The following is a 48920-nucleotide window of genomic DNA, read 5'->3' on the forward strand; positions in this document are numbered from 1 at the left end:
GTCGCAATCCACACCGAAACCAGAGGCCCTCACCTCGTTCAAGGACCGCTCAAGGCGTGTCGCCCGTCACCAACGTCCCCGGACAGCACACCTAGGCCGTTCACCTCTGGCCGGGTAAGGCGCCTCAAAGCGCTTTGCCCGGCCATTTTCATGCATCGTTCTGCGCTTTCACCCCTTTTCGCGAAGCCCAATTGCCCCATCTTCACAAGTGAATAATTTGCATTCCGTATCGCTCTTCACCTCGGTCCGCCGCACTTTCCCCTGGATAATCCATGGTCAACAAGTGAAGGAGCTGTGTACTATCTGCGCAGCCAGGGGGACGGGGGAAGATCGTCAGCCGTACGAGAAATCCGGCTTCTACAGGCGCGCCCGAAAGGGCGCCGTTCCTCGAGCATTCACATCCGCAATACACCCATGTCTTCGAGGACTGTTCAGGAGTCACATTGATGGCGACGGCTCTACGGACGCGCGGAAAGCGCAGACGATCGGCATACATACGCCTGCTGCAGGTCTTCCTGCTGTGCACCGGCTTTCTCGCCGCGCACTTCACCACAGCCGCTCCCGCGCAGGCGTACTCGCACCTGTGCGGCTCGTTCTGGGGCGTGGGCGGCAACGACCCGATCTCGTACCGCTACTACAGCGTGAGCAGCACCTACTACAACGCCTTCAACAGCGCCCAGGGCCGCTGGGACGACACCGGCGCCCCCGGCTTCTTCCGGTACGAGAAGAGCAACAGCGACCCCCAGATCGAGGTGCGCGACAAGTCCTACGCCTGGAGCGACTGGGCGCGCGCGACATGGAAGGGCTGCACCGCCGGCTACTGGTCCTACGACGAGGTCCAGATCTCCTTCAATACGCGCACAATGGGGGGCCTGTCCGCCCGCGAGAAGAAGATCGTGGCCGAGCACGAACTGGGCCACGCCTACGGCCTCAACCACGTTTCCCTCACCTGCTCCAACCCCGGCCCGGCCGTCATGCGCCAGGGCACCGGGAAGTTCGGCTGTGGCGGCGACGGGCCCTGGTACGACGACGTCCAGGGCGTCAAGGCGAAGTACTGACGGCGAGCGAGGAAAACGATGAAGAAAACCATGCGCGTGCCCGCCGTAACCGTCGGCCTGGCCCTCGCCTGCCTCACCGCCTGCTCGGGCCCGGGGTCGTCGTCCCAGAGCGCCGGCCAGGACCACGTGGAGGCGGACTACGCCCAGTACGCCAGCGCCGAGGAGGTCACCACCGCCTCGGACATCGCCATCACGGGCGCCGTGCTGAGCGTGCAGACCAAGGAGTGCGACGAGGGCGGCGAGCCCACCACCGAGCCGACCATCGACCCGACCGCCGCGGACAGTGTCGACACCAACCCCGACCCATCGGCCAGCAGTGTGCCCGACCCCACGGCGACTCCGTCCGGGATCGCGGGTGACCCTCCTGGCGACGCCCAGTGCATGCCGATGGTGTTCCTGAAGGTGCGGGTCTCGGGAATGATGAAGCGCGGCTTCGGCGTCAGCGAGGGTGACGAGATCGTCGTCGGCAACATCGACACCGACGCCGTGTCGATGGAGGGCACCACACCGATCAGCGTGGGCAAGCAGTACGCCCTCTACCTGACGCAGCTCGCCGCGGGGGACCACCCCGGCATCACCTCGGTGCCCACGTTCTGGATCCCCGTCGGTGGGAACCAGGGAGTGTTCGTCCTCGGCAAGGGCACCGTCCAGCCGGCCGCCTCCAGCATCGTGGCGCTCACCGCGACCGAAGCCGAGAAGGTACGCAAGAACTCGGGCGGGAGCCGTCCGGGCAAATTCACCACGACCGTCGCCGACCTGAAGAAGGCGGCCGCGGTGGCCGCCGCCAAGGAGAGCGCCGAGCAGCGCAAGAAGTAGCAGGGGCGGCGGCGCCGGCGAGAGCGCCGGCCCCGGCCGGCCGGAAAGCGGCCCGGACGCGGGTCACCGCCACCGTCGCGGTGGCCCGCGCCGACATCGCTACGTCCGCGCCGTCGGGCGCCTCAGCAGTGCCCTGATCGGTCGCCACAGCTCCTGGACCAGCTCGGGGCTGCCCACGACACCGTTGTCGGGGGCCGTGCGCCATATCAGCCCGTCCGGGTGGTGGAGGACCGCCGTGATCTCGTCCGGCGTCGGCGGCGCGGCATTGCCCCGCAGGTAGACCGCCCGCAGGCCCAGGTTGCGGAGCCTGGTCAGGGCTCGGGCGCGGTTGGCCGAGTGGACGAGCACGCGGACGCAGCCGGGGCCGTCGGCGGCGGGACTGGGCAGGTTCAGTGCCACCACCACCGTGCCGTTCGGCAGTTTGCAGAAGCCTCCTGCGGCCATGCGGTCATCCCCCCGTGTCGGTCGGTGTCAATAAGAGAACCACAGGACGCACCTAAACACGGATCGGCGGTGACCCGCCAGGGGGTCACCGCCGATCACGCTCTGAGCTGGGAAAACGCGTTTTACTTCGCTGCGGGGGCGACCTCGAGCTCGATCGTCGAGCCGTCCTTCGCCTCCTTGATGATCTTGATCTTGGTGTTGGTGTCAGTGATCTTGACGCCGCCGGTCTTGTTCGTCTCGTCGTAGTAGGTGTTCTTCCGGTCGTTGAAGACCGACACCCCCTTCGACGACTTGATCTTGGTCGCGACGTCCGCGTTGTGCAGCTTGATGCCGTCCGTGCCGTAGAGGCTGAAGGGCGAGTCGTAGGCCTGGATCCGGTTACGCATCAGCGTGCCGTCCGACCACTTCATGGCCTTCGGGTGCGCGTCGACGGGCAGCAGCAGACCCGTGCCCGGGTGGACGCTGGTGTTGTTGTCCGCCTGGGAGGTGTCCCACTTCCAGATCAACAGACCGTTCTGGTACGGGTAGTGCTCCACCCAGTCCGGACGGGTCGTGGAGAAGCCGAAGTTGTACGGGCCGACCTTGAGGGTCTTGTCGTACGACACGTACTGGCGGTTCTCGGCGATGTAGTACTGCGCGTAGTCCTTGGTGAAGGACGCGCCCATGCGGGAGAAGCCCTTCGCCGTCCAGGCCGCGTCCGCGGACTCGGCGTCGTCGGAGAACACGGCGGCGCCGTCGGCGGTGACGGTGATGCGGTCGCCCGCGAAGCCCTTCATCGCCAGGCCGCCGTCGGTCTGGTAGCGGAAGCGCAGGTCGATCTTCTTGCCCGCGTAGGCGTCCAGGGAGTACGCCAGCTTCTTGTGGCCGTCGACCGTGCCGGTCAGGGCCGGCTTGTCGCTGCCGTCACGCGGGATCGGCTTGCCGTCCACCGTGCCGTCGAGCGCGGCCCAGTTGGCGCCGCCGTCGGTCGAGACCTCGGCGTAGAGGTAGTCGTAGTTGGCCTCGATCTCGTACCAGCCGTCGAGGGTCAGCGACGCCGACTTCTTGCCGGTCAGGTCGACGGACCGGGTCAGCGTGTTCTTGAGGTCGTTGCCGCTTCCGCTCCACCACTGGGTGGCGCCCTGGGCCGGGGCGACGAGCTCGGTGGTGACCGCCTTCTTCGGCAGCTCCACCACGAGGGCCTGCTTGTGCTTCGTGTTGTACTCGGCGACACCCAGCTTGTGCCACGAGTTCGTCGCGGCCTTCGCGGTGTCGTACTTGAGCCAGCCCAGCTGCATCTTGTCCCAGGCGGTCATGTCGCCGGGCAGGTCACCGATCTCGTTCTTGCCGGTGCCGAGCCAGGAGCCGGAGGACATCAGGGTCCAGAAGCCGGTGGAGTTGTCACCGTCGCCGGTGGTGTCGTAGTGGTCCGGCAGGCCGAGGTCATGGCCGTACTCGTGGGCGTAGACGCCCAGTCCGCCGTTCTCCGGCTGGACGGTGTAGTCGCCGACCCAGATGCCGGTGTCGCCGATCTTCGCGCCGCCGAGCTTGTTGTCCGCGGGGCCGGTGGCGCCGGCGTCGGTGCCGAAGGCGTACCAGCGGTGGGCCCAGATCGCGTCCTCGCCCTGGGCGCCGCCGCCCGCCGACTCGTCCTCACCGGCGTGCACGACCTGGAAGTGGTCGATGTAGCCGTCGGACTCGTTGAAGTCGCCGTCGCCGTCGAAGTCGTAGCGGTCCCACCGGTCGTACTGCTTGACGTCCGCCTTGATCTCGGCGTCGGTCTTCCCAGCTGCCTTCTGCTGGGCGACCCACGCGTTCAGACCGTCGCTGACGACGTTCCACACGCTCGGGCAGTTCTTGTCACCGCAGGCGTTGTTGCCGTAACGGGCCTCGTTGTAGGGGACCTTGACCCAGTCGGAGACCTCACCCTCGACCGAGTAGCGGCCGGAGGACTGCTTCTCGTAGTACTTCTTGACCGACTCGGTGTTCTTGCCGGTGCCGAAGTAGAGGTCCTCGAAGTACTTCTGGTTGTAGTCCGCCCGCCAGGCCGTGGAGTTGTCCTTCTTGCGGTCCGGCTTGGCTATCTGGTTGTGCAGCGGGCCCGGGGTGCCGCCGTACTTGCTGTCGATCTGGTCGCCGAACTCGACCAGGATCGTGAAGATCTTGTCGGTCTTCTCGCGGCCGAGCTCGACGTACTTGCTGTCGCCCTTCTTGCTCTTGAGCTGGACGACCTTGGAGCCGTCACGGTTCTTGACCGTGGACTTGCCGGATATGACCTGGTTCAGGGCCTCCTGGCGCTGAGCCTCCTGGGTCTTGCTCAGCGGGCCTTCGAGGTTGTGCTCATCGTGCTCCTCCGCCGGGTCGTGCCGGTCCACGGTGGTGGACCGGGGAGCGGAGGCGTCGTCGGCCTGGGCCACCGCATAGGTGGAGACGGTGGCGGTGGCCGCCGCGAGCGCCACACCGATGGCGGCCGCTCTGAACGTCCAGGGTCTACTGGTCACTTGAGTTCCTCCCCCGCGTCCGGGCGCGCGGAAGGAAGGGGGCCTTGGTCGTGTGAAGGTCCGCGCGCGCGTGATCAACGCGTGTAGTCAAGTGACGACATTTGACTAGAGGTTAAGGAGAAAAGACAGATCTTGACTTGGACAGGTCAAGTGCACTATGCGGAGTCCACGTTCGTTTTGCGGACAACCAGCCGCATGCCCGTCTGGCAGCAGGCGCGCGCATATGTCCACTGGGTGGACACCATGACCCCGTGCGCCCCCTGTGCTCCGGACCTGTTGATTAGGTCACGCTTACCGGCCGTTCCGCTCGGGCACCCTGCCCCTGAGAATGTCACTTGGCGGAACGCTGGGTAAGCGGCGGAAAGCCAGGCCGACACCCCCGTGGACCCCACTTTCGAGGACATGATGGCCATGCCCCGTCCGACTGCCGCACAGCTCGCCTACGGTTCGTGCACCGTGATCTTCTCGACCCTCGCCATGCTGCTGCTGTCACAGACGAGTTCGGGCGTGGGGGTCGCGATCATCGCCCTCGCGGCGCTCGCCCTCGGGCTGCTGGTCGCCATGACGGTGCCACTGCCCGGCAAACGCCGGTCCACGGTGGAACAGCCCGCCTCCGTGGAACCCCTGCGGGCCTCGGTCCCCGCGCCGGCCTCGGCCCCGGAGCCGGTGCGCGAGCGGGCGGCCTCCTGACCGCCGGATGATCCCGCCGGCTCTCAACCGGTGCTGACCACGACCGTCTTGGCCGCCTTGTCGTGCAGGCCCTGCTTGTAGGGCCGGTCGAAGAAGCTCCAGCCACCGCAGACCGCGGTCCAGACACAGGCGCAGCAGAAGGCGAACGGGATCCACAGCACCGCGGCACGCAGCAGCGAGTTCTGTACGGAGGGCGTGTCGCCGTTGTCGAGGTTGGCCACCCGCATGCGCAGCAGCCTCTTGCCGAGGGTCTGGCCGGTCCTGGCGGTCAGGACGGTGTCGTAGGCGATGTAGAGGACGGCGGCGACCCCCGACTGCCAGAAGGACTTGCCGACCTCGATCTGGTCGCTGTCCACGTCGTACTCGTTGACGTCGAAGCCCCAGGTGATCAGCCAGACGACGACACCCACCAGGATCATGTCGAGGATGCGGGCGAGGGTGCGCTTGCCGCTGTCGGCGAGCGGGGGCATGCCGGCGAGGGGGTCGGTGGGGTAGGAGCCGCCGCCGTACGGGTCCCCGCCGTAGGGACCACCGCCGGGACCACTACCGGGGCCACCGGACGGCCCGCCGCCGCCCTGGTACGGCGGGGGTTCGCTGCCGTAGGGCGAGCCCGCGCCCTGTCCGGGCGGCTCGTTCGGGGGCTGCTTCCTGAACGGGTCGTCGTCCGGGGGCTGCTGCCCGGAGCCGGGGGGCGGTTCACTGCTCATGGCCCGAGTCGACCGCGAACCCCCCGCCTCCGCATCCGGCAGACGGCCGGACGGGGTACGGACCCGTCCGGGTACCTCAGCCCGCCACGAACGTGTGGGCGGCCTTGTCGTGCCAGCACTGGCGCCACGGCTTGTCGAAGAGGCACCAGGCGACGCCGACGATCCCGACCACGAGGAGCCCGGGCACGCTGTAGACCAGCCAGCGGCGCAGGGCGGCGCCGAACTCCGGGGCCTCGTGGCCCTCGATGTCCCGGACTTCGAGACCCATCAGCTTCTTGCCGAGGGTGCGGCCCCACTTGGCGGTGGGCAGCACCTCGGAGACGACGCCGACGAGCAGCAGGACGGCCAGGATGATGCCGAGGTAGACCGACGTGGTGCCGTCGAGCAGCCAGACCGTGACGGTCTGGCCGGAGAGCTTGGCCGCGTCGATCTTCTCGTTGACGTGGTCGATCGCCATGGTGCCGAGCGGCACGGCGGCCGCGGCAGTGACGCCCAGGAGGACGACCGTGTCCAGCAGCCGGGCGGCCAGGCGCTTGCCGAACCCGGCGGGTCGGGCCGCAGCCTGACGCCGGGCGGCCGCCTGGAACACGTCCTCGGTCGGCGGCTTCCAGGGCGCGACGGGCTGTTCGTCGCCGGTTCCGGCGAGCCGGTGCACCTGCTGCGCCCAGGACGACTGACCGCCGCCGGGGCCCGCGCTGAGGGGGCCGGCGGCCCCCGGCTGGGGTCCGCCGGACTGCGGGGGAACGGTGGGGGAGGCCTGCGGTCCGGACAGCGCCGTCGGGGCCGCGGCGGAGGCCTGGGCGCCGATCGCCCCCGCACCCGCCTGTGCGGCGGCGGCCCGGGCGGCGGCCGCCTTGCCGGCGCCGAAGCCGGGACCCGCGGCGTCGGCCCCGGAACCGGCCGCCGCACCGGGCTGCGCCCCGAAGGCGGGCCCGGCCGGATTGCCACCGGAGCCCGCCGAGCCGGCCTGGCCGCCGAAGACGGGGCCGGCCGAGCCACTGCTCGCCGCCGCCCCGAAGCCCCCGGCTCCCGCGTTGCCGCCGGAGGCCGCCGGTCCGCCCTGGGGGCCGGAACCGGCCGCCGGGCTCCCCGGGCCCTGGCGCGGTGAGACCGCGCGGAACGTCATCGTGCCCTCGTCGGGAGCTTCGGCGGATGCCGCCGCCCCTCCCCCGGACTTCCCCGTCGGACGGCGGAAGACGAACGTGCCGCCGGCGGACGCGGCGTCCGCCTCCTGGCCGGTGGACTCGCCGTCCGGCCCGGGGTCGGCGTGCGGCCCGGGGTCGGCGTGCGGCACCCTCGGGTCGGATCCCTGCGCGGCGGCCCCTTGGGCCCCCTGGGGGGAGCCCCACGCGACACGGCGGTCCCGGTCGCCGCCGAAGCCGGACTGACGGGAGCGGTCGGCACCCCAGGCGGTCGCGGGTTCGGGACGGCTGCCGTGCTGGGCGTCGGCGGCGGACGGCCCCTGGACGGGGTCCCCGGCCGGGTCCTCGTCGAAGAAGTGCGGACCGGTCTCCTCGACCGCGGCGGCGGAGCCGGACCCCGCACCGGGCGGAGGCGCGAGCGTCTCGCCCTCCTTGGGCGCCGGACGGCTGGTGCCCGGCACCCAGGAGGCACCGTTCCAGTACCGGACATATCCGGGAATGGACGGGTCCGGGTAGAACCCTTCGCGGGGCCTGTCGTCACCGGGGGCCGGGGTAGGGGCGCTCATGTCCGTCGGTCCCGTATCTGCTCGGGGGTCAACTGGGGGCCTCCACATCTATCAGACGAGCGCAAGCCCCACGGCCGCTCCCACCGGACCCACCCCATTCGAGCACCGATGTGCTACGCCCCGGGAGCCCCTGACGAACAACCTGAAGAAACTTCCGGAACCCGCGTAATGCTCCCGCCCCCGCCCGCTCTCCCCTCGTGACCGGCCCTCGGGGCCACCATCAGGAGAAGGGACACCGCCATGCGCACCGTGGTGGAACGCGAACTGGAGCTGAGGCTCGTCCTGTCGCCGGAGCGCTCGATCCCGGTACCGGCCCTGCTCGGGTACCGCTCCGACGACCCGTACGCCGTCCACGTCACCTTTCACATCGCCTCCGAGCACCCCGTGCACTGGACGTTCGCCCGGGACCTGCTGGTGGAGGGCGTGTTCCGGCCGTGCGGTCAGGGGGACGTACGGATCTGGCCGACCCGGGCCGACGGGCGCGGCGTCGTCCTCATGGCGCTGAGTTCACCCGACGGGGACGCCCTGCTGGAGGCACCGGCGGCACCGGTGTCGGCCTGGCTGGAGCGCACGCTGCGCGTGGTCCCGCCGGGGGCGGAGGGCGAGCAGCTCGGTCTCGACGACGAGCTGGACCAGCTGCTCGCCCAGTGAGGACAGCCGGTCAGAACAGCTTGCCGGGGTTGAGGATGCCCAGCGGGTCGAAGGCCTGCTTGACGGCCCGCTGCATCTCCAGCCCGACGGGGCCGATCTCGCGCGCCAGCCACTCCTTCTTCAGGACGCCGACGCCGTGCTCGCCGGTGATGGTGCCGCCGAGTTCCAGGCCGAGGGCCATGATCTCGTCGAAGGACTCGCGGGCGCGCCGGGACTCGTCGGGGTCGGCCGCGTCGAAGCACACGGTCGGGTGGGTGTTGCCGTCCCCCGCATGGGCGACGACCCCGATGGTGAGCCGGTACTTCTCGGCGATCCGGTCGACCCCTTCGAGCATCTCGGCGAGGCGGGAGCGGGGCACGCACACGTCGTCGATCATCGTCACGCCCTTGACGGCCTCCAGCGCGGTGAGCGACAGCCGCCGCGCCTGGAGCAGCAGTTCGGACTCGGCCACGTCGTCGGCAGGTACGACCTGGGTGGCGCCGGCGGCCTCGCACAGCGCGCCGACGGCGGCGAGGTCGGCGGCCGGGGCGGTGGTGTCGAAGGCGGCCAGGAGCAGTGCTTCCGTGCTCTCGGGGAGGCCCATCTGCGCCAGGTCGTTGACGGCCTTGACCGTCGTACGGTCCATGAGTTCGAGGAGTGACGGGACGTGGCCGCCCTCCATGACGCGGCACACGGCGTCGCAGGCGGCGGCCGCCGAGGAGAACTCGGCGGCCAGCACCAGCTGCTCGGGCGGCTTGGGGCGCAGCCCGAGGACGGCCCGCACGACGATGCCGAGCGAGCCCTCGGAGCCGACGAACAGCCGGGTGAGGTCGTAGCCGGCGACGCCCTTGGCGGTGCGGCGGCCGGTGGACATGAGCCGTCCGTCGGCCAGCACGACGTCGAGGCCGAGGACGTACTCGGCGGTCACGCCGTACTTCACGCAGCACAGGCCGCCCGAGGCGGTGCCGATGTTGCCGCCGATGGTGCACATCTCCCAGCTGGAGGGGTCCGGCGGGTAGTACAGGCCGTGTTCGCCGACGGCCCGGGACAGGGCGGCGTTGATCACTCCCGGCTCGACGACGGCGATCCGGTCGACCGGGTTGATCTCCAGGATCCGGTCCATCTTCGTCAGGGAGAGCACGACACAGCCGTCGGAGGCGTTCGCGGCGCCGGACAGACCGGTGCGGGCGCCCTGCGGGACCACCGGGACGCGCAGGGCGGTGGCGGTGCGCATGACGTGCTGGACCTGCTCGACCGTGCGGGGCAGCACCACCACGGCCGGGGTGCCGGCCGGGCAGAAGCTCGCCATGTCGTTGGCGTAGGCGGCCGTGACGTCGGAGTCGGTGAGGACCGCCTCGGCGGGGAGGCCGTCGAGCAGGAGGCCGACCAGGTCGCCGGTCGTCTCGGTGTCCTCGGGGCTGCGCGCTTCGATACGGCTCATGATCACAGGTTCGCACCCGGGGCCATCGGTGTGAACCCCGTCTGCGGCACCCTTCGCCTGCCCGGGTGCGGTCGTCGTACTGACGCACAGTGAGCGCCATGGAGAACCAGCAGGAGGGCCCGGAGCGACAGGAGAGCAGGAGTTCGAAACGTCGCTTTCTCGGTGGGCGCGTGCTGAGCCGGCGGGTGCTGATCGGCTCCGTCGCGGGATGTGCCGTGCTCGGCGGGGTGCTGGTGCTGCCGCCGTGGGACCGGCCCGCCCCGCCCGCTCCGCCGTCGCCGGGGGCGCAGGCCATGGCGGCGGTCGCGGGCGGGGTCCCGGCCGCGCTGCCCGGCCTCGCGGAGCTGATCGACGAGCGGGAGAAGCGGGTGCGGACGCACCCGAGGGACGCGCGGTCCTGGGCGGTGCTCGGTGCGGCCTATGTGGAGCAGGGGCGGCGGCTGGCGGACCCGGCGTACTACCCGCGTGCCGAGAAGGCGCTGCGTACGTCGATGAAGGTGCGGCCGGAGCGGAACCCCCGTGCCCTGGGCGGTCTGGCCGCGCTGGCCAACGCCCGCCGGGACTTCGCCGCCGCCCGCCGGTGGGGCGAGGCGGCGCTGAGGCTCCAGCCGCGGCGCTGGACGACGTATCCGCCGCTCATCGACGCCTACACCGGCCTCGGCGAGCACCAGGCGGCCCAGCGGATGCTGGACCGGCTGACGGAGCTGCGCTCCGGGCCCGCCGTGCTGGCGCGGGCCGCCGCCGTCTACCGGGACCGCGGCCGGCGGGAGGACGCGGCGGCCGCGCTGGCGGACGCGGCGGCGGGCGCGCGGGCCCCGGCCGAACGGGCGGCCTACCTGGAGCGGGCCGGGCAGCTCGCCTGGGAGCGCGGGGACCGCGACGACGCGCTGCGGCACTTCCAGGAGGCGGTGCGTCTCGACCCGGACCAGCGGGCCGCGCAGGCCGGGCAGGGCCGTGCGCTGGCGGCCCTGGGCCGGACGACGGAGGCGCTGAACGCCTACCGGGTGGCGCTCGCCAAGCAGCCGTGCCCGCAGTACGCCCTGGAGCTGGGCGAGTTGTACGAGTCGCTGGGGATGCCGGAGGCGGCCCGGGTGCAGTACGACCTGCTGCGGGCGGGCGTGCGCGGGGCGACCGCGGCCGGGGCCGACGAGGAACTGGTCCTGGGGCGGTTCGAGGCGGACCACGGCGATGCGCGGGCCGCGGTACGGCGACTGCGGGCGGAGTGGGAACGGCAGCCGGCGACGGCGGTCGCCGACGCCCTGGGGTGGGCGCTGCACCGGGCCGGGGAGCACGAGGAGGCGCTGGTGTTCGCGCTGCGGGCGACGGAGGAGAAGCACTCGGGCGGGGTGCGCAGCGCGGAGTACATGTACCACCGCGGCATGATCGAGCGTGAGCTGGAGCGGTACGGGGCCGCCCGGCGGCACCTCACGGAGGCCCTGCGGATCAACCCGCACTTCTCACCACTGCGGGTGCCCGAGGCACGGGCGGCGCTGGAGGCGCTGGGGGAGCCGCCGGACACGGAGGTGCCGGTCATGGACGGGGACTGACCCCGGGGTTGGGGCGGGGCTCGGGGCCGGGCGGGCGCCGAGAGCCGGGCGGGCTCCGGGAGCCGGGCGGGCTCCGGGAGCCGGGCGGGGGCCGAGAACCGGGCGGGCGCCGAGAACCGGGCGGGCGCCAGAGGCCCCGTCATTGCCCGGGCCGATGTGAAGCCCGACCCTGCAGGCGGCCGGGACCGAGCCCGAGCCCGGACCGGGCGAACGGCCGAGCGCCCGGGCCGTGCGGGGCGCACGAGACCGTGCCCGGGCCCGGGCCAATGCGAAGCCCGACCCCGCAGGCAGCCGAGCCCGGACCGCGCGTGCGGCCAACGCCGAGCCCCGACCGGGCGAACGGCCGAGCCGTGCAGGGCGCACGGGGCCGAGCCTGTGCCCGGGCCAACGCGAAGCCCAACCCGGCAGGCAGCCGCAGCCGAGCCCGACCTGGCAGGCGGCCGAGCCCGAGCCCGGACCGGGCGGACGGCCGAGCGCCCGGGCCGTGCGGGGCGCACGAGACCGTGCCCGTGCCCGGGCCGCTGCGAAGCCCGACCCCGCAGGCAGCCAAAGCCAAGGCCGGACCAGGCGAGTGGCCAAGCCCGAGCCCGGACCGGGCGGACGGCCGAGCGCCCGAGCCGCGCGGGGCGCACGAGACCGTGCCCGGGCCCGGGCCCGGGCCAATGCGAAGCCCGACCCCGCAGGGCCCCGAGCCCGGACCGCGCGTGCGGCCAAGGCCGAGCCCCGACCGGGCGAACGGCCGAGCGCCCGGGCCGTGCGGGGCGCACGAGACCGTGCCCGTGCCCGTGCCCGGGCCGATGTGAAGCCCGACCCCGCAGGCGGCCGAGGCCGGACCGGGCGGGTGGCCGGGCCGTGCAGGTGCCCCGTGACACCCGGCACGGCCCGGAGCCGCTGGCGGGCTACAGGTTGCCGCGGCGGGCCTGCTCCCGCTCGATCGCCTCGAAGAGGGCCTTGAAGTTGCCCTTGCCGAAGCCCATCGAGCCGTGGCGCTCGATGATCTCGAAGAAGACGGTCGGACGGTCCTGGACCGGCTTGGTGAAGATCTGCAGCAGATAGCCGTCCTCGTCGCGGTCGGCGAGGATCTTCAGCTCACGCAGGGTGTCGATCGGGACGCGGGTCTCGCCGACCCACTCCCCCAGCGTGTCGTAGTAGGAGTCGGGCGTGTTCAGGAACTCGACGCCGGCCGCGCGCATGGTGCGGACCGTCTGCACGATGTCGTTGGTGTTGAGCGCGATGTGCTGCACGCCCGCGCCGCCGTAGAACTCCAGGTACTCGTCGATCTGGGACTTCTTCTTGGCGATGGCCGGCTCGTTGATCGGGAACTTGACCTTGAGCGTGCCGTCGGCGACGACCTTGGACATCAGCGCGCTGTACTCGGTGGCGATGTCGTCGCCCACGAACTCCTTCATGTTCGTGAAGCCCATCACCTTGTTGTAGAAGCCGACCCACTCGTTCATCTTGCCGAGCTCGACGTTGCCGACGCAGTGGTCGATCGCCTGGAAGGTGCGCTGGGCGGGCGGTTCGACCATCGGCTGGGCCGCCACGTAGCCGGGCAGGTAGGGGCCGTCGTAGCCGGAGCGCTCGACGAGGGTGTGACGGGTCTCGCCGTACGTGGCGATGGCGGCCAGGACGACCGTGCCGTGCTCGTCCTTCCGCTCGTACGGCTCGGTGACCGAGCGGGCGCCGTGTTCGAGCGCGTAGGCGTACGCGGCGCGCGCGTCCGGCACCTCGATGGCGAGGTCGACGACGCCGTCGCCGTGCTCGGCCACGTGTCTGGCGAGGAAGCGGCCCCAGTCGCTCGCGGGCTTGATGACCGAGGTGAGGACGAAGCGGGCGGAGCCGTTCTCCAGGACGTACGCAGCGGTCTCACGGTTGCCGTTCTCCGGTCCGGAGTAGGCGACCAGCTTCATGCCGAAGGCGGTGGAGTAGTAGTGCGCCGCCTGCTTGGCGTTGCCCACGGCGAAGACGACCGCGTCCATTCCCTTGACCGGGAAGGGGTCGGCCTGCCGGGCGGTGTCGGGAGTGTGGTGTGTGGTCTGCGTCATAGCCGCAGGGTCTCCCTGCTCGGCAAGGTGCGCAATAGTTTGTCTTTCTGCTGGGCAATCTGTTCAGTGACGCGGCCGTGGAACCGGCCCTTCTGTACAGGATGACCACCCCGGGAGGCTGCTGTGGCGATCGATCATCTGGACGGCCGGATCATCCTGCTGCTGGCCCGGGAGCCGCGGATCGGGGTGCTGGAGATGTCCCGGCGGCTGGGCGTGGCCCGGGGCACGGCGCAGGCCCGCCTGGACCGGCTTCAGTCGAACGGAGTCATCCGCGGCTTCGGCCCGGAGGTGGACCCGGCGGCCCTCGGCTACCCGGTCACGGCGTTCGCGACGCTCCAGATCCGGCAGGGCCAAGGGCCGGACGTACGGGCCCACTTGGCGACCGTGCCGGAGGTTCTGGAGCTGCACACCACCACCGGCAGCGGGGACATGATGTGCCGGCTCGTGGCCCGCTCCAACGCCGATCTCCAGCGTGTGATCGACCGGGTCGTCGGTTTTGATGGCATCGTCCGGGCCTCCACGGCGATCGTCATGGAGAACCCCGTTCCGCTGCGGATCATCCCGCTGGTGGAGCAGGCAGCGGAGGAGACCTGAGTCGTGGGGTGAGCGCGGGTGAACTTCTTGGAGTATCTGGGCAACCGGAAAGAGCAGCTGCTCACGGACGCCTACCAGCACGCGAGCGTCGTCTTCCAGTGCATGGTCGTGGCGACCCTGATCGGGGTGCTGATCGGCGTCGTCACGTACAGCAGCGAGTGGGCCGGGAACCTGGCGACCACGACCACCGCCACCATCCTGACCGTCCCGGCGCTGGCCCTGATCGGTCTGCTCATCCCGATCGTGGGTCTCGGCGTGCCGCCCACGGTGATCGCCCTGACGCTGTACGGGCTGCTGCCGGTCGTCCGCAACGCGATCGTCGGCCTGCGCGGGGTCGACCCGTCGCTGGTGGACGCGGCCACGGGCATCGGGATGTCCCGTTCGGCCCGGCTGCTGCGGATCGAGCTGCCGCTGGCCTGGCCGCCGATCCTGACCGGGATCCGGGTCTCCACCCAGATGCTGATGGGCATCGCGGCCATCGCGGCGTACGCCTCGGGCCCCGGCCTCGGCAACGTCATCTTCCGCGGCCTCGCCTCGCTGGGCAGCGCGAACGCGCTCAACCAGGTCCTCGCGGGCACGCTCGGCATCATCATCCTCGCGCTGCTGTTCGACGCCGCGTACGTCCTGATCGGACGGCTGACCATTCCCAGGGGGATCCGTGCGTGAGTCCGGCGACCACGGGGCCGCCATCGAGCTGGAGAGCCTGACCAAGCGGTTCCCCGGCAGTGCGCGGCCGGCCGTGGACAACGTGAGCATGGAGATCAAGGCGGGCGAGGTCGTCGTCTTCGTCGGCCCCTCGGGCTGCGGGAAGTCGACCACGCTCAAGATGATCAACAGGTTGATCGAGCCGACCGGCGGCCGGATCCGCATCGGCGGTGAGGACGTCACCGACATGGACCCGGTCAAGCTGCGCCGCAAGGTCGGCTACGCGATCCAGTCGGCCGGTCTCTTCCCGCACATGACGGTCGCGCAGAACATCGCCCTGGTGCCGAAGATGATCGGCTGGACGAAGGCCCGGATCAAGGAGCGGACCGAGGAACTCCTCGACCTGGTGGGCCTCGACCCGGGCGAGTTCCACGGCCGCTACCCGCGTCAGCTCTCGGGCGGGCAGCAGCAGCGCGTGGGCGTGGCGAGGGCCCTCGCCGCCGATCCCCCGGTGCTGCTGATGGACGAGCCGTTCGGGGCGGTGGACCCGATCACCCGTGACCATCTCCAGGACGAGCTGATCCGCCTCCAGCACGAGCTGCACAAGACGATCGTCTTCGTCACCCACGACTTCGACGAGGCGATCAAGATCGGCGACCGGATCGCCGTGCTGCGCGAGCGGTCCCACATCGCGCAGTTCGACAGCCCGGAGGCCATCCTCACCAACCCGGCGGACGACTTCGTCTCCGGGTTCGTGGGCGCCGGGGCGGCGCTGAAGCGGCTGAACCTGACCCGCGTACGGGACGTCGAGGTCACCGACTACCCGACCGTCACGATCGACGACCCGTTGCAGCAGATCTTCAACCGGCTGCGGGCCGGCGGCACCAACGAGGTCCTGCTGCTCGACCGGCGCGGCCGGCCCTACAAGTGGCTGCGGCGCGGCGACCTGATGCGGGCCCGGGGCTCGCTGGCCCGGGCCGGGACGCTGGTGCACGACACGGTCACCCGGGACGCGACGCTGCGGGACGCGCTGGAGGCGGTGCTCACCGACAACGCGGGGCGGGTGGCGGTGACCGGGCGGCGCGGCGAGTACACGGGCGTCGTCGACATGGAGACCCTCATCAACTCCGTGCACGAACTGCTGGAGGCCGACCGGCTCGACGCGCTGGAGCACCAGCACGAGCTGGAGTCGCTGCGGGCCTCGCAGACGCACGCGGAGCAGGAGGGCGGCGGAAGCGTCACGGGCGTGGGCGGCTACGGCGGCATCGGCGGGGAGCGGAAGGCGTGACCGCGCCCCAGGTGACGGACGTTCCGTCCGAGACGGTGGCCGAGGAGAAGCCCGAGGCGCCCCGGCCACCGCGGGCTCCCCGCCCCCCGCGCATCAGCCGGCAGAAGCTGACCGTCCTGCCCACCGCCCTGGTGGCCGTGCTGCTCGCCACCTGGCTGTGGTTCGTTCAGGCCGACCTGGACGCGCTCACCCGCAACGCCCTGTCGGGCGGCCAGGTCTCCAAGGCCCTGTGGCAGCACATCCAGCTGACCGTGATCTCCACGTTCTTCGTACTGATCATCGCGATCCCGCTGGGCATCCTGCTCACCCGCAAGGCGTTCAGCAGGGCCACTCCGGTGGCGATGGCATTCGCCAACATGGGCCAGGCGACCCCGGCGATCGGCCTGCTGGCGCTCCTCGTCATCTGGCTGGGCATCGGCCGCCGGGCCGCCCTGATCGGCATGATCATCTACGCCATCCTGCCCGTGCTGTCGAACACGATCACCGGCCTGAAGGCGAACGACCCGACCCTGCTGGAGGCGGCGCGCGGCATCGGCATGTCCCCGCTGGGCGCGCTGCGCCGGGTCGAACTGCCGCTGGCCGTACCGCTGATCCTCGCGGGGGTCCGTACGGCCCTCGTCCTGAACGTCGGTACGGCGACCCTGGCGGTCTTCGGCGGGGGCGGCGGCCTCGGCGTACTGATCACGACCGGGATCACCAACCAGCGGATGCCGGTGCTGGTGCTGGGGTCGATTCTGACGGTCGCGCTGGCGCTGCTGGTGGACTGGCTGGCGTCGATCGCGGAGCTGTTGCTGCGGCCGCGGGGGTTGCGGTGACGCAGGGGTGGTTGAAGGTGACGGGGCTGCTGATGGCGGTCTCCGGCTGTGGGCTGACCAGCGGCTCCCCCCTGACCGATGACGTGAAGCCGGGCTCGATCGGCCGGGGTGAGCCGCTGAAGGGGGCGCAGCTGACGGTGACGTCGAAGTCGTTCACGGAGCAGCTCATCCTCGGCTCGATCATGGGCATCGCGTTCGAGGCGGCCGGTGCCGAGGTGATCGACCGCACCGGCATCCAGGGCTCCATCGGCAGCCGCGAGGCCGTGCGCAAGGGCGACGCGGACGCCGGGTACGAGTACACGGGCACGGCCTGGATCACGTACCTCGGGCACAGCAAGCCGATCACCGACCCGCAGCGGCAGTGGGAGGCGGTGGAGAAGGAGGACGCGAAGAACGGGCTCGTCTGGCTGCCGCCGTCGAAGCTCGACAACACGTACGCGCTGGCGATGAACCAGGAGAACGCGAAGAAGTACGGCACGAAGTCGATGTCGGACGTGGCGAAGCTGGCGAAGTCCGACCCCGACGCCGTGAAGCTCTGCGTGGAGGTGGAGTTCGCGAACCGGGCGGACGGGCTGCCGGGCATGCAGCAGGCATACGGGATGAACGTGCCGGCGCGGAACGTCACGCAGATGGACACGGGGATCATCTACACCCAGACGGCGAAGGGGAGTTGCCCGTACGGGGAGGTGTACACCACGGACGGGCGCATCAAGTCCATGAACCTGGCGGTGATGGACGACGACAGGAAGTTCTTCCCCAACTACAACGCGGCCCCGATGATCAACGCGAAGTCGCTGAAGGAGTGGCCGGCCATCGCGGAGGTCCTGAACCCGGTGACGGCGAGGCTGAACAACACGGTGGCTCAGGATCTGAACGCGAAGGTGGATGTGGACGGGGAGGATCCGCATCAGGTGGCGTTGGACTGGATGGTGGAGGAGGGGTTCGTCAAGGAAGGGTGATCAAGCGGAGTTACAAAGAATCCATTGCAAAGAATCCCTTGCATAGGTTCCTTTGCAAGGATAGCTTTGCATCGTGAGCGAGACCGAGAAGATCTCCGTAAGGCAACTCGACGCCCGATCCCTGCGCGGACTGGCACACCCCCTGCGCATGCAATTGCTGGACGCCCTGCGCTTCGGCGGCCCGGCCACGGCCTCACAGCTGGCCGAGAGGCTGGGCGAGTCCAGCGGCGCCACCAGCTACCACCTGCGCCAGCTCGCGGAGTACGGCTTCGTCGAGGACGCCCCAGAGCGGGGCAAGGGGCGTGAGCGCTGGTGGCGGGCGGTCCACCGGGGACTGCGCTTCGACAGCGATCTGCTCAAGGACTCGGACCCAGTGGTACGCGGGGCGGCCGACCTGTACCTCCACGAGGTCGCGACCACCCAGACCAGGGATCTGTCGACCTGGGTGGGCAACCGTGACTCATGGCCTGACGAGTGGCGCGACGTCGGGGACATGAGCAGCTTCACGCTGCGTCTGCCGCCCGAGCTGACACGGGAACTCGTCGAGAAGATGCACGCCCTGGTCGAGTCCTACCGCGATCACGAGGCCGCCGAAGACACCCCGGCCGCCGAGCAGGTCCGCTTCCACACGCACGCCTTCCCGATCAGGACGGACTGAGATGCATCCCGACATCCACCTCGCCCTGCACCACGCCCGCGCCGCCGAACTCCGAGCCGAGGCCAGGGCCCCGCGGCCCGTCAGAGCCAGGCAGAGCCGCCACCTCCGCACCCGCCTCGGCTGGACCCTCGTAGAGGTCGGGCTGCGGCTCGCCACCCGAACGCCGGGCCCCGCCACGGCGCATTAACAGCTGGGCACGGACCCCTTCCCCGTCTCCAGGGCCACCAGAGAACTCACCGTGCTCTTCAGCGTGGTCACCGGAATCAGCCGAAGACCCTTCGGCAGCTCCGCACGCGCATCCCCGCACTCCGCCTTCGGGACGAGGAACACCGTCGCGCCGTCGCGCTTCGCCGCCTGCGTCTTGAGGGCGACACCCCCCACCGCACCGATCGTGCCGTCCGCGGCGATCGTGCCCGTACCGGCGATGACCCGGCCGCCCGTGAGGTCCCCGCCGCTGCCGTCGCCGTCGAGCTTGTCGATGATCCCCAGGGAGAAGAGCAGCCCCGCACTGGGGCCGCCCACGTCGGCCAGCTTCAGGCTCACCTCGACGTCCTTGGCGTCGAGGCCGAGGTAGCCCAGCGCGGCCTGCGTCGCCGCGTCCTGGGACTCCTTCATCTGCTTCTCGTTGTGCCGCTCGATCTCCTTGACGCTGTCCCCGTTCGGATAGACGGCGTCACGCGGCATGACCGCCTGGTCGGTGCGGAACCAGCCGTCGATGACGTCGGGCAGCGAGACCCGGGTGTCCGGGGAGGTCGCCTCGATGGTCGTCATGCGCAATTGCCCTCGGGTGTCCCGGGCCGGAGCGCCGGAGATGGTGATCACCTCGGCGCCCTTGTTCTCCCCCAGCACGTTCGCCGTCATCCCCGGCTGCGCCACCGAGAACGGCAGCGGCGCGAACACCGCCGTGGCGAACAGGGCGGCGACGGGCAGGGCACAGACGGCGATGGCCCGGGGGCGCGTGAGGCGAGAGAACACGGAATCAATCTAACGCGGGGGCGGAACCCGGTCCGGACCAGGTCGTCCGGACCCAGCCCCGGGACAGGGCGGAGGTCAGCGCAACGCCTCGGCGACCTCCCGCGCCGCCTCGACGACCCGCTCCCCCACCCGCTCGGGCACCACGTCCGCCAGCATGACCACACCCACACTGCCCTCGACGCCCGTCACGCCCAGCAGCGGCGCCGCCGCCCCGCAGGCGCCCGCCTCCAGCTCCCCGTGCGTGAGGATGTAGCCCGGGTCCGCCATGGGGCGCTGCCGGGCCGCGAGGATCGCTTTGCCGGCCGCGCCCCGGTCCAGGGCGTGCCGGAATCCGGCCCGGTAGGCGACGTGGTAGTCGGTCCAGGTCGGCTCCACCACGGCCACGGCGAGCGCGTCCGCCCCGTCGACCAGGGTCAGGTGGGCCGTGGCGCCGATGTCCTCGGCCAGCGACCGCAGCGCCGGCATCGCGGCCTCCCGTACGAGTGGATGGACCTGGCGCCCCAGCCCCAGCACGCCGAGCCCGACGCGGGCACGTCCGCCCAGGTCACGGCGTATGAGGGCGTGCTGTTCCAGGGTGGCGAGCAACCGGTACACCACGGTCCGGTTCACGCCCAGCCGGACGGAGAGCTCGGTCACGGTCAGCCCGTGATCCGTGTCGGCGAGCAGCTTGAGGACACGCAGTCCCCGGTCGAGCGTCTGGGAGGTCTCCGCGGTCACGACGCCCACTCCTTAGTGGTGAGGTCGGCGGCCCTCTGGCGGCTGGTGCGTCACCGAGTCCCGTCGGCGACGCGCTTCAGAGGCCGCCGATCGGCCGGCGGCCCGGCCTGTCCGGACCGCGTCGCTTCACGGCTGCGCTCCGCGGCGGCGCTGCCACGGGGCGTGTGCGTAGCCGGACAGTAGCGGGGAGGGTTCGCTGAGCGGAAGGCTCCGTCCAGAATCCGGGCACGTTCCAGGGGCACCTGACTCTGTTTGCCCGAGTACGTACAACGAGTACGTACAACTCGGGACCCGTCCCGCGGTCGCACCCGGCCTCACTTCATCCGGGTCGCCCACTCCTGCACCTTGGCGATCCGCTGCCGCAGCTGCCCCGCCGTCGCCTCCGCCGCCGGAGGCCCCCCGCACACGCGCCGCAGCTCGGTGTGGATCACCCCGTGCGGCTTGCCGCTCTGGTGGACGTACGCGCCGACCAGCCCGTTGAGCTGCCGTCGCAGCTCCATCATCTCCTTGTGGGAGACCACCGGCCGCCGCTCGGCGGGCATTTCGAGCAGGTCCGCCTCCTCGTCCGGCTTCTTGCGGCTGTGCGCGATCTGCCGGGCCTGCCGCTTCTGGAGCAGCAGCTGGACCTGGTCGGGCTCCAGGAGACCCGGGATCCCGAGGTAGTCCTGCTCCTCCTCGCTGCCCGGGTGGGCCTGCATGCCGAACTCGGCGCCGTTGTACATGACCCGGTCGAAGACGGCCTCGGACTCCAGCGCCTCGAAGGAGAACTGCTCCTGCTCGCCGGTGTCCTCGTCCTGCTCCCTGTTGGCCTCGTCCATCTCCTTCTCGGACTCGGCGTACGGGTCTTCCTCGCCCTGCTTCTTGGGCTTGTCGAGGACGTGGTCGCGCTCGCGCTCCATCTCGTTGGCGAAGGAGAGCAGGTCGGGCACGGTCGGCAGGAACACGGAGGCCGTCTCGCCGCGCCGCCGGGACCGTACGAAACGGCCGACTGCCTGGGCGAAGAAGAGGGGCGTCGAGATGGTGGTGGCGTACACGCCGACCGCGAGCCGCGGCACGTCGACGCCCTCGGACACCATCCGCACCGCGACCATCCACCGGTCGTTACTGGCGCTGAACTCGTCGATGTTCTTGGACGCGCCGGTGTCGTCGGACAGCACGAGGGTCGCCTTGCTGCCGGTGATCTCGCGGATCAGCTTGGCGTAGGCGCGCGCGGAGTCCTGGTCCGCGGCGATGACGAGAGCACCCGCGTCCGGGATGGCCTTGCGCACCTCGGTCAGCCGCTGGTCGGCGGCGCGCAGCACGGAGGGCATCCACTCGCCGCGCGGATCGAGGGCGGTACGCCAGGCCTGGCTGATGGCGTCCTTGGTCATCGGCTCGCCCAGCCGCGCCGCGATCTCGTCACCGGCCTTGGTGCGCCAGCGCATGTTGCCGCTGTAGGAGAGGAAGATGACCGGCCGCACGACGTTGTCGGCGAGGGCGTTGCCGTAGCCGTACGTGTAGTCGGCGGCGGACCGCCGGATCCCGTCGTTGCCCTCCTCGTACGTGACGAAGGGGATGGGGTTGGTGTCGGACCGGAAGGGCGTACCCGTCAGGGCGAGCCGTCGCGTGGCGGGCTCGAAGGCCTCCAGGCAGGCCTCACCCCAGGACTTGCTGTCACCGGCGTGGTGGATCTCGTCAAGAATGACGAGGGTCTTGCGCTGCTCGACCCGGTTGCGGTGCAGCATCGGCCGCACACCGACACCGGCGTACGTCACGGCGACGCCGTGGTACTCCTTGCCGAGCGGCCCCGCGCTGTACTCGGGGTCCAGCTTGATGCCGATCCGCGCGGCCGCCTCCGCCCACTGCTTCTTGAGGTGCTCGGTGGGCGCGACCACGGTGACCTGCTGGACGACGTGGTGGTGCAGCATCCAGGAGGCCAGCGTCAACGCGAAGGTCGTCTTGCCGGCGCCGGGGGTGGCGACCGCCAGGAAGTCCCGCGGCTGCTCCTGGATGTACTTCTCCATCGCGCCCTGCTGCCAGGCGCGCAGCTTGCTGGCGGTACCCCAGGGGGCGCGGCCGGGGAACGCCGGGGAGAGGTGGTGCGAGGCAGTGCTGGTGCCGGCGGTGGTAGTCACGGTCTCCGTAAGGGGTCGGGCGGCTCGTCCGAGCGAGCCAAACGGCTCGGCTACGTATGACAACCGGGCCACCCTACCGGCGGCCCACCCCCGTCAATGCCCGGACAACCCCGGACCACCCACGGGTGGGATCCACGTCACAGCTCCCGCAAGCGGGTCGTCACCCACGCCCCCACGAGCGCCACCGCCGCCATCGGCAGGAACACGGCGGCGAAGGCGGCCGGATGGGAACCGGAGGCATGCGCGGCCGTGTGCGTCACCGTGCCACCGCCCAGCGCGGCGAATGCGGCTCCCCCGGCGGACAAAAGGACGACGTTGGAGAGGCCGTCGGATATCTGCAGGGCGGCGGAGTTGGAGCCCGCTTCCGACGGGGCGGAGAGCCGGAGTAGGAGCACGCTCGTGGAGGAGATGACGAGCCCCATGCCGAGGCAGCCGAAGGCCCAGGCGACGGCCAGGGTCCAGACGGGCACGGAGTCGATCAGCACACTCGGCGCCGTGGCGATGGCCGCCGCCACCAGCAGCATCCCTACGGTCGTCAACCGCTCCCGGTACGTCTCGAACCGCGACCGCGACTGCACCCACGAGCCCAGCGCCCAGGTCCCGCCGCCCGCGGCGAGCGAGAATCCGGCCAGTGTCGGGCTGAGCCCGCGCTGGGTCACCAGCATCAGCGGCACGAAGGACTCCGCGGCGATGAAGGACCCCGCGGCGACACCGCGCAGCAGCACGACGGAGGGCAGTCCGCGGGCGGCCCGGTAGGTGCCCCTCGGCAACAGCCCGAGCACGGCGGGCACCAGCAGGGCCACGCCCACGGCGCCGGGCAGGAGCGAGAGGAGGCGCAGGTCCTGGGCGGCGTACTGGAGCAGCCCCGCGCCGAGGGAGATGGCGAGGGCGAGACGGATACGCCGACGGTCGAAGGACTTCGACCCCTCCTCCCCGACGGGCCCGGCAGCCCGGCGCCGTATCTGCGGCAGCGCGAGCGCCAGCGGGAAGACGACGAGCAGCGGAATCCCGACGAACACCCAGCGCCAGCCCAGTTGTTCCGTCACCGTGCCGGCGGCGAGCGGGCCGACGATCGACGGTACGACCCAGCTCGCCGCGAACGCCGCCATGATCGCCGGCCGCAGCCGCTCCGGATAGGCCCGCCCGACCACCACGTACAGCGCGACGATCACCAGCCCGCCACCGAACCCCTGCACGGCCCGCCCCAGGATGAACAGCCACATCACCCCGGCCGTCCCCGACAGCAGCAGCCCGGCCCCGAAGGAGGAGATCCCCACGGCCAACGGCCCGAGCGGCCCACGCCGGTCGGACCACTGCCCGGCGAGCACCATCCCGAACAGACTGGTCGTGAAGTACCCGGAGAACGCGAACGCGTAGAGCGACACCCCGTCCAGCTCCCGCGCCGCGACCGGCATCGCCGTCCCCACGGCCGTCGCCTCGAAGGCGATGAGCAGCACGACGGAGACGATCCCGACGCTCAACGCCCGGTAGGCCCGCCCCAGCACGGACTCCTCCACCTCGGCGACCGAGGGGGCGGCGGTGGCGGCGTCTACGACCTCTGGGTCACTCGGCTTGGGGAGGGTCATGCCCGCCAGCGTAAGGTCCGCCGGGCCTGTTGACCCCTGTCGCAAGACGGCCGACCACCCCGACCTTGGTCGTACGACCTCGGCCCGACACCCCCTCTGTGAACGCCGTATGGCAGTCCCGTTGCGGCACATCAGATGCCCTTGAGCACCGCTTTCCCACCGGCCTGCGGTCACAGGACACCGAGTTGGAACACGGCCGTGTGCCCGAGTGGTTCAGGGGCTCGCCTGCGCTGCATCCATCAGCGAGCTCCGCTCGCGGGGAGTTACGCGGGTTCGAATCCCGCCACGGCCTCCCCAGCATCACCCGGCGTCCGGAAGCGGCTCCTGGGCGGCCTCCTCGTCGGCCTTGCGCCATGCCCGGCGCGCGTTCTCCGTGCGTACGGCGTCCAGCCAGCGCCAGAGGCCGATCTCCTCGAGTCTCAGACCGGGACAGGCGATCCGGTGCGGCACGCGGCATACGGCACCGGGCGTGGGCTCGTCCGCGCGGCTGTTCCAGGCCGTTCCGTTGGAATCCACGAACCAGCGGTGCCAGGCGGGCACCATGTGTGCCGGGACCGGCATGTCCGGTTCGAGGAGGACGTGCCAGCCGTAGTAGGTGACCCGCCGATCACCGACCAGCCCGCAGTTGGGGCAGACGGGCGGGGCGGGCGGCTCGGGCCCTGTGGCGCCTTCCATCGCGGCCTGGGCCCGGTCGGTCTTCTCCCACGGCTGCGGCACGCCCGGCGGCGCCTGCCGGTGTCCGTCGGGGTCGGGTAACGGGATGATGCTCGGCTCAGATGTGTCCCCCATGAATCGAGCATCGGGGGGTGTTGAGGGCCGGGGTAGGGCGCAATCAGGGCGCAACGGGAGCAGTCAGTCGACGCTCGGCCGCTCGACGTCGACGTCCGCTTCGCCAAGGTGGCGGACGAGGCGACGCGGATGAAGTCACGCCGGTCGTAGCATTCGCCCGCTGCCTCCAGTGCTTCCGCACACTCCTCGCTCTCTGTGACCGGGACTCCGCGCTGGCGTCCCTTGAGGAGGCGTGGGAGGTCGCACCCGAGATGGCCCGGGTGCACCCGACGAGCCAAGAGCTGATGCGCGTACTGACCTCACTGCACCGTCGCAGCAATCCCCGGCTGACCAAGCTCGCCAAGCGCGCGGGCGTGCCCTTCTGAGATCTGCCAGGACGATCAACGCGGTTGACCCTGACGCACGGGCACCCCCCCACCCTGATCCGCATGACTGCCACAAGCGACAGCACCACGCGGCACCTCACCGTTCAGCACGACGGCGTCACCATCGCGGTGTCCCGCGGTGGCCGGGGGAGACCCCTGGTTCTGTGCCCGGGGCTGAACTGCACACAGGCCGACCTGTATGAGCTGATCGATCTGCTGCGGCGCGACCATGATGTCGTGACCTTCGATCTCCGGGGGCACGGCCTCTCCTCCGCCGCAGGGCGGTACTCCTTCGACGCGTTTCTGGGTGACCTCCATGCCGTGATGGGAGAACTCGAACTGCCGTCGGCGCCCGTCCTCGTGGGGTACTCCCTCGGCGCCGATCTGGCGGTGCACTACGCGGCCGAGTGCCCTGACACCATCGCCGGGCTTGTGCTCATCGATGGTGCGAATCCGCTGCCCGAGCCGTTCCTCGCCGACATCGACCTCGCGGAGTTCCGTGCCGTGGCAGAGGCTGAGGCGGCGGGTGAGGGGTCTCTCACCGCCAGGGACATCCTGGACCTGGGCCTGGAGATGGATGCGGTCCGGTCCGGGATACTCGACCGGTATCAGAGGATCGACTTGCCCGTACAGGTGGTCATGTCCACCACGATCGCAGGCAACAGCACCGAAGGGCGTGCCCCTCGGCACAACCAACTCTGGCGTGACGGTGTCGAGCGGCTCATACACGAGCAGCCGCACATCTCCGCACATTGGATCGATGCCGACCATGGACTGGTCTTCACGCATGCCTGTGACATCGCCGCGATCATCCGGAGAAGACTGGATCCATGCTGACCATCGGTGAGCTCGCCTCGTACGCCGACGTGACCGTGCGCACCGTGCGGCACTATCACGCCAAGGGACTGCTGCCGGAGCCCGAGCGGGATCGATCCGGCTATCGGCGGTACGACGCCGGGGCCGTGGTGGAGCTGATCAGGATCCGGACTCTCGCCGAGGCCGGAGTTCCGCTGGCGCGGGTGCGGGAGTTGCTCCAAGCCGGTGCCGAGGAGTTCGGCGCGGCCGTCGCGGACATCGACAGGCGGCTGGAAACGGAGATCCGGGTGCGGCAGCTGCACCGTGCGCGAATCGCCCGCCTCGCCTCGGGAGACAGTCTGGCCCTGCCTCCTGAGGTGGTCGGGTTCCTCGACCGGCTGCGGGCGCTCGGCGTCGACGAGCGGATCGTCCGGGCCGAGCGCGACGGCTGGATCCCGCTGGTCGCGCGCTCTCCCGAGCGGGTGCCGGAGTGGATCGCGCGCAAGCGGGAGCAGATCGCCGATCCGGAGTTCGTCGACTTCTACTTGGCCCTGAGTGCGGCTCTCGGGTGGGGCGACGACGATCCGCGGCTGGCCGAACTGGCCGACCGGGTGGCCGTCTACGTCACGAAGCTGGCCGAGGAGCGGGGCGAGGAGTACGTCGGCGACCCGGGCGGCGGCATTGAGCCGGAGTTTGCCGAGTTGATGGACGCGTTCGTGTTCGACACCGTGCCGTCCGCCCGCCGGTTCATCGAGCTGCTGAAGCAGCGGGGCTGGGTCGGCTGGACCAACCTCCAGCCCGTGACCCCACCCCCTACAGCACCCCGCCCGCCTCGTCCCGGAAAACGTCCGTCCAGTAATGCCGGCCCGACCTCCCCGCCATGACCCCCGTGGGGTCGACCGCCGAGAGGACCTGGAGCATCGTCATGGCCAGCTGGTCGTACGTGTCGGTCGTCAGCTCGTGGTCCGACTGGGAGTCGATGGCGCGTTCGCGGTGCAGGAGCCAGAGGGTGAAGGCGAGGGTCGAGACGTCCGTGTTCAGGGGGTGCAGGGTCGCTTCGGGCTCGTTCCAGTTCAGGACCGCGCCCGTCTCGCCGTCGACGACCAGGCTGTTGTCGTCGACCAGGCAGCCGAGGCGTATCAAGTGGTGGGCACGGGAAGGGAGTTGCGTCGGGACGTCAGCGTCCGCGTAGTACTCGGCCAGCGTCGCCAGCGGCACGTCCGTGTCCAGGGAGAAGACGTGGGCGTCCTCGGGCAGGCCGACCTCGCGGAGGAAGCGGCGGGTCGGCTCGTGGGTGAGGGTCGCGGGGTAGTCGACGTCCTCGAAGCGGGCCACCTTGCCGGGGCCGAACTCCTGGTCCAGCAGGCGGTGCGGGAGGTCGAGGGAGAGGCCGGAGGCGCCGCCGCGGCCCGCGACCAGGGAGAGGGGGCGGATGAGGGCCGCCATCTTCCAGAAGGGGGCCGGTTCGCCGTCCGTGCCGTCGCGGAAGACCGCGAGGAGGTGCTGGGAGGCCTGCGCCACCGCCTTCGGGCCGTAGCGGCCGGCGTAGGAGGCGAACTGGCCTCGTAGGCCCGCCAGTTCGTCCGTGGCCTCGGCGAAGCGGACCAGGGTGCGCAGTGAGGGGGCCAGGGGGCGGCGGTCCATCAGGTCGGGGCGGTCGTGCAGGAACGACGTCGTCGAGATCTCGCCCGTCGCACCGTCCAGCAGGACCGACTCCGTCTCCAGGCCTCCGGGGCCCAGCAGTCCGCCTATCACCAGCTGCTCACGCAGCTCCGCCGACAGCCGGTCCGACGGATCGCCCGTCGAGTCCGCGACCGTGCGCAGGCCCTCCCGGCTCAGCTCCGCGAAGCTCAGCACGGCGTTCGCGGAAGGCAGTCCGGGGCCGGTCAGCCAGTGCCGCGTCGACGCGTGCGTCACCCACGGGTCCAGCTCGGACTCGGTCAGGGTGATCACCGCGGAACCGGCATCGGTCGTACTCATGGGCTCCCCCGCTTGTGCTCGCTCAGCGTCCCCAGGCGGAGCACGGCAGACCGCCCGGCCAGGCCCGGCAGCCGTCCCCCACTGCCCAGAACATTACGCCCCACCACTGACAACGCCCCGGAACAGCGGCGCGCGCCGAGCGATGCCGACGCGCTCACCTCACATGACGCTCAGACGACCCTCGCGCGTTCCCTCTCCACGCGATTCGCCTCCACGCGATTCGTCTGCACGCGACTCGCCTCCACGCGATTCGCCTCCGCGCATGGAGCGGACGTCAGGACCGTTCCGTCACCACCGCGGCCTGCGGGCGGATCGGCAGCCGGTTCACGGGACGGCCCGTGGCGGCCCGTACGGCGGACGCGACGGCCGCCGGGGACGTCACCACCGGCACCGCGCTGACCGCCTTCGCGCCGAAGGGGGCGACCACGTCCCGTTCCTCGACCAGCTTGACGATGCGGATGTCCGGCGCGTCCAGGGCGGTCGGGAGGGCGTAGCCGGTCAGGTCCGGGTGGCGGATCAGGCCGCGCGGGGTGCGCAGGTTCTCGGTCAGGGCGATGCCCACGCCCTGGGTGACGCCCGCCTCGATGCGGGCGGCCAGCTGGGCCGGGTTCAGGATCCGCCCCACGTCCTGGGCGACGGCCAGTTCCACGACCCGTACGGAACCGATCTCGATGTCGACGTCCACCACCGCGCGGATGGCGCAGAAGGACATGCCCACGAAGGCGTCGCCCTGCCCGGCCTCGTTCAGCGGCTCGGTCGGGTGCGGGCGGCACTGGGCGGTGGCCCAGAGTTCCTTGCCGTCCAGCGCCTCGGTGACGGTCGTCGAGAGGACTCCGTCGTACGACGTGATCTTGCCGTCGTTGATCTGGAGCAGCTCCGTGGACATGCCGAACTTGTGGGCGAGCGGCTGGAGGAGCTGCGTGCGGACCATCTTGGCCGCGCGCTCCACCGCGCCGCCCGACACCCAGGTGTGCCGGCCGTGGCAGGCCGGGCCCGCCGTGGGCTGGTCGGTGTCGACCGGCGCCACATGCACCTCGTCGACGCCGAGCGTCTCCTGGACGATCTGCCGGGCCAGGGTCGTGAAGCCCTGGCCGGTCTCGACGGCCGCGCACAGCACCGTCGCCACCCCGTCCTGGACCTTGACGGTGGCCGTGGAGACCTCGTCCGCGCCCTCCGCGCCGAGCATGTGCACCATGCCCACGCCGTAGCCCACGCCCCGGCGCACCGCGCCCGGTTCCCCCGCGCCCTCGGGGCCGCCGGGCAGCAGCCACTCGTCCTCGGGGGTGTCCTTGGGGAGCGGTGGGAGGGGGAAGTCCCGGACCGCCTGGAGGAGTTCGGCGACCGGGGCCGGGCAGGTCACTGTCTGGCCGGTCGGGAGCACGTCGCCCGTCGCCATGGCGTTGCGCAGCCGCACCTCGGCCGGGTCGATGCCGAGCTTCTTGGCGATCTTGTCCATCTGCGCCTCGTAGGCGGCGCAGACCTGCATGGCCCCTTCGCCGCGTACGTGGCCCGACGGGGGGTTGTTGGTGCGTACGGCCCAGCCCTCGATGAAGGCATTCGGGACGACGTACGGGCCGCAGGCGAAGCCGACCGCGGCGGCGAGGGCCTCGGCGGAGCTGTCGGCGTAGGCGCCCGCGTCGAGCAGGATCTGCGCCTCGACCTTGACGAGGGTGCCCTCGGCGTCCGCGTGGTGGCGGTAGCGCAGGAGGGTGGGGTGCCGGTGGGCGTGGCCGAGGAACGACTCCTCGCGCGTGGCCGTGAGCTTCACCGGGCAGCCGGTCCGCAGCGCCAGCAGGCCCAGCGGGAGCTGGAAGCCCTGGTCCTCGCGGTCGGCCGTGGCGCCGGGGACTCCGGTGACGACGATCTTGACGCGCTCGGGTTCCAGGCCGAAGGCGGCGGCGGCCGCGTCGCGGTCGGCGTGCGGGTCGGTGGAGGCGAGGTACAGCTCCACGCCGCCGTCCGGGCGCGGCACGGCCAGGCCCGCCTCGGCGCCGATGGGCGCGGGGTCCTGGCGGCCGATGCGGTACAGGCCCTCGACAACGATCTCGCCGGCCGCGTCCGGGTCGCCGTGGTGCAGCGGGATGTGCCGGATCAGGTTGCCGTCGGGGTGCAGGGGCTCGGCCTCGAAGGCCTGCTCCGGGTCGGTCACCGGGTCGAGCACCTCGTACTCCACGATGACGGCGGCGGCGGCCATGCGCGCGGTGTCCGGGTGGTCGGCGGCGACGGCGGCGATGGGCTCACCGTGGTGCCGTACGACCTCGGAGGCGAAGACCGGGCGGTCGGCCGTGCGGCGGCCGTGGAGCGGGCTGCCGGGGATGTCCTCGTGGGTGACGACGGCGCGAACGCCGGGCATCTCGCGCGCGTGGGACGTGTCGATCGACACGATGCGCGCGTGCGGGTGCGGTGAGCGCAGCACGGCCGCCCACAGCAGTCCCTCGGCCCACAGGTCGGCGGCGTACGGGAAGGTGCCCTCCGTCTTGGCACGGGCGTCCGCGGCCGGGAGGGACACGCCGAGGCCGTGCGGCAGCGGTTCGGGGGCGGGGGTGGCCTCGGACGCCTGCGCCGTGGCTGCTTCGTTGCTCACGCGGGGCCTCCGTCCTGGCCGTACGGCTGGTCGTGCGCGTCAGGGGAATGCGGGTCCGGCGCGTGCGCGTCCTGGCCGTGCGCGTCCGGGGGCGAGCCGAAGGCCGACGGGTGGACGCCGCCGGCGCCCGGGCCCGCCTGGCGCGGGATACGGGCCTCGTCGGTGTCGCCCGCGGCGGGTCCGGCGTGTGTCTCGCGTTCGGCGACGACGTCCTTCACGGCGTCGACCACGCCCCGGTAGCCGGAGCAGCGGCACAGGTTGCCGCAGAGCGCCTGGCGGGTCTCCAGCTCGGTGGGCGCCGGGTTGCCCTCCAGGAGGTCGTGCACCGTCATCGCCATGCCCGGCACGCAGAAGCCGCACTGCACGGCGCCGCAGCGCGCGAGCGCCCGCTGGACGTCCGAGGGCTGCCCGTCCTCGGCCAGGCCCTCGACGGTACGGACCTCGCTGCCGGCGGCGGTCACGGCGGGGACCAGGCAGGACGCGACGAGCCGCCCGTCGACCTGGACGTTGCACGCCCCGCACTCGCCCTGCGAGCAGCCGTCCTTGGCACCGGCCAGTCCGAGCCGCTCGCGCAGCACGTACAGCAGGGACTCGCCGATCCACGCGTCGGAGACGGGGCGGTCGGTGCCGTTGACGCGCAGGACGAAGGAGGCGAGGGGGTGTTCCTCCTGCGGGAGGACGGGCGCGTCCTGGGATGCGGAGGCCCCGTCGTCCGGGGCGCCGGAGGGGTCTTCCGGTGCCGGGGCGTCCGGGGACTCGCCGTCGGCGGCCTCCGGTCCGGCGTCCGGGTCCGCGTCCGCCGGGGCGGGGAGGGGCACGGCGACGGACTCGGCGGGGCCGTCAGCGCCCTCCGCGGCGTCCTGGGCGTCCTCGCCGGGCCCATCGGTCTCACCGGTCCCGGAAGCGGCCTGTGAGGCGTCCTGGACGGCCTCCAAGGGCTCGCCGGGTTCGGCGGGTTCGGCGTGTGACTCGTAGGGCTGGGCGGGATCGGACGGGCCGGAGGGCGCGAGGTGGTCGTCCGGGTGTCCGGCGGGACCGGACGGTTCCGGGGCGTGGCCGGGTACGTCGGACGGCTCCGCCGCGTGATCGGCGCTGTGGTCGACGCCCCGGTCACTCCCGTGATCGACCCCGTGGTCGGCGAAGCCGTACGGCTCCGGCGCATGACCGAGCCCCCCGGGGTGAGGCGCGTGGCCGCTGGACGGCGTCGGGTCCGTCTCCTGCGGCAGAGGTCCGGCGGACGGCTGCTCCGGGGCGTGCGCGCCCTGGTCCGGTGCGTACGCGGAGGGCGCTCCGGCGAGTCCCCGCGCCCCGTGGCCGTTCTCGTCGTCCTGCGGGTGGCCCGGTCCGGCCTGCTCCTGCCCGGGGCCGTCCTGCGGGACCTGCTGCCCCCACGGCTCGCCGGCGGCCTGGGTCGCCCACGGCGCTGGCGCGCCGCCCGGGAGCGTGGCCGGCGGGTTGCCGCCGCCCCACTGCTCGACCAGCGAGGAGGTGGTGAACTCGCCCGACTCGTCCGGAAGGTCGCCCCCGGCCACGGGGATGGACCACTGCCCGGTCACGTCATGGCCGGGCGCGGGCTCCGCCGCCGCGGCCTCCTCGAAGTTCCACTGCCCGGTGCCTCCCGGGTTGTACGTGAACCGGTCGTCCCCGCCGTGCCCCCCCGCCCCGGCGCCGGATCCGTACGGCGCACCGGAACCGTAGGGCGCGTCCGCCCCGTACGGGGTGTCGGATCCGTACGGGGTGTCGGACCCGTAAGGCTGCTCCGCGACCTCGTGACCGTGCTGCTCGTGGCCCTGCTGCTCGTGACCGTGCTGCTCGTGACCGTGCTGCTGGTGTGCCGCGTGCGGGTCGTGCCACTGGGCGCCGTCGACGGGCGCTCCGGGCACCGGCCACGCGGCCGCGGCGGCCGGGTCGGTTCCGGCGGTCGTGGCGGGGTCGACCGTTATCTGCGGCGGTACGTAGCCGTGGCCGGGCGCGGCGAGGGGGCTGTCGGCGGCCAGCAGGGCGTCGATGCCGCCCTCGGGGAGCTCGACGAAGGCGGTGGCGCCGTCGTCGTACTCGCCCTGGGGCAGCGGGTCCCAGCGGCTGCCGCCCGGGGGTGTGCCCCGTCCGTGCTGGTCGTCGGTCACGACAGCGCCCTCCCCAGTGCTCGTCGGGCCAGCGCGGCGACGGTGCGCCGCAGGTGCAGTACGGCGGGCGGAAGCTGCGGTACGGAGCCGTCCTCGGCCGGGGCCGCGTCGGGGATGCAGGCCGCGGCGACGTACTCACCGAAGGCGTTCAGCGCCTCCGGCACGATCGCGCGGTTGTTGTCCCAGTCGATGAGCCGGCCCACCCACTCCTCGGCCTCCAGGGGCCGCAGCGCCATCGGCGCTATGGCGCCCACCGCGCAGCGCACACCCCGGCGGGCGGGGTCCAGCACCAGGGCCACGGACGCCACCGCGCGCCCGGGGCCGGTACGGCCGGTCGCCTTCAGGAAGACCTGCGGGGCGTGCAGCAGCGGCACGCGCACGTAGCCGATGAGTTCGCCGGCGCGCAGCATGTCCATCCCGGCCAGCAGGTGCGACACCGGGATCTCGCGGCGGACTCCGCCCGGGCCCGCGATGATCAGGGTCGCCTCCAGGGCGGCCAGAACCGGCAGCGCGTCACCGGTGGGGGCGGCGGAGGCGATGTTGCCGCCCAGCGTGCCCGCGTTGCGGATGTGCGGCGGGCCCGCGGCACGCGCGGCGGCGGCGAGCGCCGGGATCAGGGCCGCGAAGTCGGGGCGTCCCATACGCGCGTGGGTGAGGCCCGCGCCGAGCAGCGCGTGACCGTCCTGGTACTGCCAGCCGCGGATCTCGCTGATCCGGCCGAGTCCCACCAGCGCGGCAGGCCTGAGCTGCCCGGAGTTGACGGCGGCCATCAGGTCGGTGCCGCCCGCGACGGGCACGGCGGCGGGCACGGCGGTGAGTGCCGCCACGGCCTCGTCCAGCGTTGTGGGCAGCGTGACGGCCTGCCCCGCCTGCGGTGCGTGCGTGGTCAAACCGGCTGCCCCTTCCCGCTGCCCCACCTGGTCCCACCTGTGCTGCCGTACGGTACGTGCTGACAGGGCGGACGTGGCAACTCTGGCACATCTTGGCGAGAGCCGAAGACACGGGTCCGCTAGGAGACATTCGCCCACCTCATCGGCGAGATGGTCCGTTTTCGCACAGGTTCGCCAGTGCGTGCCGATTGGCACTTTCGGTGACCCTTGTGCGCATTTTCCGTGTCCTGTTCGAGCTGTTCGGTAGCGGGCGGGCCGGGCCGAGCGGTACGGCGAGCAGGTCCTAGCGGCTGGGCGGCGGGCCGTCGATCGGGCGCCCCAGCACTCCCGGGCGCCGCTGCCAGGGCAGCGGCCCGGAGGGTGGCCGGTAGTCGACGCCCAGGGCGTCGAGCCGCCGGTAGTGGGCCGTCATCCGGTGCTCGAAGCCGGTGAAGTCCCGTTCCGCCGGGGCGGGCAGGGCGCTCCAGGCGACCTCGGCGAAGGCCGCGAGCCGGGGGAACGCCTGGTAGTCCACACGCGCGTGGTCCTCCATCACCTCGGTCCACAGGTTGGCCTGGGTGCCCAGCACGTGCCGGGCCTCCTCGGGCGTCAGCTCCGGCGGCACGGGCTCGAACCGGTAGACGTCCTCCAGGGTGCGCACCCACCCGATCGGTACCGGCTCGTCGGGGCCCGGGGCCTGACGGTGGTCCAGATACACCTGCTGCTCGGGGCACATGACGACGTCGTGGCCGGCCCGCGCGGCGGCGATGCCTCCGGCGTAGCCGCGCCAGGAGGACACGGCCGCGCCCTTCGCCAGCCCGCCCTCCAGGATCTCGTCCCAGCCGATCAGCCGGCGCCCGCGCGCGGAGAGCCACGCGTCGAAGTGCCCGACGAACCAGGACTGGAGCTCGTCCTCGTCCGCGAGCCCGAGTTCCCTGATGCGCGCCTGGGCGGTCTCCGACCGCCGCCACTGGTCCTTGGGGCATTCGTCGCCGCCGATGTGGACGAACTCCGACGGGAACAGCTCGAGGACTTCCTCGAAGACGCCCTCGTAGAAGCGCAGGGTGTTGTCAGTGGGGGCGAGTACGTTCGGGTTGATTCCCCAGGTGTCCCAGACGGAGAGGCTGTTGGTGTCGATGACGTCGGTGTTGCCGAGTTCCGGGTACGCGGCGATGGCGGCCTGCGAGTGGCCGGGTACGTCGATTTCGGGGACGACGGTGATATGCCGCTCGGCGGCGTAGGCGACGATCTCCCGGATGTCGTCCCGGGTGTAGTAGCCGCCGTGTGGCTTCTCCTCCCACAGCGGTGAGGCGCGGTGGCCGGTTTTCGTACGGGCCCGCCAGGATCCGACCTCGGTGAGCCGGGGGTACTTCTTGATCTCGACGCGCCAGCCCTGGTCGTCCGTCAGATGGAAGTGGAAGACGTTGAGTTTGTGGGCGGCCATCAGGTCCAGGTAGCGCAGGACCCCGTCCTTGGGCATGAAGTGCCGGGCCACGTCGAGCATGAGGCCGCGCCAGCCAAACCGGGGGGAGTCCCGGATCTCGGTCAGGGGCAGCCGCCATGTACGGCCGGGAAGGGGTGCGCGCCGGAAGGCGTCGGGGCCGAGAAGCTGCCGCATCGTCTGGGCACCCCAGAAGACACCGGCGGGCGAACCGCCCTGGATATGGACGCCATGGGGGGCGACGACCAGGCGGTAGGCCTCGGCGTCGAGGCCGGGCCGGACGGACAGATGGAGGACGTCGTGCCCGTCCCCCTTCCTGGGCGGCAGCGAGAGCCCGGTCGCCGCGCCGAGCGTCGCGCGCAGCCATCGCGCGGTGTCCTCGGTGCCCGGCCCGGCCTCGATCCCGAAGCCGTCGCCGAGTTCGAGAAAGCCCTCGGCCCGCTCCGTCCGGTGCGGCAGCGGAATGAGATCCATGAATGATCAGGCCTTTCAGTCCTTGACCGCCCCGCCCAGTCCGGAGACCAGGCGCCGCTGTACGAGTACGAAGAAGACCAGGACCGGGATCGTCATCACCGTGGAGGCGGCCATGACGCCGCCCCAGTCCGGGTCGTCGGGCTTGTAGAAGACCAGCAGCGCCATGGGCAGCGTCGACTGGGAAGTGTCACTGATGATGAACGACTTGGCGAAGAGGAAGTCGTTCCAGGCGGAGATGAAGGAAAACACGCTGGTGGCCACGAGCCCCGGCAGGACGAGGGGGAAAAGGATCTGCCAGAGGAATCGCGCCCGGCTCGCCCCGTCGATGTACGCGGCCTCCTCCAACGCCTCCGGAACGCCTTTCACGAACCCCCGCAGCATCCAGATCGCGAAGGGCAGCGAGAAGGCGATGTGGGGCAGGATCAGCGAACCGAGCGTGTTCAGCTGACCGAAGTCCCGCATGAGGAAGAAGAGGGGGATCGTGAGGGCTTCCACGGGCACCATCTGGGCCACCAGAAACATGATCAGCAGGGTGGTCCTCAGGCGGAAGCGGAATCGTGTCACGGCGGTCGCGGCGAGAAACGCGATCAGCGCGGAGGCGATCACGACACAGCTCGCGACGACGAGGCTGTTGAGGAAGTAACGGCCGAATTCCTGCTGCCCGAAGACGCGCCGGAAGGAATCCAGGGAGGGCGCGAGGGTCCATGGCCGGGGCTCGCTCGACTCGATCTCCCCGGCCGGTTTGAAGGCGCTGAGCACCATCCAGTAGAGGGGGAAGGCGACGACGACCGCGATCAGCAGGGCCGAGGCCTCGGCGGCCAGCCGCCCCGGGCGGCGGACTCGGGCGCGTGGAAGATTCACAGTTCCTCTCCCTGCCGGCGCAGCAGCCGCAGGTACACCAGCGTGACCGCGAGCAGGATCAGCAGCATCACGACGCCGATCGCCGAGCCGAGGCTGTACTGCGAGGACGCGAACGCCTGCTGGTAGGCGTAGACGTTGAGGACCAGGTTCTGGCCCGCGATGCCGCCGCCGTTCGTCATGACGTAGATCTGGGTGAAGACCTTGAAGTCCCAGATGACCGACTGGATGGTGACGACGACCAGGATCGGCCGGAGCATCGGGGCGAGCACGGAACGCCAGACGCGCCACTGCGAGGCGCCGTCGAGGGAGGCGGCCTCCAGGACCTCGGAGGGGACGGCGCGGATCCCGGCGTACACGGTGACCATCACGAACGGGAAGGAGCACCACACCACTTCGAGCAGGACGAGGAAGAAGGCGCTGATCCGCCCGTACGTCCAGGAGTGGTCGCCGAGGCCCAGCATCCGGTTGACCGGGCCGAAGTCGGGGTCGAAGAGGAACAGCCAGACCGTGGAGCCGGTGACGGCGGGGGTCGCCCACGCGCCCAGCGCGGCCAGCATCAGCGCGAGCCGCGGTACGGCCCGCACGCGGGTCAGCAGCACGGCGAGGACGCAGCCGACCGCGAGCGTGGAGACGACACAGGCCGCCGCGAACAGCACGGTGGCGAGCAGCACCTGCCAGAACTGCGGGTCCCCGAACAACTCGGCGTAGTTCCCGAACCCCTGGAAAGTGGTCGGTTCGCCGCCGCTGACCTGGGCCTGGGTGTACTCGAAGAACGAGATCAGGCCGAGTTGATAGATGGGGTAGACGAGCAGCCCGCCGAGCACGACGAGCGCGGGCGCGAGGTAGAGCCAGGGTGTCCAGCCGCCTGAGCGGAGCGCTGACCTGCCCGGGCCGCGCCGGCGCGCACCCTGCCGCCCCGCCCTCGCGCCGCCGACGCCCGGGCCCGAAGACCGACGCGGCGAGCCGCCGCCCTCCTCGGCGCGGGCCTCGCCGGAGCGATCCCCGGTTCGCCCGGCCGGGCCGCCGGGCGCTGCGGCGACGCTCGCGGGAGCGGGCACGGGGGCGGGCACGGGCACGGGCACGGGCACGGCACGGTCGCCGGGCAGCTCACGCGCGGCTCCCGCCGAGACCTTCCCGACAGGGCCGCCCGCCGCCCCCGCAGGCCCCGCAGGCCCCGCGCGACCGACTCCCGCCCCATCAGACCCGGCAGGACCGCCCCCCGCCCCAGCGGATCCCACCGAGCCGGCACCAGGCGGATCAACCCCGGCGGCACCGGTCCCGGCCAGGTCGGCTCCCGCCGATTCCGTACGGTCGTCCATCCGGCTCACCCGGCGGAGCCGAACGCGGTGTTCATCTTCTTCGCTGCGGCCTCGGAGGCCGCGGGCACGTCCTTCTTGCCCGCGATGACCTCCTGGAACATCGTCGGAAGGACGAGCGAGGAGTCGATCTGGGCCCAGGCGGGCGAGGCGGGGACGAACTTGGTGCCGGCCGAGAGCGTCCGCACGAAGGGCTTCACGAAGGGCTCCTCCGTCGCGACCTGCTGGCGTACGTCCGTGAAGGTGGGCAGGAAGCCCATCGCGCCGAAGAGTTCGGTCTGCGTCTTCTTCGAGGCGAGCTGTTCCATCAGCTCGACGGCGAGCGTGCGGTGCGAGGTGCTCTTCAGGACGCCGATGTTGTTGCCCCCGGCGAAGGCGGGCGCGATCGAGCCGGACTTCACCCCCGGCAGCGGGACGACGGCGTACTTGCCCTTGACCTTCCCGGCCTCGACGGCGGTGTGGCTGAAGTCGCCGCCGATCGCCATCCCGGCCTTCCCGGCGGCGAAGGCGGAGATCGTGTCGTTGCCGCCCATGCCCGCGCACTTGGCGGCCGGACAGTTGTCGTCGCCGAAGAGGGAGGTGTACGCCTTGATGCCCTTCTGGGCCTCGGGGCTGTCGATGCCGGAGGCGTACGAACCGCCCTTGCCGTTGGCGAGTTCACCGCCGTTGGCCCAGACGAACGGCATCGCGCCGTAGGTGTAGGCGCCGCCGACGACAAGCCCGTAGAGATCGGGCTTCGCGGCGCGGATCGCCCGGGCGGTGGAGGCGAGTTCGTCCATCGAAGTCGGGGGCTTCAGACCCAGCTCCTCGAAGACGTCCGTGCGGTAGTACAGGGCGCGGACGCCGACGTAGAACGGGGCGCCGTACATCTTGCCGTCCACCGTCACCGACTGCTTCGCGGTCGGGTCGGTGTCCTTCGCCTCGCTCCAGTCGCCGAAGTCCTTCGTGACGTCGAGGAGTCCGCCGTCCTTCACATAGCCGGCCGTGTCGGTGTTGCCGTACTCCATGACGTCCGGAGCGGAGGCAGGGTCGTTGAAGGCGGCCTTGACGCGCTGGGCGCGGGTCTCGACCGGGATGTACTCGACGTTGACCTTGGTGCCCTTGTGGGCCTTCTCGAAGTCGGCGACGACCGAGTCGACGACCTTCTCCTTGGGGGTGTTGCCGACCTCCTGGAAGAGCCAGACACGCAGCGCGCCGGTCTTCTCGTCCTTGTCGGAGGAGGAGTTACCGGAGGTCTGGGGCGCACAGGCGGTGGCCAGCAGGGCGGCGATCGCCGTGAGCCCGGCAATACGGACGGACAGCTTCATGAAGTGCTCCTCCGAGGGAGTGTTGCAACATGCGCAATGAAGGTTTCGCTGTGCACAACACATCGGAGGCTAGGGACTTCATGAACACGACCACAAGAGGTCTCAACCACTCTGTGACCGGCTGACGCGTCCCGTGCAACGCCCGGACAGCACAAAAGCCTCCAGGGCACGCAAAACGCACCCTGGAGGCCTCACGCCGCACGGGCGGGCGAGGGGCGCTACTTGTCGCCCTTGCCCTTGTCGTCGTCGCCGGAGCCCATGGACTCGTAGATCTCCTTGCACATGGGGCACACGGGGTACTTCTTCGGGTCGCGGCCCGGCACCCACACCTTGCCGCACAGCGCCACGACGGGGGTGCCGTCGAGGGCGCTCGCCATGATCTTGTCCTTCTGGACGTAATGGGCGAAGCGCTCGTGGTCACCGTCACCGTGCGAGGTCTGCGGCGTCGGCTCTACGAGGGTCCCCGTACCAGTCCCGCGCTCGGGCTCGAGAGTGCTCATAGGCCCAAGGGTACTGAAGCTCACACGCATCAGTTGAGCGAAGGGTCCTCCGGATACGTCGCCACCATCGCCAGCTCGCCCCGCTGGCGGCGCAGGACCTCGCGCCACAGCCGCTCGGGACACGGGGACGAGACGTCGCCGGGCTCCGACTCCACGACGTACCAGGCGCCGTCCGCCAGCTCGTCCTCCAGCTGGCCGGGGCCCCAGCCGGCGTATCCGGCGAAGATCCGCAGGGAGCCGAGGGCGGAGGCCAGCAGCTGCGGCGGGGCCTCCAGATCGACCAGGCCGATCGCGCCGTGCACCCGGCGCCAGCCCAGCGGGCCGGCCTCCCCGGACGCACCGCCGGGGACGACCGCGACCCCGAGGGCCGAGTCCAGCGAGACCGGACCGCCCTGGAAGACGACGCCGGGCTCGCCGGCGAGGTCTCCCCACCCCTCCAGGATGTCGTTCACATCCACCGGGGTGGGACGGTTCAGGACGACACCGAGCGAGCCCTCCTCGTCGTGGTCGAGGAGCAGCACCACCGCGCGGTCGAAGTTCGGGTCCGCCAGGGCGGGGGTGGCCACGAGCAACCGCCCTGTGAGCGAGGACACCTCGGTCATGGCAGACATGATCCCGCATCTTCCCTCCGCGTGGGGAGGCAATGAGGGGACGCGAGGGCATGCAGCTCAGGGCGCACCGGTGCGTTCCACGCGCACGAAACCGACCGTGACCCCATGTGCCCGGCGCGGAACCGTTCGTGTTGTGACAGAGCTATGACGTGTCTGGGTCTGACTCAGGCTTACAGAAGGGGGGTGGAAGGCGATTACCCTTTCCCTTCTGGCCCCTGCCCGACTCCACGGAACGCGAGATTCATGACCGTCAACGGCACTGAAGACGTACTGCTTGTCCACGGCGGAACCCCGCTGGAGGGCGAGATCCGTGTCCGCGGTGCGAAGAACCTCGTACCGAAGGCCATGGTGGCGGCGCTGCTGGGCAGCGCTCCGAGCCGGCTGCGCAATGTTCCGGACATCCGTGACGTACGGGTTGTGCGGGGTCTGCTGCAGCTGCACGGCGTGACGGTCCGTCCGGGGGACGAGCCCGGCGAACTGGTGATGGACCCGACGCGCGTGGAGAGCGCCAACGTCGCTGACATCGATGCCCACGCCGGTTCGAGCCGTATCCCGATCCTGTTCTGCGGTCCGCTGCTGCACCGCCTCGGCCACGCCTTCATTCCCGGCCTCGGCGGCTGCGACATCGGCGGCCGGCCCATCGACTTCCACTTCGACGTGCTGCGGCAGTTCGGCGCGACCATCGAGAAGCGGGACGACGGGCAGTACCTGGAGGCACCGCAGCGGCTGCGCGGTACGAAGATCCGGCTGCCGTACCCGTCCGTCGGCGCGACCGAGCAGGTGCTGCTGACGGCCGTCCTCGCGGAGGGCGTCACGGAGCTGTCCAACGCGGCCGTCGAGCCGGAGATCGAGGACCTGATCTGCGTGCTGCAGAAAATGGGCGCGATCATCGCCATGGACACCGACCGGACGATCCGCATCACCGGTGTGGACAAGCTCGGCGGCTACACCCACCACGCCCTGTCGGACCGGCTGGAGGCCGCGTCCTGGGCGTCGGCGGCGCTGGCGACCGAGGGCAACGTCTACGTCCGCGGCGCGCAGCAGCGCTCGATGATGACGTTCCTGAACACCTTCCGGAAGGTGGGCGGGGCCTTCGAGATCGACGACGAGGGCATCCGCTTCTGGCACCCCGGCGGACAGCTCAAGTCCATCGCGCTGGAGACGGACGTCCACCCCGGCTTCCAGACCGACTGGCAGCAGCCGCTGGTGGTGGCCCTGACCCAGGCCACGGGTCTGTCCATCGTCCACGAGACGGTCTACGAGTCCCGCCTCGGCTTCACGTCCGCCCTGAACCAGATGGGCGCGCACATCCAGCTCTACCGCGAGTGCCTGGGCGGCTCCGACTGCCGCTTCGGCCAGCGCAACTTCCTCCACTCGGCGGTCGTCTCCGGCCCCACCAAGCTCCAGGGCGCCGACCTGGTCATCCCCGACCTCCGCGGCGGCTTCTCGTACCTCATCGCGGCCCTCGCCGCCCAGGGCACGTCCCGGGTCCACGGCATCGGCCTCATCAACCGCGGCTACGAGAACTTCATGGAGAAGCTGGTGGAGCTCGGCGCGAAGGTCGAGCTGCCGGGCAAGGCGCTCGGATAGTCCGCGAACGCCGAAACGCCGAGGGGCGGCCACCTGGATCCAGGTGGCCGCCCCTCGGCGTCATGCGGCTCTCAATGGACAACGCGCCGTGGGACGCGCCCCCGAAGGGGCGCGGGGAACCGCGCGACCAGCCGTTGGCGGCCCGCAGATACCCACGGCGCTTGTACGGAGCGCTTACTTGCCCTTGGCGGATTCCTTGAGCTTCGAGCCCGCGGAGACCTTCACGCTGTAGCCGGCCGGGATCTGGATCGGCTCGCCGGTCTGCGGGTTGCGGGCGGTGCGAGCGGCACGGTGCGTGCGCTCGAAGGTCAGGAAGCCGGGGATCGTGACCTTCTCGTCGCCCTTGGAGACGATGTCGCCGACGACCTCGGCGAACGCGGCCAGCACGGCGTCGGCGTCCTTGCGGGTCACCTCGGCGCGGTCGGCCAGCGCGGCCACCAGCTCACTGCGGTTCATGTTGTTACTCCCGTGTTCATCTTGCCGTTGAGGCGTCAGATCGAAGCCGATGCTGCCAGGGTCCTCCGTGAGTCCCCGGACCGGGTCCGTCGTCAGACCCTCGCGCCCAGAGACGCATCCTGCCCCTACCTGCGGCGGGAAAGCCAATCCGGCACCCGCACGAGTCGTGAGTACACCCTTCAGGAGTCACACGAAACGAGGGCCTGAGCCTGGCCGCCACGATAGGGCTCCGCTGCTCACAGAGGTCCTGCGACGCGCCGTTCCCCGGGCTGCCGTGGGGATACTCACAGTCAGAGGGCGGATGCCCCCGCCGCCTTGGCCGCCTCCCGGACAGCCCCGGCGACCGCACCCGCGACCTTGTCGTTGAAGACGCTCGGGATGATGTAGTTCGGGTTGATCTCGTCCTCGGTCACCACGTCCGCGAGGGCGGTCGCGGCGGCCAGCATCATCTCGGTGTTCACCGTGCGGGACTGGGCGTCCAGCAGACCGCGGAAGACACCCGGGAAGACCAGCACGTTGTTGATCTGGTTCGGGAAGTCGGAGCGGCCGGTCGCGACAACGGCCGCGGTCTGGCGGGCGATTGCCGGGTCGACCTCGGGGTCCGGGTTCGCGAGCGCGAACACGATGGCGCCGTCGGCCATGGCGGCCACGTCGTCGCCGTCGAGGACGTTCGGGGCCGAGACGCCGATGAAGACGTCGGCGCCGCGCACGGCCTCCTTGAGGGTGCCGGTGAGGCCCTCGGGGTTGGTGTTGTCGGCGATCCAGCGCAGCGCGGAGTCGGGGGCGGCGTCCACCAGGTCCTCGCGGCCCGCGTGCACGACACCGTGGATGTCGGCGACCACGGCGTTCTTGACGCCCGCGGCGAGCAGCAGCTTCAGGATGGCCGTACCGGCCGCGCCCGCGCCGGACATGACGACGCGGATGTTCTCGATCGCCTTGCCGGTGACGCGAAGTGCGTTGGTCAGGGCGGCGAGGACGACGATCGCGGTGCCGTGCTGGTCGTCGTGGAAGACGGGGATGTCGAGGGCCTCGCGCAGCCGGGCCTCGATCTCGAAGCAGCGGGGGGCGGAGATGTCCTCGAGGTTGATGCCGGCGAAACCCGGGGCGATGGCCTTGACGATCTCGACGATCGCGTCGGTGTCCTGGGTGTCGAGGCAGATCGGCCAGGCGTCGATGCCGGCGAACCGCTTGAAGAGGGCCGCCTTGCCCTCCATGACGGGCAGCGCGGCCTTCGGGCCGATGTTGCCCAGGCCGAGCACCGCGGAGCCGTCCGTCACGACCGCAACGGAGTTGCGCTTGATGGTGAGGCGGCGGGCGTCCTCGGGGTTCTCGGCGATCGCCATGCAGACGCGGGCCACGCCCGGCGTGTAGACCATGGACAGGTCGTCACGGTTGCGGATGGGGTGCTTCGACGCCATCTCGATCTTGCCGCCGAGGTGCATGAGGAAGGTCCGGTCCGAGACCTTGCCCAGCGTGACGCCCTCGATGCCGCGGAGTTCCTCGACGATCTCGTCCGCGTGCGCGGTCGACGAGGCCGCGATGGTGACGTCGATACGGAGCTTCTCGTGACCGGACGCGGTGACGTCGAGGCCGGTCACCGAGCCTCCGGAGGACTCCACGGCGGTGGTGAGCTGCGAGACGGCGGTTCCGCTCGCGGGCACCTCCAGCCGGACCGTCATCGAGTAGGAGACGCTGGGCGCCGTTGCCATGGCCGACTTCCTCTGCTTTCACCTGACGCTGAGTTGTGCCGTCCGATAGTCGCACCTACCGCTGGGTAGCTGGTAGCCGCCTCCGATTGCGAACTTTGTGTTCGCGGAACAGGCCAGCAAAAAGAGACCCACGTCACGTCCGACGTGGGTCTCTGCGCAATTCCCTATGAAGAATTTAAGTGGCACCGACCCGCCATGCTCGCCTCGCGGCAAGTGGTCGCTCGTAGCGACGAAGGTTGGGCCCGGGGGCTTGGATCGAGCCGGTGCCACGTCCAGGCTAACAAACAGATCCCGTAAGGCCATTCCCGTACCGGGAGTTCATTTCGCCGGCAAGTGGGTATCCGGCCCCGGCTCGTGTGTCAGTCCCTGAGCAGGTCCGGGACCCCCGTCGCGTCGGGCTCGTCCCGCTCCGCCGAGACGACCGTGAGCTGCTGGGTGGCCCGGGTCAGCGCGACGTAGAGCACACGCAGTCCGGCCGGGGACTCGTCGGCGATCTCGGCCGGGGAGACGACGATCGTCGCGTCGTACTCCAGGCCCTTCGCCTCCAGGCTGCCGAGCGCCACGACCCGGTCGCCGAGCCCGGCGAGCCAGCGACGGGCCTCCGCGCGGCGCTGCATGGCGACGACCACGCCGACCGTGCCGTCGACGCGGTCCAGCAGCCGGGCCGCCTCGTCGCGGACCGTCTCGCCGAGGCTGTCCTCGACGACCGTGAAGCGGGGCTCGACGCCGGTGGAGCGGACCGCTCGCGGGGACTCCGAGCCCGGCATGGCCAGGGCCAGCACCTTCGACGCCAGCTCGGCGATCTCGGCCGGGTTGCGGTAGTTCACGGTGAGCTCGAAGCGTCGGCGCGGGCGGGTGCCGAGGGCCTCGTCGCGGGCCTCGGCGGCCTCGTCCGGGTCGGACCAGGAGGACTGGGCCGGGTCGCCGACGACCGTCCAGGTGGCGTGCCGGCCGCGGCGGCCGACCATGCGCCACTGCATCGGGGTGAGGTCCTGCGCCTCGTCGACGATGACGTGCGCGTACTCGGTGCGCTCCTGGGCGAGTCGCTCGGCCCGCTCGCGCTGGGACTCCTCACGCACCGGCATCAGCTCCTCCAGGCCGGTGAGCTGGTCCAGCGGGTCGAGCTCGCGCTTCTTCCGGGGGCGGGCGGGGGCGCCGAGGATGGCCTGGAGCTCGTCGAGCAGGGCGATGTCGTGCACCGAGCGGCCGTCGCGCTTGAGGGAGCGGGCGACCTTGCGGACCTCGCCGGGGTTGAGGATCCGCCGGGCCCAGCGGCCGAGGCGCCGCTCGTCGCTCATGGCGTCCAGGACGGCCGCCGGGGTCAGCTCCGGCCACCAGGCGTCGAGGAACGCGATGAAGGCGTCCTCGGAGGTGATGTCCTCGTCGAAGGAGGAGCGCAGCTCGGCGGCCAGCTCCGGATCGCTGTGCCGGTTGGCCGAGCCGGACTGCTCCCACAGGGCGTCCAGGAGCAGCTTGCGGGCGCGCGGGCGCAGCAGGTTGACGGGGGCGGTGCCGCCGAGGGCGGCGCGGCGGATGCCCTCCAGCTCCCGGGCCTCCAGCTCCAGGCGGCGGCCGAAGGCGACCACGCGCAGCCGGGTCGGCGTGTCGTTCAGCTCCAGGGCGCCGCGGGCGGCCTTCCGCAGCACCTTGAGCATGCGGTAGGAGCCCTTGGCGCGGGCCACGGACGGGGCGTCGTAGAGCGTGGCCTCGCTGCCGTCGACGAGGGAGCCGATGGCGCGGATGGCGACCTGGCCCTCCTCGCCGAGGGAGGGCAGCACGCCCTCGGTGTAGGCGACGAGCAGCGGGGTCGGCGAGACGATCAGGATGCCGCCCGCGTACCGGCGGCGGTCCTGGTAGAGGAGGTAGGCCGCGCGGTGCAGGGCCACGGCGGTCTTGCCGGTGCCGGGACCGCCCTCGACGTAGGTCACGGAGGCGGCGGGGGCGCGGATGACCAGGTCCTGTTCGGCCTGGATGGAGGCGACGATGTCGCGCATGGTGTGGCTGCGGGCCTGGCCGAGCGCGGCCATCAGGGCGCCGTCGCCGATGACGGGCAGCTCGTCGCCGTCGAGGAAGGCCGTCAGCTCGGGGCGCATCAGGTCGTCCTCGACGCCGAGCACCTTGCGGCCTTTGGAGCGGATGACACGGCGGCGGACGACACGGCCGGGGTCGACCGGGGTGGAGCGGTAGAAGGGGGCGGCGGCCGGGGCCCGCCAGTCGATGACCAGCGGGGCGTAGTCCTGGTCGAGGACGCCGATGCGGCCGATGTGCAGGGTCTCGGCGATGTCGGCGGTGTCGTCCTCACGGACGGCGCCCTCGGCGGGCTCCACCGCCGTGTACGCGCCGTCGGGACCCTTCTTGCCGTCCTTGCCGGTCAGCAGGTCGATGCGGCCGAAGAGGAAGTCCTCGAACTCGTTGTTGAGCCGGTTGAGGTGGACTCCCGCCCGGAAGACCTGCGCGTCCCGCTCGGCGAGTGCGCCGGGCGTGCCGACCTGGCCGCGCTGGGCCGCGTCGTTCATGAGGAACTCGGCCTCGTGGATCTTCTCCTCGAGGCGTCGGTACACCCGGTCGAGGTGTTCCTGTTCGACGCTGATCTCGCGGTCTCTCAGGGAGTCTTCGAGCGCGGTTTCCTGTTGAGCCTGAGCGGCCACCGGGCCCCCTTCTGACGTGCATGGCAGCCGTCTACCGTACGCGAAGGGGACCCCGGAAAGCTACGCGTCGACCTCGACCAGACGCTTGCCGTCGAAGGTCACGATCTCGAAGTGGTCGATCTCGTTCGGCTGGAAGGCGGCGCCGCCCTGGACGTACAGCGGCTCCTTGGCCTTCTCGGTCGTGGCGTCCGGGATGCCGTAGCCCCAGTTCGGGACGGACCAGGACGAGAGGGTCTCGCGCTCGCCGTTCTTCCCGACCGCGACGAGGGCGCACTTCAGCGGGCCCTTGAGGTTCTTCGCCTCCAGGACCATGCCGGTGCCCCAGTCCTTCTTCTGGAGGGCGACCGTCGCGGTGACCTTGGTGGTCGGGTCGGTGGCCGTGATCTTGTCGGAGATGCCGTTGAAGGCATCCTTGGCCGGGCTCGCGGAGAGCGGGCGGTTCTCCGCGCCCCCGCCGTCGCCGCCGCCGTTCGTCGCGACCGCGACGAAGGGTCCGCCTGCGATCAGCGCGGCGGACGCGGCCACCATGTAGAAGCTGCGGCGGCGCTTCTGGGCGCGGCGCTCGGCGACCTCGTCGACGAGCTTCTCCACCAGGCGCGGCTGGGGCTTCGCGGACAGCGACTCGCCGATCGCGGGCGTGCCGGAGCCGGGCAGGTCGGCGAGGGCGGCGAGCATCGGCTCCATGCCGGCCAGCTCGTCGAGCTGCTGGGCGCACCATTCGCAGCCCGCGAGGTGGGCTTCGAAAGCGGTTGCTTCGGCGTCGTCGAGGATGCCGAGGGCGTAGGCGCCGACGGTCTCGTGCTCGTTCGGCACCGGGGATTCCTGCATGGGTCCTGACATACCCATGCCTCCCGTACCGAACCCTTGGTTACCCCCGTAAACACTCATCACGCCGTCACCCCCCGCTCCTCCAGTGCCAGCTTCATCGAACGCAGGGCGTAGAACACCCTGGAGCGGACGGTGCCGCTGGGTATGCCCAGGGTCTCGGCCGCCTCATTGACGGTACGCCCCTTGAAGTACGTCTCGACGAGCACCTCCCGGTGGGCGGGGGTCAGGTCGTCGAGTGCGTCCGACAGAGTCATCAGCCACAGCGCCTTGTCGATCTCGTCCTCCGCGGGGATGACCTCCAGCGGCGACGGGTCGACCTCCTGCGGCCGGGCCTGCCGGCTGCGGTGGCCGTCGATGACGATGCGCCGGGCGACCGTCACCAGCCAGGGGCGTACCGATCCGGTCGCCCGATTGAGCTGACCGGCGTTCTTCCAGGCACGGATGAGGGTTTCCTGCACGACGTCCTCGGCGCGCTGCCGGTCTCCGGCGACCAGTCGCAGGACATACGCGAGCAGGGGTCCGGCGTGCTCTCTGTACAGAGCACGCATCAGCTCCTCGTCGGGTTCCGAGGGCTGGGACATGCGATGTCGGGCCCTCGGTGCACGTTCATTGGCCACGACGGAATCCTTGCGCACGCCCACCTCCGGTGTCCGGGGGTTCCCCCAGTCGGTCGCTCCACATGCCGTACGCAAGCGAGCCGTTGGGCGTTCAACGAGAGGCGACAGATTTCTTCGAGATGACGTGACGAGCTGGACATGGAGTCACATTCCCACCCCGCGATCTTCACATTTCTGCCACATGAGCAAGATCAATCACGGCCTTCCCTACGGTGGCGTAGGTAAACGGCATGTAATCGAAATCACTTCGACAGTGCGTTCGCAGAAGTGTCATTTAGGACAAGGGAGTTGGTTGCAGTTGCCACTCAACGGCGTTGCCGCGATGGGCAAAAGGGACTTAAGCCCGTGCGAGTGCCGCGCGGCGGCGATGCCGGGCGACCCGTTCCCGGTTCCCGCAGACCTCACTTGAGCACCAGCGCCTCCTGCGCCCCCGAGACGTGTCGAGGTACACGATGGGGCAGTTGTCCCCCTCGCACTGGCGCAGCGCCGCGCGGGCGACGGGGTCGGTGAGCAGGTCGACGGCGTCCCGGGCGACGGCCGCGAGCAGGGCGGCGCAGTCGGGCGGGCCGTCCAACTGCCGTATGAGCTCGCCGTCTCCGTCGCGGACGGCGCGTGGGGCGGGGGGTGCGGGAGTGGCCAGATCGTTGACGCGCGCGAGTGCGAAGTCGTACGCCCGGGCCCGGGGCGCCGACCAGCCGCGCACCAACCTCCCTATCTGGTCGCGCAGTTCACGAAAGGCGGCCAGCCAGGCGGTGTCGGCCTGGGCCAGGGCGGTGTCCGCCGGGACGAGACCGGAGCCGGTGATCCAGGCGCGCAGCACGGCCACGGAGTCGAGCCGCTCCTCCGGATGCGTGGTGGAGAGCAGATCCAGGCAGATCCGCCCGGCATCGAACCGCAGCTCGTACGGGGCCGTGGCCGTACCCAATGCCATGTGCCTGTCACCGCCTAGGGGTTCACCCCGGTCGCGAGAGCACCGGTGAGATGCCAGTGAGAGGGCTGGGAAACCGTTCCCTCATACAGTGCCTGCCCACTCCCCCGCCGGAAACCCCTCGGCACGGGCCGTAGGACGGGGTTTCGGGGAGGCTCGTTCTGAGGAGCGCGGGGAACTGCACGTCCTGAGGGGCGCGGGGAACTGCG

Annotated in this window: 42 protein-coding genes and 1 tRNA gene; 16 read left to right on the top strand and 27 right to left on the bottom strand. The window is 71.1% G+C overall.

All coding sequences use genetic code 11. The features are described from left to right. Window positions 1-446 precede the first annotated feature (446 nt). A complete protein-coding gene (locus ACFZBT_RS28995; RefSeq protein WP_391109444.1) occupies window positions 447-1058 on the top strand; it encodes a hypothetical protein in 612 nt (203 codons plus the stop codon). An 18-nt stretch (window positions 1059-1076) separates the two neighbouring features. Beyond that, window positions 1077-1874, top strand: a complete 798-nt coding sequence (locus ACFZBT_RS29000) for a hypothetical protein (RefSeq protein WP_391109447.1) — start codon at window positions 1077-1079, stop codon at window positions 1872-1874. Window positions 1875-1973: 99 nt separating this feature from the next. Here the strand turns inward: ACFZBT_RS29000 and ACFZBT_RS29005 are convergent, their stop codons facing one another. Both ACFZBT_RS29005 and ACFZBT_RS29010 read right to left on the bottom strand, forming a co-directional pair. Then, on the bottom strand, window positions 1974-2318 hold the full coding sequence (locus ACFZBT_RS29005) for a hypothetical protein (RefSeq protein WP_391109450.1): 345 nt from the start codon (window positions 2316-2318) through the stop codon (window positions 1974-1976). Window positions 2319-2440: 122 nt separating this feature from the next. Then, the gene (locus ACFZBT_RS29010; protein ID WP_391109452.1) at window positions 2441-4798 is read right to left on the bottom strand and encodes an immune inhibitor A domain-containing protein; all 2358 of its coding nucleotides are present in this window, start codon (window positions 4796-4798) and stop codon (window positions 2441-2443) included. Between the two features lie 405 nt (window positions 4799-5203). Between ACFZBT_RS29010 and ACFZBT_RS29015 the strand changes: the two genes are divergently transcribed. Then, on the top strand, window positions 5204-5488 hold the full coding sequence (locus ACFZBT_RS29015; RefSeq protein ID WP_391109709.1) for a hypothetical protein: 285 nt from the start codon (window positions 5204-5206) through the stop codon (window positions 5486-5488). A 23-nt stretch (window positions 5489-5511) separates the two neighbouring features. Here the strand turns inward: ACFZBT_RS29015 and ACFZBT_RS29020 are convergent, their stop codons facing one another. Together ACFZBT_RS29020 and ACFZBT_RS29025 are read right to left on the bottom strand one after the other, a co-directional pair. Beyond that, a complete protein-coding gene (locus ACFZBT_RS29020) occupies window positions 5512-6195 on the bottom strand; it encodes an RDD family protein (protein WP_391109456.1) in 684 nt (227 codons plus the stop codon). A 76-nt stretch (window positions 6196-6271) separates the two neighbouring features. After that, window positions 6272-7903 (bottom strand): RDD family protein, encoded by a 1632-nt coding sequence (locus ACFZBT_RS29025; protein ID WP_391109459.1) that lies wholly within the window; start codon window positions 7901-7903, stop codon window positions 6272-6274. A 240-nt stretch (window positions 7904-8143) separates the two neighbouring features. Here ACFZBT_RS29025 and ACFZBT_RS29030 point away from each other — a divergent pair, with 240 nt between their 5' ends. Further along, window positions 8144-8554 carry an SsgA family sporulation/cell division regulator gene (locus ACFZBT_RS29030; protein WP_391109461.1) on the top strand — a complete coding sequence of 137 codons (411 nt, stop codon included), beginning with the start codon at window positions 8144-8146 and terminating at the stop codon, window positions 8552-8554. A 10-nt stretch (window positions 8555-8564) separates the two neighbouring features. Here ACFZBT_RS29030 and ACFZBT_RS29035 read toward each other — a convergent pair whose 3' ends face one another. Next, window positions 8565-9980: an FAD-linked oxidase C-terminal domain-containing protein gene (locus ACFZBT_RS29035; RefSeq protein ID WP_391109463.1), complete on the bottom strand. Its 1416-nt coding sequence runs from the start codon at window positions 9978-9980 to the stop codon at window positions 8565-8567. Window positions 9981-10072: 92 nt separating this feature from the next. On the opposite strand from ACFZBT_RS29035, the gene ACFZBT_RS29040 reads away from it, so the two are divergent. After that, window positions 10073-11521, top strand: a complete 1449-nt coding sequence (locus ACFZBT_RS29040) for a tetratricopeptide repeat protein (protein ID WP_391109465.1) — start codon at window positions 10073-10075, stop codon at window positions 11519-11521. 899 nt (window positions 11522-12420) lie between these two features. Here the strand turns inward: ACFZBT_RS29040 and hppD are convergent. Continuing rightward, window positions 12421-13566 carry a 4-hydroxyphenylpyruvate dioxygenase gene (hppD, locus tag ACFZBT_RS29045; RefSeq protein WP_391109468.1) on the bottom strand — a complete coding sequence of 382 codons (1146 nt, stop codon included), beginning with the start codon at window positions 13564-13566 and terminating at the stop codon, window positions 12421-12423. Between the two features lie 123 nt (window positions 13567-13689). Here hppD and ACFZBT_RS29050 point away from each other — a divergent pair, with 123 nt between their 5' ends. The 7 genes from ACFZBT_RS29050 to ACFZBT_RS29080 all read left to right on the top strand — a co-directional run bounded on the left by ACFZBT_RS29050 (window position 13690) and on the right by ACFZBT_RS29080 (window position 18712). Further along, entirely contained in the window at window positions 13690-14160 is a 471-nt protein-coding gene (locus ACFZBT_RS29050) for an Lrp/AsnC family transcriptional regulator (protein WP_221756102.1), read from the top strand. A gap of 18 nt (window positions 14161-14178) precedes the next feature. After that, entirely contained in the window at window positions 14179-14826 is a 648-nt protein-coding gene (locus ACFZBT_RS29055) for an ABC transporter permease subunit (RefSeq protein ID WP_391109472.1), read from the top strand. After that, complete coding sequence (locus ACFZBT_RS29060) at window positions 14819-16093, top strand: betaine/proline/choline family ABC transporter ATP-binding protein (protein WP_391109475.1); 1275 nt, start codon at window positions 14819-14821, stop codon at window positions 16091-16093. Before ACFZBT_RS29055 ends, ACFZBT_RS29060 begins: the two co-directional genes overlap by 8 nt. Continuing rightward, window positions 16090-16908 (top strand): ABC transporter permease subunit, encoded by an 819-nt coding sequence (locus ACFZBT_RS29065; protein ID WP_391109478.1) that lies wholly within the window; start codon window positions 16090-16092, stop codon window positions 16906-16908. Before ACFZBT_RS29060 ends, ACFZBT_RS29065 begins: the two co-directional genes overlap by 4 nt. Window positions 16909-16940: 32 nt before the next feature. Next, the gene (locus ACFZBT_RS29070; protein WP_391109710.1) at window positions 16941-17867 is read left to right on the top strand and encodes a glycine betaine ABC transporter substrate-binding protein; all 927 of its coding nucleotides are present in this window, start codon (window positions 16941-16943) and stop codon (window positions 17865-17867) included. A 70-nt stretch (window positions 17868-17937) separates the two neighbouring features. Further along, the gene (locus ACFZBT_RS29075; protein ID WP_391109712.1) at window positions 17938-18525 is read left to right on the top strand and encodes a helix-turn-helix domain-containing protein; all 588 of its coding nucleotides are present in this window, start codon (window positions 17938-17940) and stop codon (window positions 18523-18525) included. A 1-nt stretch (window position 18526) separates the two neighbouring features. Further along, the gene (locus ACFZBT_RS29080; RefSeq protein WP_391109480.1) at window positions 18527-18712 is read left to right on the top strand and encodes a hypothetical protein; all 186 of its coding nucleotides are present in this window, start codon (window positions 18527-18529) and stop codon (window positions 18710-18712) included. Here ACFZBT_RS29080 and ACFZBT_RS29085 read toward each other — a convergent pair. From ACFZBT_RS29085 to ACFZBT_RS29100, 4 genes are all read right to left on the bottom strand, one after another. Continuing rightward, complete coding sequence (locus ACFZBT_RS29085) at window positions 18709-19500, bottom strand: S16 family serine protease (RefSeq protein WP_391109483.1); 792 nt, start codon at window positions 19498-19500, stop codon at window positions 18709-18711. The two genes, ACFZBT_RS29080 and ACFZBT_RS29085, sit on opposite strands and share 4 nt — an antisense overlap. Window positions 19501-19575: 75 nt before the next feature. After that, on the bottom strand, window positions 19576-20217 hold the full coding sequence (locus ACFZBT_RS29090) for a helix-turn-helix domain-containing protein (protein ID WP_391109486.1): 642 nt from the start codon (window positions 20215-20217) through the stop codon (window positions 19576-19578). Window positions 20218-20531: 314 nt separating this feature from the next. Then, window positions 20532-22331, bottom strand: a complete 1800-nt coding sequence (locus ACFZBT_RS29095; protein ID WP_391109489.1) for a DEAD/DEAH box helicase family protein — start codon at window positions 22329-22331, stop codon at window positions 20532-20534. Window positions 22332-22468: 137 nt separating this feature from the next. Continuing rightward, entirely contained in the window at window positions 22469-23917 is a 1449-nt protein-coding gene (locus ACFZBT_RS29100; RefSeq protein WP_391109492.1) for an MFS transporter, read from the bottom strand. 194 nt (window positions 23918-24111) lie between these two features. Here ACFZBT_RS29100 and ACFZBT_RS29105 point away from each other — a divergent pair. Further along, window positions 24112-24209 (top strand) — tRNA-OTHER (locus tag ACFZBT_RS29105). A gap of 8 nt (window positions 24210-24217) precedes the next feature. On the opposite strand, the gene ACFZBT_RS29110 is transcribed toward ACFZBT_RS29105, so the two are convergent. Further along, window positions 24218-24706, bottom strand: coding sequence for a DUF6083 domain-containing protein (locus ACFZBT_RS29110; protein WP_391109495.1), 489 nt, complete (start codon window positions 24704-24706; stop codon window positions 24218-24220). Window positions 24707-25134: 428 nt separating this feature from the next. Between ACFZBT_RS29110 and ACFZBT_RS29115 the strand changes: the two genes are divergently transcribed. Beyond that, window positions 25135-25908, top strand: coding sequence for an alpha/beta fold hydrolase (locus ACFZBT_RS29115; RefSeq protein WP_391109498.1), 774 nt, complete (start codon window positions 25135-25137; stop codon window positions 25906-25908). Beyond that, window positions 25902-26750: a MerR family transcriptional regulator gene (locus ACFZBT_RS29120; protein WP_391109501.1), complete on the top strand. Its 849-nt coding sequence runs from the start codon at window positions 25902-25904 to the stop codon at window positions 26748-26750. The genes ACFZBT_RS29115 and ACFZBT_RS29120 overlap by 7 nt, the downstream gene beginning before the upstream one ends. Here the strand turns inward: ACFZBT_RS29120 and ACFZBT_RS29125 are convergent. The 10 genes from ACFZBT_RS29125 to ACFZBT_RS29170 all read right to left on the bottom strand — a co-directional run bounded on the left by ACFZBT_RS29125 (window position 26680) and on the right by ACFZBT_RS29170 (window position 39926). Further along, a complete protein-coding gene (locus ACFZBT_RS29125) occupies window positions 26680-27846 on the bottom strand; it encodes an SUKH-4 family immunity protein (RefSeq protein WP_391109504.1) in 1167 nt (388 codons plus the stop codon). The two genes, ACFZBT_RS29120 and ACFZBT_RS29125, sit on opposite strands and share 71 nt — an antisense overlap. Before the next feature lie 274 nt (window positions 27847-28120). Beyond that, entirely contained in the window at window positions 28121-30430 is a 2310-nt protein-coding gene (locus ACFZBT_RS29130; RefSeq protein WP_391109506.1) for a molybdopterin cofactor-binding domain-containing protein, read from the bottom strand. After that, window positions 30427-32556 (bottom strand): 2Fe-2S iron-sulfur cluster-binding protein, encoded by a 2130-nt coding sequence (locus tag ACFZBT_RS29135; protein WP_391109509.1) that lies wholly within the window; start codon window positions 32554-32556, stop codon window positions 30427-30429. Before ACFZBT_RS29135 ends, ACFZBT_RS29130 begins: the two co-directional genes overlap by 4 nt. Further along, complete coding sequence (locus ACFZBT_RS29140) at window positions 32553-33446, bottom strand: FAD binding domain-containing protein (RefSeq protein WP_391109512.1); 894 nt, start codon at window positions 33444-33446, stop codon at window positions 32553-32555. Before ACFZBT_RS29140 ends, ACFZBT_RS29135 begins: the two co-directional genes overlap by 4 nt. Before the next feature lie 283 nt (window positions 33447-33729). Next, window positions 33730-35340 carry a family 20 glycosylhydrolase gene (locus ACFZBT_RS29145; RefSeq protein WP_391109516.1) on the bottom strand — a complete coding sequence of 537 codons (1611 nt, stop codon included), beginning with the start codon at window positions 35338-35340 and terminating at the stop codon, window positions 33730-33732. 15 nt (window positions 35341-35355) lie between these two features. Next, the gene (locus ACFZBT_RS29150) at window positions 35356-36201 is read right to left on the bottom strand and encodes a carbohydrate ABC transporter permease (protein ID WP_184593280.1); all 846 of its coding nucleotides are present in this window, start codon (window positions 36199-36201) and stop codon (window positions 35356-35358) included. Beyond that, window positions 36198-37289 (bottom strand): ABC transporter permease subunit, encoded by a 1092-nt coding sequence (locus ACFZBT_RS29155; protein ID WP_391109520.1) that lies wholly within the window; start codon window positions 37287-37289, stop codon window positions 36198-36200. The genes ACFZBT_RS29150 and ACFZBT_RS29155 overlap by 4 nt, the downstream gene beginning before the upstream one ends. Window positions 37290-37525: 236 nt before the next feature. Then, window positions 37526-38824 (bottom strand): extracellular solute-binding protein, encoded by a 1299-nt coding sequence (locus tag ACFZBT_RS29160; protein ID WP_391109523.1) that lies wholly within the window; start codon window positions 38822-38824, stop codon window positions 37526-37528. 218 nt (window positions 38825-39042) lie between these two features. After that, complete coding sequence (locus tag ACFZBT_RS29165; protein WP_010039914.1) at window positions 39043-39324, bottom strand: DUF3039 domain-containing protein; 282 nt, start codon at window positions 39322-39324, stop codon at window positions 39043-39045. 29 nt (window positions 39325-39353) lie between these two features. After that, a complete protein-coding gene (locus ACFZBT_RS29170; RefSeq protein ID WP_391109715.1) occupies window positions 39354-39926 on the bottom strand; it encodes a YqgE/AlgH family protein in 573 nt (190 codons plus the stop codon). Window positions 39927-40178: 252 nt separating this feature from the next. Here ACFZBT_RS29170 and murA point away from each other — a divergent pair, with 252 nt between their 5' ends. Beyond that, complete coding sequence (gene murA, locus ACFZBT_RS29175; protein WP_391109526.1) at window positions 40179-41525, top strand: UDP-N-acetylglucosamine 1-carboxyvinyltransferase; 1347 nt, start codon at window positions 40179-40181, stop codon at window positions 41523-41525. 174 nt (window positions 41526-41699) lie between these two features. Here the strand turns inward: murA and ACFZBT_RS29180 are convergent, their stop codons facing one another. The 6 genes from ACFZBT_RS29180 to ACFZBT_RS29205 form a co-directional block, all read right to left on the bottom strand. Beyond that, on the bottom strand, window positions 41700-41981 hold the full coding sequence (locus ACFZBT_RS29180; RefSeq protein WP_215121071.1) for an HU family DNA-binding protein: 282 nt from the start codon (window positions 41979-41981) through the stop codon (window positions 41700-41702). Between the two features lie 290 nt (window positions 41982-42271). Continuing rightward, entirely contained in the window at window positions 42272-43690 is a 1419-nt protein-coding gene (locus ACFZBT_RS29185) for a malic enzyme-like NAD(P)-binding protein (RefSeq protein ID WP_391109528.1), read from the bottom strand. Window positions 43691-44049: 359 nt separating this feature from the next. After that, window positions 44050-46338 carry a UvrD-helicase domain-containing protein gene (locus tag ACFZBT_RS29190; RefSeq protein ID WP_391109531.1) on the bottom strand — a complete coding sequence of 763 codons (2289 nt, stop codon included), beginning with the start codon at window positions 46336-46338 and terminating at the stop codon, window positions 44050-44052. Window positions 46339-46398: 60 nt separating this feature from the next. Continuing rightward, window positions 46399-47226, bottom strand: coding sequence for a zf-HC2 domain-containing protein (locus tag ACFZBT_RS29195; RefSeq protein ID WP_391109534.1), 828 nt, complete (start codon window positions 47224-47226; stop codon window positions 46399-46401). Continuing rightward, on the bottom strand, window positions 47226-47747 hold the full coding sequence (locus tag ACFZBT_RS29200; RefSeq protein ID WP_010039908.1) for a sigma-70 family RNA polymerase sigma factor: 522 nt from the start codon (window positions 47745-47747) through the stop codon (window positions 47226-47228). The genes ACFZBT_RS29195 and ACFZBT_RS29200 overlap by 1 nt, the downstream gene beginning before the upstream one ends. A gap of 373 nt (window positions 47748-48120) precedes the next feature. Then, the gene (locus tag ACFZBT_RS29205; protein ID WP_391109537.1) at window positions 48121-48714 is read right to left on the bottom strand and encodes an ABATE domain-containing protein; all 594 of its coding nucleotides are present in this window, start codon (window positions 48712-48714) and stop codon (window positions 48121-48123) included. Window positions 48715-48920 lie beyond the last annotated feature (206 nt).

It is taken from the genome of Streptomyces sp. NPDC008137 (assembly GCF_042957035.1).
Taxonomy (GTDB): Bacteria; Actinomycetota; Actinomycetes; order Streptomycetales; family Streptomycetaceae; genus Streptomyces.

Excerpts from the sequence above, each read along its gene's own strand:
- ACFZBT_RS29110 (WP_391109495.1), bottom strand. The coding sequence starts at position 24,706 with ATGGGGGACACATCTGAGCCGAGCATCATCCCGTTACCCGACCCCGAC.
- ACFZBT_RS29015 (WP_391109709.1), top strand. The coding sequence starts at position 5,204 with ATGGCCATGCCCCGTCCGACTGCCGCACAGCTCGCCTACGGTTCGTGC.
- ACFZBT_RS29030 (WP_391109461.1), top strand. The coding sequence starts at position 8,144 with ATGCGCACCGTGGTGGAACGCGAACTGGAGCTGAGGCTCGTCCTGTCG.
- ACFZBT_RS29080 (WP_391109480.1), top strand. The coding sequence starts at position 18,527 with ATGCATCCCGACATCCACCTCGCCCTGCACCACGCCCGCGCCGCCGAA.
- ACFZBT_RS28995 (WP_391109444.1), top strand. The coding sequence starts at position 447 with ATGGCGACGGCTCTACGGACGCGCGGAAAGCGCAGACGATCGGCATAC.
- ACFZBT_RS29100 (WP_391109492.1), bottom strand. The coding sequence starts at position 23,917 with ATGACCCTCCCCAAGCCGAGTGACCCAGAGGTCGTAGACGCCGCCACC.
- hppD (WP_391109468.1), bottom strand. The coding sequence starts at position 13,566 with ATGACGCAGACCACACACCACACTCCCGACACCGCCCGGCAGGCCGAC.
- ACFZBT_RS29000 (WP_391109447.1), top strand. The coding sequence starts at position 1,077 with ATGAAGAAAACCATGCGCGTGCCCGCCGTAACCGTCGGCCTGGCCCTC.
- ACFZBT_RS29025 (WP_391109459.1), bottom strand. The coding sequence starts at position 7,903 with ATGAGCGCCCCTACCCCGGCCCCCGGTGACGACAGGCCCCGCGAAGGG.
- ACFZBT_RS29200 (WP_010039908.1), bottom strand. The coding sequence starts at position 47,747 with ATGTCCCAGCCCTCGGAACCCGACGAGGAGCTGATGCGTGCTCTGTAC.
- ACFZBT_RS29195 (WP_391109534.1), bottom strand. The coding sequence starts at position 47,226 with ATGAGTGTTTACGGGGGTAACCAAGGGTTCGGTACGGGAGGCATGGGT.
- ACFZBT_RS29115 (WP_391109498.1), top strand. The coding sequence starts at position 25,135 with ATGACTGCCACAAGCGACAGCACCACGCGGCACCTCACCGTTCAGCAC.
- ACFZBT_RS29160 (WP_391109523.1), bottom strand. The coding sequence starts at position 38,824 with ATGAAGCTGTCCGTCCGTATTGCCGGGCTCACGGCGATCGCCGCCCTG.
- ACFZBT_RS29205 (WP_391109537.1), bottom strand. The coding sequence starts at position 48,714 with ATGGCATTGGGTACGGCCACGGCCCCGTACGAGCTGCGGTTCGATGCC.
- ACFZBT_RS29070 (WP_391109710.1), top strand. The coding sequence starts at position 16,941 with ATGGCGGTCTCCGGCTGTGGGCTGACCAGCGGCTCCCCCCTGACCGAT.
- ACFZBT_RS29040 (WP_391109465.1), top strand. The coding sequence starts at position 10,073 with ATGGAGAACCAGCAGGAGGGCCCGGAGCGACAGGAGAGCAGGAGTTCG.
- ACFZBT_RS29020 (WP_391109456.1), bottom strand. The coding sequence starts at position 6,195 with ATGAGCAGTGAACCGCCCCCCGGCTCCGGGCAGCAGCCCCCGGACGAC.
- ACFZBT_RS29145 (WP_391109516.1), bottom strand. The coding sequence starts at position 35,340 with ATGGATCTCATTCCGCTGCCGCACCGGACGGAGCGGGCCGAGGGCTTT.
- ACFZBT_RS29120 (WP_391109501.1), top strand. The coding sequence starts at position 25,902 with ATGCTGACCATCGGTGAGCTCGCCTCGTACGCCGACGTGACCGTGCGC.
- ACFZBT_RS29180 (WP_215121071.1), bottom strand. The coding sequence starts at position 41,981 with ATGAACCGCAGTGAGCTGGTGGCCGCGCTGGCCGACCGCGCCGAGGTG.
- ACFZBT_RS29185 (WP_391109528.1), bottom strand. The coding sequence starts at position 43,690 with ATGGCAACGGCGCCCAGCGTCTCCTACTCGATGACGGTCCGGCTGGAG.
- ACFZBT_RS29125 (WP_391109504.1), bottom strand. The coding sequence starts at position 27,846 with ATGAGTACGACCGATGCCGGTTCCGCGGTGATCACCCTGACCGAGTCC.
- ACFZBT_RS29165 (WP_010039914.1), bottom strand. The coding sequence starts at position 39,324 with ATGAGCACTCTCGAGCCCGAGCGCGGGACTGGTACGGGGACCCTCGTA.
- ACFZBT_RS29170 (WP_391109715.1), bottom strand. The coding sequence starts at position 39,926 with ATGACCGAGGTGTCCTCGCTCACAGGGCGGTTGCTCGTGGCCACCCCC.
- murA (WP_391109526.1), top strand. The coding sequence starts at position 40,179 with ATGACCGTCAACGGCACTGAAGACGTACTGCTTGTCCACGGCGGAACC.
- ACFZBT_RS29005 (WP_391109450.1), bottom strand. The coding sequence starts at position 2,318 with ATGGCCGCAGGAGGCTTCTGCAAACTGCCGAACGGCACGGTGGTGGTG.